Genomic DNA, 57,671 nt, shown 5'->3' on the forward strand with positions numbered 1-57,671 from the left:
CGGAAGCACTGCTCGACAAGGCACACATCGAAGCCACATTGCCGAAAGAACCCACCTTTGCCGATGTACTGGGTGAAGAAAGCCTGACCCGGTTCGATAACAAAAAGAAAAGGAAGAAAGGGAAGAAGGGTGGGGGAGATCGCCACCGGCAAGGACGCGGCCGGTCAAGATCCCGAAACAAAAACCAGAAAAAAACATGAAGCTGACACATTGGTTGATCGCATGCTCCGCCATCGCCTGTATGACTTCATGCGACCCTAACAGGCTGTACGAACAGAACCAGACCATCGAAGGCGATGCATGGGACCAGAATGACATCAAAACATTCAACATCGATATACCTGATACCGTCCAACCTTACAACGTGTTTATCAACATCCGTGAAGCCACAGGCTACCCGTTCAGTAACCTCTTCCTGTTCGTGACCACAACGTTTCCCAACCAAAAGGCACTCACCGACACCGTGGAAATTATGCTGAAAGATCAATCGGGAGAATCAATGGGCAGTGGCCTCGGCGATATTTGGGACCACCAAGTGATGTGGAAGCATGCCGTTCGTTTCCCGCAGGCAGGAACCTATCGCATATCCCTGCAACAAGCAATGCGCGTGGAAAAACTCCCGTTGATCATGGATGTGGGAATCCGTGTAGCGAAATTCGAAAACGAGTAAGGCGGTATGGCGAAGAAAACAAAGAAATCACAAAAACGCAGTTGGACCCGGTGGGTGATCGCTCTCTGGTTGGTGGTGATCCTTCCCCTCGGTGGCTTTGCCCTGCTGATGGTGGGTATTTCCGAAGGCATGTTCGGTGAACTGCCCTCCTTTGAAGAACTGGAAAACCCGAAAAGCAACCAAGCCAGCCAGATCTTCTCCGGTGACCACAAACTACTCGGGAAATACTTCAAGGAAAATCGCATCAACGTTTCGTACGATCACCTTTCTCCTTACCTCAAGCAAGCGCTGATAGCCACTGAAGACGAAAGGTTCAATGACCACTCCGGTGTGGATGTCCGCGGCATCATCCGCGCGGTAACCTACATGGGGTCCAAAGGCGGTGCCAGCACCATCTCACAACAACTCGCCAAAAACCTGTTTCCCCGTGAGAAACTCAGTCTGCCCGAACTGATCCTGCGCAAACTGAAGGAATGGGTGATCGCAACACGCCTGGAAAGACAATACACGAAAGACGAAATCATTGCCTGGTATTTCAACACGTTCGACTTCATCAACAACGCAGTCGGTATCCAATCTGCCGCACAGGTGTATTTCAACCGTGAACCGGATTCCCTTAGCCTGGTGCAATCTGCCATGCTGGTTGGAATGGCCCAGAACCCAGCCCTCTACAACCCGCTTAAAAGACCTGATATTACCATGAAACGCAGGGAAGTGGTGCTGAGCCAGATGCTGAAAAACAAATTCATCACACGTGAAGTCTACGATTCCATCAGGGTGCTCCCCCTCGGGCTCGATTACAAAGTGGTGGACCATAAGGAAGGACTGGCCCCGTATTTCCGGGAAGTACTGCGCGCATACGTTAGCGAAATTCTCAACCAGAAAGACCCCAACACCGGAAAATACCTGTATGTGGATACCGAAGGCAACCCATATGATCTCTATAAAGACGGCCTTCGCATCTACACCACCCTCGATTCCAAGTTGCAGGAATATGCGGAATGGTCCGTAACCCAACACCTCAGCAAGGAACTTCAGGATGATTTTTTTAAGAACCTGAAAAAACGAAAGAATTATCCCTTTGACTCCCGGATCACCAAGGCCCAGGTTGACCAGATCATGAACGGCTCCATGAAACGTTCCGACAGGTACATGATCCTAACGGGTAAACAGTGTGCCAACTGCGGACGACGCGGACGAAACATGAAAAAGGAAACCGTAGACGGGAAAACCGTTTTCCGGTGCCAGGCCGATGACTGCGGCTTCGTTCGCAATGCAACACCGGTAGATTCCATCCCCATTATTTTCAACACGCCCACACCCATGAGGGTGTTTTCCTGGAAAGGAGAAATCGATACCGTCATGACCCCGATGGATTCCATCCGGTACTACAAAAGCTTTCTTCAGGCCGGCATGATGTCAGTGGATCCGCATACCGGGTTCATCAAGGCATGGGTGGGCGGAATCGACTACAAACACTTTGCATACGACCATGTGTACCAGGGGAAACGTCAGGTAGGATCCACCTTCAAACCCATCGTGTATGCATTGGCCATACAGCAGGGACTGGAACCTTGTCATGAAGTGGCCAACTACCCCGTGATCTTCGAAAAAGAACGCTTCAACCTACCGGAAAACTGGTCGCCGCAAAATGCCGACGGCGAATACGGCGGCATGCTTTCACTGAAATACGGGCTCGCCAACTCCATCAATACCGTCACCGCTTGGATCATGAAACAATACGGCCCGCAAGCGGTTGTGAACCTGGCCCGTAAAATGGGCATCACCAGTCACCTGGATCCCGTTCCCTCCCTGTGCCTGGGTGTGGCCGATCTGAGCGTATATGAACTCACCGGTGCCACGGCTACATTCGCCAACAAGGGCATCTGGCTGGAACCGGTTTTCCTCACGCGCATCGAAGACAAATTCGGAAATACCATTTACAATTTCCACCAGAAAAGTGAAGAGCCCATGAGCGAAGAAACCGCCTACATCATGCTGCAAATGCTGAAAGCGGTTGCCAACGGAGCCTGTTGCAACTCCAAAGGCAAGTACTCGGGAACCGCCATGCGCCTTCGGGGTTCATCCCATCCGTACGCCAACATCCATACCCCGTTCGGGGCCAAAACAGGTACCACGCAGAACCAATCTGACGGGTGGTTCCTGGGCATCACCCCTGACCTGGTCACAGGGGTGTGGGTCGGATGTGAAGACCGCAGCGTTCGGTTCTCCAGCCTGTACCTCGGACAAGGCGCCAATACAGCACTTCCCATCTGGGGTTACTACATGAACAAAATCTACGCCGACTCCACAATTGACATTTCACAGGGAGATTTCGAACAACCGGACCAACCGATTTCGGTGAACCTGAACTGCAAATCCTACAACCAAAACAAACAACAATCCAGTGATCCGCTGGATGGCTTTGATTGATTTGAATGATGACCGACCCCTCAAGCCCCCAATTGCTCTGGTCTCCCTCACCTGAATGGATCCGTGCTTCACGGATGGAATCTTTCAGGGTGTGGTTATCCGAGAAACAAAATGTATCATGCAACACCTACCAGGACCTCTGGCAGTGGTCGGTGGATCATGTCGCCGACTTTTGGGAAGCCCTCTGGAAGTACTTTGACGTCCAATCCCACACTCCCTGCCAACAGGTACTGGATCAACCCGCAGAAACACTGCTGGGGAGCCAATGGTTCACAGGCGCTACCCTGAACTATGCTGAACATGTATTCCGCAACGCGCAAAACGGACAACCAGCCATCCTCTTCAAATCCGAGCGGCATCCCCTCACCGCCATCACATGGGATGAGCTGCAATCCAAAGTATCCTCCGTGGCCGCCTGGCTGAAATCAAAAGGCATTCAAAAAGGTGACCGCGTAGCCGCTTTCCTCCCCAACATACCGGAAGCCATCATCGCATTCCTGGCCGTGAACTCTTTGGGCGGCGTTTGGTCCAGCTGTTCTCCCGACTTCGGTACCGCAAGCGTGGTGGACAGATTCCAGCAAATCGAACCGCGCATCCTGATCGCGGCTGACGGCTACTCATACAACGGGAAACCGTTTGATAAAACAAAGGCGGTGGAAGAACTGGCCGCGCAACTACCCACATTGGAAACGGTGGTCTGGCTGCCCTATCTGAATGATGCGCCGCCGCCGCATACATCAGCCCCCGTTGCTTTGTGGAAGGATGTGGAAGCCACACAAAGCAACAAGCTTACCTTCACACCCGTGCCTTTCGATCATCCGATCTGGGTACTCTATTCATCCGGTACCACAGGCAAACCGAAAGCCATCACCCATAGCCAGGGCGGTATCCTTCTGGAACACCTGAAAGCCATGGGCCTGCATCAGGACTGCCGGAAGGGCGATCGTTTCTTCTGGTATTCCACCACCGGGTGGATGATGTGGAACTATGCGAACTCCGCTTTGCTGCACGGCGCCACCGTGGTACTCTACGACGGAGCAGCCGCATTTCCCGATATCAATGCCTTGTGGGAGTTTGCAAAGGAAGCGCGTATCAATCATTTCGGTGGCGGCGCAGCCTACTACATCGCATGTATGAAGAAGGATGTACACTTTCCGGAAGGAGCATTCCCGGACCTTCGTTCCGTGGGATCCACCGGATCGCCGTTACCTCCCGAAGCATTCGAATGGCTATACCATTCTGTGAAAAAAGACATGTGGCTGATCTCCCTGAGCGGTGGCACCGACATCTGTAGCGGATTTGTTGGCGGCGCTCCGATGCTGCCCGTATACAAGGGAGAGATCCAATGCCGGATGCTGGGCTGCAAAGTGGAGGCCTTCGATGACAACGGCCAACCCCTGGTGGACGAAGTCGGCGAAATGGTCATCACCGAACCCATGCCTTCCATGCCCATCTGCTTCTGGAATGACCCCGGCAATGAACGTTACAGGGAGAGCTATTTTGACATGTATCCCGGACTTTGGCGACACGGCGACTGGGTGAAGATCACCCCCCGGGGTACGCTTGTGATCTACGGAAGATCGGATGCAACGCTCAATCGCGGCGGGGTGCGCATCGGAACCAGCGAAGTGTACAGCGCGGTCGACAGCATTCCGGAAGTGGCCGACAGCATGGTGGTGTGCATTGAACGCGAAGGCGGCGCCTATTATATGCCGCTGTTCGTAGTACCGGCGGAGGGCCAACAACTGACCGACGGTCTGAAACAAAAGATCAATCAGACGCTGAAAAGCCAATACTCTCCGCGCCATGTGCCGGATGAGATCATTGCCGTTTCCGAAATCCCATACACCATCAGCGGCAAGAAGATGGAGGCCCCGGTCAAAAAGATCCTGATGGGGATGGACCCTGAAAAAGCCGTGAGCAAAGATGCCATGAGAAATCCCAAAGCGCTTGAACCGTTCATTCGTATGGTAACCGCCTGAAGCAATATGCCAAACATATCGGAGATACGGACACATCCCAAAACGCTCTTGCTGGCAACAAGCATGCTTATCCTGGGTTGGTGGCTGCGTTCTTTCTCCGGGCCATTGAATCTGTTGGGTGAATTTTTTGTGTATGCGGTGGTGGCTTTTTCATTCGGGTTTTTTGTTTATCCGCAAGTAGTTGATGCAGGTCGGAAATGGATACGGGTGACGACCGATCTGACCTTGTCTCTTCTTTTTGCCTATGTGGTATTCCACGAGTATTCCGGCATCTTTTACGACGATGCGGGATTTATTCTCCGCTACCTGGATAATTTTGCCAAAGGTTGTTTTTACTGTTACAACCTTTCCGATGGTGCGGTTTTCGGAACCTCCAGTTTCATATACGGCCTGTTGGGAGGCTTCCTGGCCTGGCTTGGCGTTAAACCCGAACTGGTGTTGCATGGGTTGGGGTTCACCGGCCTGGTAGCGGATGGATACCTTCTGCTGTTGATCCTTCGCAAACTGATTCGGCAACCCGGCTGGTCCTTTGTCATATGGGTGACTGCCATCTCCACCTCCAAGACTTACCTGGAAGTAGCGACCTCCGGGATGGAAAGCCCCGTTCATTTCGCCCTCATCTTGGCGGCTTTCTGGTTTTTCCTCCGGGGAAATGCCCGCCTCATGTGGTTGATGATGGCCGTCAGCGTAATCTCCAAACTGGATGCGGTGCCGATTGTGCTTGTATTGGGAGGGTTACACTTGCTGCGCCACCGGAACGAAGTGCGGGAGGCCGGTCTGGAAAGCAAAACGGTGAAGGATGTTCTGATCTTCGGCGTCATCCCGGTTATTTGCTGGATTGTGTTCGCCACGTGGCTTTTCGGAAGCCCGTTGCCTCAGTCGGCCTATGCAAAGATCTATTTCCACAGCCATCCCAGCGACCACTGGTTTCCTTTTCTGAAACACTATACGGACGGTGGCATCAGGTATACGATGTTCTGCATATTCGGAATGGTTGTTCCGCTGCATATCTGGATAAACTTACGCAGACAAAAGGGTTGGCAGGGTTGGAATGAACTTGCTCCGGGCCTTTGTGCTGATCCTCTTTTATTACTATAATCCGGGAGAGCAAATGGCTTGGTATTATGTGGTTCCGGATGTGTTGCTTCAAATCCAGACCATGGTCAGCTTTTATTTTGTGTTGCGATGGCTGCAGCAACCCATGAGCGCAAATTTGATTACCGCCATATTCACCGTGGGCGTGTTGCTTCACTCATGGATGGATGTGTATGGCGGATGGTATTATATGCAAACGTATCTGAACAACTTTGAGGTGGAACGCGCCCAGGTCGGTGATGACCTGGCAAAGATCACTTCCCCGCAGGATACCGTTTTCGCAGCACACGGCCTTCCGGTGCGAAAAACCTCCGCCTATGTATTGGATATGTCGGGACTGAATTCAAAACTGGCCACATCCTACCGGATCAACCTGGATACCGCACTTGCGCATGTTCATCCCAAATACGGCGTACATCATTTTTACTGGAACGTGGCCGAAACCATGAACAGGTTTCCATACACCATCCGGCAGGTATATTATGGCATCACTTTGTATAACAATGAACCGTTCACGCTGTTCGAGCGCGTTGACCCCGGTTCAGACGCACCCACACACCATGAAGCCCTGTCAACGGAACGCATCCGCGTGGATGCCCAACCCGGAAGCGATGTGTGGAACCTGAACGGAACCACCTTCTCCCTTGACCTGAACGGAACGAATACCCGATCCCTGTTTTTCGGCGTGGAGAAAAAGGCAGATGCCGTTCCATTATCCATTTACGTACACCATGCTACCGGAGAAAGTGATACGTTGCATATGACAGCCGTTGCAAAACAGCCGGAACGCTTCGCATCACAGGTAACACAGACGTTTCACGTGGAACTGAAACCGGATATACAATCGGTTGACATTGTTGCATCCCAACCCATACATCTGCTATACCCCATCGCCGGCAGGTAGAACTCTTCGTTTTATTCAGAAAAATCCCACAGTATGCAAGCCCCTTCCGACGAATCAAATTCTCATAGCAGTCAACACCTGTTATTTTCCTCGGGGAGCAGATTGAAGTCATGGCCCGAAAGATTTTTCAGCTACCTGCAACAAAACCCCTGGTATGTCTGCCTTGCACTGATTATTATGAATCTGGCGGTTAAACTTTACAATACCGCGGATGCCAGTATCTGGCTGGATGAGGCCTTCAGCATTTTTCATTGCCAGACCAGCCTGGGAGGTATCATCGCGATGAGCGGGAAAGACCCTAACCCTCCGCTTTACAGTCTTTGCCTCGGCATCTGGATGAAAGTATTCGGTAACTCCCCCGCAGCCGCCCGCTCCCTATCGGTTCTTTTCAATGTGGCAACCGCGCCAGTCCTGTTTATGTTCTGCCGGCGTTTTCTGAACATTCAAACTGCGGTGATCGCATCGTTGCTTTTCACATTTTCCAATGTTCAGATTCTGTATGCGCATGAAGCGCGGTGTTTCGCCCTTGTGACGCTCCTTGCCGTAATCTCATTCTGGTTTTATCTGGATATCCTGCGGGGCAAATCCCAGCGGGCGGTTGCCGGACTGGCCATCACCAATGCTTTGCTCATTTATACACACTATGCCACCTTTCACATTTTCCTCGCTCAGCTGGCGGGCATCGTTCTCTTCATATGGAAGGACCGCAAAGTGGTGTGGCGATACATGGTGAGCCAGGTTGGCGCCGTGGTGCTGTTCCTTCCGTGGGTGCCATTCGCACTTAAAAACAGTTCCCAGATCCGCGAGTGGGCGAGACCCAATTCCCTGGCCGATATTCGCTATGTGTATACCTATTTTTTCGGGGATACCTGGTTCCTCAAAGCGCTGATTGTGGTGTTCCTTGTGGGGCTTGCATCGCTGGTTTTCCTGAAGATCAGGGGCAAAGAAGTACCCAACGGTTATGTGTTGCTTTCCCTGCACCTTTGGGCCATCGGAACGGTCGTATTCGGTTATGCAGTCTCCCTTTACATGCCCATGTTCACACCACGGTACCTGTTGTATGCCTGCGTCGGCTGCTACATTCTCGTGGCGTATTGCCTGTCTGTCATTCCTGTTCATGCATGGTTCAAAATCGCCGCCTTCACGGTCATCCTCTGGCACGGATTGAGCATTCTCGATTTGGAACCCCATAAGGGTGAAGACTGGGAAAGTGTTGCCGGGTATGTACATGCACATAAAGATCCGGATACCTACGTGCTCCTGTCGCCGTGGTATGAATACCTGCCCTTCACCTACTACTATGACCCGCCTGCATTTGCCGATTATGAAAACACGATGCAACACTTGTCCGATGCACATGTGTCTTTGGTGAACACACTGAACCTGGATTTCCTGAAATCGATCGGGATGCCGTCCAGTGTGGTGATCGTACAAAGCGGACACTCCCCGCTTTCAGATCCGGATAATACGGTTTACCACACCCTTGCAGATCAGTACGAACTGGTGGATACCTTCAGCGCGGAAGGCGTTACGGCACACCTGTTCAAAAAAGAACACAAAAGACCGCCCCATGACATCATCGTGGAACATGACCTGGAAAGCGACGTAGTGGTTGATAATTGGGAGAACCTGAACACCCGAAGCACAGAGCAGGTACACTCAGGTTCCTATGCGTCCAGAACCGATTCCCTGCATCCTTTCGGTATCTGTTACAGAACATTCAATCCCCTTAGCTTTGACTCGGATACCACCATCGTCACCGTACGGTTGTGGGCCTATCTTGAAAACGAACGCTCAAATGGATGGGTGACCCTGACGCTCGACAACAAAGAAACCCACCTGTTCAATCTGGATCAAAGGGAGCTTCGCAAGGAAACGCAAGTAACAGGCCAGTGGACACCCGTGTCTTTTGTTTTCCGCGTTCCACCAGGGTTGGCAAAGAATACCTTGCTCAAGGTGTATACCTGGAACCAAATCGGGGAACCTTTGTATATTGATGACATGGAAGTGATTTTCAGTAAGCAACAACATTAATTGGTGGTTGCGTCATGTTAATACCCCCGTTAAAAATTTGAATCAAGCCGTCCACATCATCTCCTATATCCTGCCACACCGATCCGCTGCGCGCATCGAATCATACGTGTAGCTTCGCCATGTCACACCTGTCCGATATCACCCTGATCATCCCTTTTCACAACGAGGCTCGTCGCCTGGACAGCACAACCGATGGACTGATGACCTACTTCCGGACATCGGAATCACGCCCGCACATGATCTTCGTGAATGACGGCAGTGCGGATGACACCCGGACCCGCCTGGAAGCGCTGTGTGAGAAACTCCGTAACTGCGTACCCGAATCCACCTTCAACATGGTTTCCTACGACAAAGCCGGTGGCAAAGGATGGGCGCTCTTTCAAGGCATTCTTGCGTGTAAAACCGCATGGTGTCTGACCCTGGATGCCGACCTGTCGGCAGGGCCGCGGGAATTGGATTTCTGGCAGGAAAGAGGTTGGCTTCACATGGATCAGGACCGTGTGTTTATCGGTTCCCGGGAAATGGGCATCCGGGAAGGACTGGCCACTTCCAGCGCGCTCAGGCGCCCGGTGAGCGTGGTATTCAACCGGTTGGTTCAGCGATGGACCGGTCTCCACCTGGACGACACCCAATGCGGATTCAAACTTTATCCCTCAGCCATCGCGAAAGAGATTTTCACCAACCTCTCCGATTACGGGTTTGCCCATGATGTGGAAGTGTTGCTGCGGCTGAGAAACATGAACGTTCCCGTGGCGCCCCTGGCCGTTCACTGGCAACCGGAAAAAGGATCCAAAGTGAATGTGTTCTCCGACGGATGGCAGATGCTCAAGGTCATCCGTACGCTGGGAAAACGGTACACCCAGCACCCTTGAGGCATCCTGCCATGGCCTTGTTTCATTGCCACGGGCGGTAGTGCGGCTCATCGGCCAACGCCAGCATCTCCCGGTCGCCCCGGCTGTCGCCATATGCGATGATCTTGTCAAAGGCATTCAAATCAAATGCTTCCGACACACGCCTCGCCTTTTCCGGTCCGTAGCAGTTGGCAGGAACCAGTTTCCCAGTGATTTTTCCCTCCTTCACTTCCAACCTCGAACCGATTGTATGAAACCCTTTTCGCTCAGCCCACGGTTTGACCCATGCTTCGCATGAGGCCGTTACGATCACTTGCGTATGACCTTCGGATGCATACGCCGATAGGGTTTCCTTCGCTTCTTCCCTCAGCAGATCATCCATGTCTGAGGCAAACGCCCGGGCCTTGTTGATGAAATCCTGTTCTTGCCAACCGCCATAGAAATAGCGCAACACGACCTCCTTGGCCCGCCAATTCGGAATGATCCCCATTTTGAATGCCACAATCCAGGGACTGCAAACCGCAAGTCCCAGTAACCATTGACCATGCCCGTGGCTGTGGCGTATCATGGCCATGAAAGTGTCGTTCCGCGTGAGCGTTCCGTCCAGGTCGAATAGAACAAGATGGGCCATGTTCAGAGTTTCAGTTTTTTAAACACGTTTTCCGGAATGGTGCGAATGATCCACATGATCCAACGCCACATCCACAGGGTATACAGCACATTCCTGCCCTTTTGATGCGCCCGGTAAATATCATCGGCCGCCCTATCCGCCGAGGCCGTCAGCGGCCCGGGCAATGGCAATCCCTCCGTCATGGGTGTTCGCATGAACCCCGGTATGACGGTGAGTACATGCACCCCGTCCGGTTGCAGGCGGTTGCGCAACCCGGAGAGATAGGCGGTGAATCCCGCCTTGGCGCTTCCGTACAAATAGTTACTTTGCCGGCCACGCTCCCCTGCCACCGAACTCACGCCAATGATGGCACCGCTTCCACGTTTGGCAAATGCCGCAGCCAATTTGTTCAGTAAAGAGACAGGGCCGGTAAAATTCGTTTGCAAAATCCGGTCGCATTCCTCCTCATCCCGCATACCCAGATCCTGGTTTCCCAGGTAACCCGCGCTGCAAATAACGGCATCCGGAAGTGGGTTCAGGGTGTTCACGAACGCTTCATGCGCACCAATGTCGGTTACATCCAGCACCTGAACAGAAGGTCGGACCGATGTTTCTGTTTCAATATTTTTTGCCGCATTTTCAAGCTGTTCGATACGGCGGGAAGCCATTCGAACATTCCAACCTGCACGGGCATATCGCAGCGCCAGGGCTTTGCCGAGGCCTTCTGAAGCGCCGAGAATCAAAACTGATTTTTTGTTTGTCATGGATGAACCGGATGTATGTGCAGATGCTTCGGAGGATGGAGAAAATGATGTGGTAAGACCGATTCGATTCGATTGCAGCGATGCAAATCTACCTTCGGGGTCCCATTGTTTCAAGAATGTCTTAAACGATGCCGCACCGGGGTATGATGTGAAAAATGTGACGGCAGACATGCGTACATCTTTTGTGAGATAAAGACGGCCCCCATGGCGTAGCACCAAATCATCCAACTTGTTGAGAAACGGATACAGCCTGTCGGATAAGGGAAAATCCAGGGTGAGTGTATAACCTTCCATCGGGAATGACAGGATGCCTGATCCTCCTTTGCCGAACAGTTTCAATACGCTGAGAAAAGATCCGAATCCTTCCTTCTGCAGAAGCCTGAAAATTTCTGTGATGCCCTCCTCGCTTGAAGCCATCGGAAGCACCAGCTGGTATTGGGTAAAGCCTCTTTTCCCGTAGATGCGGTTCCAATGAAGGATGCCATCCAGCGGGTAAAAAAACGATTCATATCCGGTGGTGAAGGTGGATCTTCTTTTGGGTTGACGGTAGTAAACCGCGTTGAATGCCTGCATGCTGAACCGGTTCAGCACGAAGCCCGGAAAGTGGAAAGGAACCGTAAGTTTACGGGAGGGCTTCAATTGCAGTGGCGGAGGCGGGCAAGACGCCGCATCGGTATGTTCACCCAACATCAGGATGCTTCTGCCCAGGGCCTTTCCTTTTGCAAGTCCGTCAATCCAGGCCACTGAATAGGTAGCCTCTTTGTGGGTTTCAAAGAGCGCCATCACCTCTTCCAGGTTACGCGCCACCAGGTTGCGTTGTGCGATGTAGGCGCTGGAAATTTTCTTCAGCTGAAACGTCACACACATGATGACCCCGGTGAGTCCCATGCCTCCACAGGTCATCCGGAAAAGTTCGGTTTGTTTTTCAGGGCCGCAGGTGTGTATCCGCCCATCAGGCCCCATCAGATCCAGGGCATGTATGTGTTGTGAAAACGATCCTTCGATGTGGTGGTTTTTGCCGTGGATGTCGGAAGCCACAGCTCCTCCGACGGTAATGAATTTGGTGCCGGGTGTCACAGGCAAGAACCAGCCCTCGGGAACAATGATACGAAGCAATTGATCGAAACTCACCCCTGCCTCACAGGTGATCTGTCCGGTATCCTTGTCAAACGCCAGCACCCGGTGCATGGCCAGGGATGAAAAGATGCGGGGAGAAAGCGATGAATCACCGTAACAACGGCCGAGTCCGCGGGCAATTGCAGGCGTATGGTCCGCAACAAGGAAACGCTGCATGGCATCCAACCGGTCTGTTTCCAGCCAGTCGACGCGCACCACAGGATGATTTCCCCAATTGGTGACCGACTTCATCACATGTACAGGATTATGCCCGACGCGATCAGCCAACCCGCAACTACCAGTTGCATGAAAGCATTCCGGAGCAGGAGTTTGACCGGATCCCCGCTCTTGTTCTCCACCAGCGTCAACTGTAAGTATTTCAGAATGCCGATGATCACGAATCCGGATGTCAGATACAAGTAATCTTCGTGGGTGCGCTGCAATACGTCCGGTGAGACCGTGTACATGATATACGCAACAACCACCACCGCTCCCATAAGGGTGATGGCTGAAGAAATGAACGACAGGTTATAACCGCTGATCACCTTCCGGGTCACGTCTCCTCCGCTTTGAAATAGCAGAAGATCATCCCTGCGCTTTGCCAGGGCAAGAAACAGGGCAAGAAGAAATGACAACAATACAATCCACTTGGAGATCATTACATCACCGGCCGCACCACCGGCAAAAATGCGCGCCACGAAACTAAGGCCCACCAGGGACACATCCAGCACCGGGATGTTTTTAAGTCCCAGCGTATAGCATATGTTCAGGCCCAGGTAACCCATGAGGATGTACAGGAATGTGGATTGAATCCATGCCGCCAGCATCAATCCGGCGAAAGCGCATGTACCTGCAACAACCAGTGCAACACCTTTTCCAATCTGTCCGGAAGCAATGGGTCGTTTGGATTTGACGGGGTGTTTCCTGTCTTCTTCAACGTCCAGCCAATCGTTGAACACATACACAGCGGATGCCACCAAAGAAAACGCCAATACCGCCAGAACTACATGCGCCAGCTTATTCGAAACCATGATCTCCCCGGCAAAAAACAGGGGCAGTAACACAATGAAATTTTTGATCCATTGGTGCAACCGAAGCAATTTCATCCATTGCATGGGTATGCGCTTAGGACGCAAGGTTTACAGTCCCGGCGTCGGTTCAGGTGCGCTAAAGATACAAAGCAAGGGGAAAGTTCCGCATTTACTTCCTGCCGTTGGCCTGCTTGATGTCTTCCAGGCGGCCCTTCGGAATGGCGCTGATCAGCTTTTGCGTGTAGGCGGATTGCGGATTGTTATAGATTTCATCGGCCATGCCGGTTTCCTCAATTTTGCCTTTGTTCATCACCACCATGCGGTCTGACATGAATTTCACAACCGACAAGTCATGGGATATGAAAATATAGGTGAAGTCGTATGTTTCCCGCAGTTCAATCAGGAGATTCAGTACCTGCGCCTGTACCGAAACGTCAAGCGCCGAAACACTTTCATCACAGATAATGAAACGCGGACTCAGCCCGAGTGCCCTGGCGATACAAATGCGTTGTCTCTGGCCGCCCGAAAATTCGTGCGGGTAGCGATAGTAATGCGACTCCTGCATGTTCACCCGTTTCAGCAGCTCCATCACTTTCTCTTTTCGCTCTTCATCGCTGGCGCCGATCCTGTGTACACGCATGGGCTCCAAAATGGCATCTCCGATGGTGATGCGCGGATTCAGGGACGAATATGGATCCTGGAAAATGATCTGCATGTGTTTGCGCATCGAGCGCAATTCGGCAGGAGGCATGCCATGTATGGGCTTGCCATCAAAAACAATCTCGCCGCCGGTGGGTTCTATCAAACGCAGGACCGTTCGGCCCAACGTGGTTTTTCCACAGCCCGATTCTCCAACCAGGCCCAGCGTTTCCCCGGGGAATACTTCGAATGAAACCCCGTCCACAGCCTTCACATATTCTTTCGATCGGGAAAACAGTCCGCTCCGCTCAGGGAAATAGGTCTTGAGGTCTCTGACTTGCAGCAGGGGTTTCTGGTTGTACAGCATCTGATGGCGTTCTTTGCGCACACCTTCGGTCACTTCGAACTTCTTCAACACTTCTTCCACGGTGATGCGGCTTTGGGTGATGCTGCCGTCTTCATCCACTTTCATGAAATCGCTGACCGTGGGCAGCCAGTGCAAGCGCTTATCCAACGGCGGACGACATGCCAGCAAACCTTTTGTATACGGGTGCTGCGGATTGGAGAAGATGTCCCAGACCTTGCCCTGTTCGACAATCTTTCCCTTGTACATCACCACCACCTGGTCTGCCAGTTCTGCAATCACACCCAGGTCATGCGTAATGAACATGATGCCCATCCGGTGTTGTACCTGCAGCTTCTTCATCAACTCCAGGATGGTCTTCTGCACCGTCACATCAAGCGCTGTGGTGGGTTCATCCGCAATCAACAGGGACGGATTGCAGGACATCGCCATCGCAATCATCACCCTTTGTTTCTGGCCACCGGATATCTGGTGCGGATAGGTATCGAAAATCACATTTGGTCGCGGAAGCTGTACCTCCTCGAACAAAGCGATGGTTTTTTCCCTGGCTGCCTTGCGGGATAGTTTCTGATGCAGGACGATGGCTTCCATGACCTGGTCGCCACATTTGAAGACAGGATTCAGGGAAGTCATCGGCTCCTGGAAGATCATCCCGATGTCATTGCCCCTCAAATTCCTAATTTGCTTTTCCGTCAGATCCAGCAGGTTCACCTTCCCCAGACGGGGACTGTTGAAAAGAATCTGACCACTTCGGATGATGCCGGGTGGACTGGCGATCAACCGCATGACCGACAATGCGGTCACCGATTTTCCCGACCCTGATTCTCCCACGATGCCTACTGTTTCTCCCTTGTTCAGGGTGAAAGAGATATCGTTGACCGCTTTTACAAACTCCTCTTCGGTGCGGAACTCCGTTACCAGGTTCCTGATCTCCAACAATTCATTTCCTTGCATTTCCTCGGTCAACGCCATCGAATGGTTTTCATTAGCTGTATTCAAAGAAATCGTATACGATACGATTCACATGAAAGTTCATTCCCCGTCTGTGAACTGAACCCTTGCGGGATCGATCAGGGCTTGTCCTTTGAAGCGACGCATCAACTGGATGATGGCCACCACATCCTTCTGACAATAGGTAACGATCCGTGCCAGGTCGTGATCTTCCCAGAATACACGCGCCACATCCGCACCGGTAATGTCATCCTTTGGTGTGGGGATACCGAACAGGGTGGTAAGCATATTGAGGGACGTGTAATTCTTGAAATCCCCGAACTTCCAAAGCTCCATGGTATCCAGGAAATTAACCTCCCAGGGTTTCTTGCCGGCGATGTCTAAGATTTTCGGAAGCCGCAAGCCGTTCACAAGCATCCTTCGGGCCATGTATGGAAAATCGAATTCCTTGCCGTTGTGTGCGCATAGCACATGCTGACTTTTCCCGTAGTGCTGGTCAAGCATCCTGGCAAACTCCGCCAACATAACCTTCTCATCTTCGCCGGAGAATGACTTGATCCGTATGGATGCATCTCCGTCTTCATCTTTCACATAACCCACGGATATGCAAATGATCTTCCCGAACTCCGCATAAATACCGGCGCGCTCATACACGTCTTCCGGTGTGAGATCGGCATCCCGGATCAGGGACGTTGCTTTCTTGTCCCACAATTCCCTGAAAGCCTCCGGCATGTCACCATAGTTGTACCAGGCCGGCACGGTTTCAATGTCGAGGAACAAAACGTTGCTGAGGTGGATGTGATCGAGCATAACCGGGAGTTAATGTGGGGTCCGAAACATCATCATTTGATCATCACCCCTTTTCTGTTCAGCAGGGGAATATGGATCAGGTTTTCATCCGAAACGCTACCGGTAACAAAAATATACTTTTTGTCATGCAGCAACCCGTCTTCATAAAAACTGACCCAGAATTCATTGCTGATGGAGAACAGGTGATCGGGGAAATGCTCCACCTTCACATAGCTTTTGGATCCTATCTTTTCAAAAAAATGGCGGAGGGTGGAGGTCTTTACGTTGCGACCTTCATGTTGGCCATAGCCTTTGGAGGTAATGAGCACCCCTGTGACCTCTTTGCTTTTCAGGTTGAGAAGGTACACGTTCCAGGGTGCATCCTGCACATCCTCTTCTCGGGCTACCACCACTGCTATGTCTTCTACAACGGGAAATTCAATGTCTTTTTTCATTGGCAATTGTCAGGGTGATGAAAGCGTCACCCGGTATTTTTCATCCGGCAAAGATACACAGCCCTTACAAACCCGGTATCCCACCCTGCAGTCTCCGGTACTGCAGGGACATGCGTATGCCGATATCAAGATAGTGGAAAACATCCTGCGGATGACCATCGGTGTAGTCCATGCTGCGATGATGCCCCAGACGGGCCACAACCAGGTCCAGATCAGGAACCACAAATACATACTGTCCCAGAATGCCCCTTGCATAGAAAACCGAATGACCCTGATATGTCAGCAACCACCACGATAGACCGTACCGCGTCAGTGGTTGCCCTTCATCGGTCAGGCGGGCAGGTACGATGGACTCACTTACATAATCGGCCGGAACCAGCTGTACACCGTTCCAATTGCCACCGTTCTTAAACAACTTGCCCAGCCTTGCAAAATCCCTGATGTTGCTGTTGATGCAGCAATACGCTTTTTCCATTCCATCCGGATGGTCCAGGCTCCACGAGGCGGCCCTGGCGGCACCCATCGGTTTCCACAATTTTTCCGACATGTATTCGCTGAGGGTTTTTCCCGTGGCTTTCTTTAAAACCTCGGCAAGCACCAGGGTGTTGCCGCTCAGGTATTCGAACCGCTTTCCGGGTTCTTCGATGCGTTGCATTTGATCCACCAGCTTTTCCAGGTCACTGCCGTAGTATGCCTCCGTGGTTACCGACAAGGGGTTGGCATAACTTTCGTCCCAGTTCAGACCCGATGACATGGTAAGCAGGTTCCTCAGGGTGATCCCTTCTTTTCCGGCTTCCCTGAACGAAGGAATGAAATCGGCCACCGGCTGATCCACACTTTTGATCTTTCCTTCACCGATGGCGATTCCTATGAGCACGCTGGTAAAGGTCTTGGCCATCGAAAAAGAGGATGACATGCTTTCAGGACTGTAATCATCCCAGTATTGTTCGAACAGGATGGAATCATGATGGATCACCAGAAACGCAACCGGATCCAGGCTTTCCACATAAGACTGTTCTTCGGGCGTCAAGTGTTCGTGTGCTGCCCGTGCTGATACAGGCCAGGGTTGTGGCGTACCTGCTTCAATGGGCCGGTTCGGGAAAATCTTGTAATCGTCAATGTCTGCGAAATTATGGTACAGGGCTGGGTAGAGGTACCATCTGCCGCTGATCACGATGCCCAGGTTCAGCAGCAGGATCAGGCCTGTCAATACGTACAGGATCTTTTTTTTCATCCCGCTTCCGGTGTTGAATAGGTGGTCATGAGTGTTTCGGCACTTTGCTCAACGAGCTGCATACCGAAGACATCCGCCAGGTGATCCTTGAGTTTGTTTTCCACTTCGGCCAAAGGCGGAGCGGTTCCCAGTTCCTTTTCCATACTTGTTACCGCCTTGTCGGTAATGCCGCAGGGAACAATGTGGTTGAAGTAACTCAGGTCTGGATTAACATTGAAGGCAAAGCCGTGCATGGTGACCCATCGACTCGATTTCACACCCAATGCACATATCTTACGCGCCTTGAGCGGGTCATCAGGATCAAGCCACACACCGGTCAGGCCTTCCAGTCTTCCGGCTTCAATCCCATAATCGGAAAGGGTTCTGATCACGCCTTCCTCCAGGGATCGCATGTAGCGGTGGATGTCGGTGAAGAAACGTTCAAGATCGAGAATCGGGTAACCCACAATCTGTCCGGGGCCATGGTAGGTGATGTCTCCTCCGCGGTTGATTTTTACATAACTGGCTTCGTGTGCGGCCAGCTGCTCCCGGTTGATCAGCAGGTTGGATTCCGAGCCGCTTTTGCCCAGGGTATACACGTGGGGATGCTCACAAAACAGCAGGTGATGATCAGGGATCGGGCCGGGATCAACACCTTCCCTGCGGTTGTCTTGTTTCCATTGAACCATGCGGGAAAAGATCGCCTCCTGGAGGTCCCAGGCCGGCTGGTATTCCATTTTGCCAAGGTTAACGAAGTACGTCTTTTGTGTTGTTGCCGCTTCCATATTCAACCGATACCCGGATACACCCGGAAATGTTACAGTGCGGCCAGGGCCGATTTAAGGTGATCAATCACTTTCACCTCCGTCACATCCACACCTTTTTTCTGTCCGAGGTACAACGATACCCAGTCGCCCAGGTGAATCAGATGAAAGGCCCGGGTGAGGGGTGTCTCACCTACGGAAAACACCTCCCTGTAATGTGGTGTCATGCGGGTGATGATTTCTTTCCCCACTTCCATCCTTCGTTGTGTGCGCTTATAGTCGGTCTTGTTACGGAACACCACCACAGCCATCTGTTCATTTCCTCCGGCCCAACCCACCAGTTCGTTGTGGTTCATTTCAGGTAGTACATGGTGCCAGCAAAGCATCTTGGCGTTTTCGTTCACCTGCTGGCGAAACCGTACCGCTACACCCTCCGAACCGGCAGCAGCATAGATCACGGGGATCTTGCCATACAGGAATTCCGTCAGGTCTTTTGCCTCGGCCTGAATGGCAGGCAGGTGTTGGTCGAGAAAATCGGGTACCGATTGCAGGTCGGTCAGGAAACTTTCGGGGATGAGCTTGTGTTTGGCGAAGATGATGAAAAGCTGGGTGAGTGAATAGCCCAGGCACGAACGCGGAGGGTTGCCCCCCGGTATGACGATGGCATCATATCCCTTTTCCTTTGCGAAAGCCTGGAGTGTCCCGCCGGAAGTGATGCATACGATGTGTGCACCCTGATCGGATGCCTGCTGAACCGCCTGCAATGTTTCTTCGGTATTGCCGGAGTAAGAACTTGCGATCACCAGCGTATCGGGTCCTACGAATTTGGGCACGAAGTAATCTTTGTTCACCGTCACCGGAACAGACACCTGTGATTGGGTGATTTCCGCAATGATGGTGCCGCCTATACCCGAACCTCCAAGTCCGGTAATGAGCACATTCCTGAATGGGGACTTTGCAGGCTGCAGGGTGGCAGCATTCCCTATTTGCCACGCTTCGCGTAACTGGTTGGGGAAATTCTTGATCAGTGATTCCATGGCTGTTTTCAAGGGCTTGCGGATCTTACTTACCCGATTGTCTGATTTGTCTAATGATGTTTTACATTTGTAGATTCTCACCCTGAAGTCTTGGAACACTCTTTCATTCCCTTCAGGGGGGTGCTACGCAAAATTAAAAGAAAATGGCCAAAGAACTGAGTGAACAGGAGATGATTAGACGAGCGTCGCTTCAGGCGCTGAATGAATTGGGTATTGACGCATACCCTGCCGACACTTTCCCGGTCAACGCATCTGCCCGGGACATTCATAAAAATTACGAACTCGACAAGCTATCCTATAAGAACATCAGCATAGCGGGTCGCATCATGTCGCGGCGCATCATGGGCAATGCCTCATTTGCCGAGATACAGGATGCCACCGGTCGCATACAGGTGTATGTGAAACGAGACGATATCTGCCCGGATGAGGACAAGACCCTCTACAATACCGTGTTCAAAAAACACCTCGACATCGGAGACATCATCGGTGTCACGGGTTATGTGTTCACCACCAACACCGGCACCATTTCCATTCATGTGACCGGACTGAAACTGCTGTGCAAATCGCTGAGACCGCTCCCGATCGTGAAAACCGATCACGAAGGTCATGTGCACGACGCATTCACCGATCCCGACCAACGTTACCGGATGCGCTATATAGACCTCATCGTGAATCACACGGTGAAAGATACATTTATCAAGCGCACCAAAATGGTGAACTCGATGCGGAATTTCCTCACTGAGAAAGGCTACCTCGAAGTGGAAACACCGGTGTTGCAACCCATCTACGGAGGCGCTGCTGCCCGTCCCTTCAAAACACATCATAATGCGCTGGATATGACCCTCTACCTCCGCATCGCCAACGAGCTGTACCTGAAACGGCTGATCGTGGGCGGATATGATGGCGTGTTCGAGTTCTCCAAGGATTTCCGGAACGAAGGCATGAGCCGCTTTCACAACCCGGAATTCACCCAGGTGGAATTGTACGTCGCCTACAAGGACTACGAATGGATGATGAACCTCTGCGAAACCGTGATCGAGAAAGTGGCGATGGACCTGCACGGCACCACGGAAGTACAGGTGGGTGAACATGTGATCAATTTCCAGCGCCCCTGGAAGCGCTTCACCATGTTCGGAGCCATCGAGCACTTCACCGGCATCGACATCTCGGAAATGGATGAGGCAGCCTTGCGGGAGACCGCATCCAAACTGGGTATCCATGTAGACAAGTCAATGGGAAAAGGCAAGATCATCGACGAGATCTTCGGTGAGAAATGCGAACCCAACCTGATTCAACCCACCTTCATTACCGACTACCCCGTGGAAATGTCGCCCCTTGCCAAAAAGCACCGGAGCAAGGAAGGACTGGTGGAACGTTTCGAAGCCATCTGCAACGGGAAGGAGATCGCCAACGCCTTCTCGGAGCTGAACGACCCGATTGATCAGCGACGCCGGTTTGAAGAACAACTCGAGCTGGGCAAACGCGGCGATGATGAAGCCATGGTATTGGATGAAGATTTCCTGCGCGCCATTGAATACGGCATGCCTCCCACAGCGGGTATCGGGATCGGAATCGACCGCCTGGCGATGATCATGACCAATTCACCGTCCATCCAGGATGTGTTGTTCTTCCCGCAGATGCGACCTGAATAACCGGAAGCAAACAACCTTCAGCTAACGTTTACAAGCCGGCGGTCAATTCACAGGATTTATATCTTTGTGCCGGCATTGATGCCTGATTCTTTTGTCCTTTTCGAAAACCATAGGTGTAATGGGAGGTGGCAGCTGGGCAACCGCGCTGGTGAAACTCCTTTGCAACAATGTCGATAATGTGCATTGGTGGATGCAGAACCCCGATGCCATCGCACATGTCAGGCAATACCATCACAATCCGCAGTACCTGAGTTCAGTCACCTTTCAACCTGAAAAGCTCACGGTGACAAACGACCTGCAGGCATTCGTGAATACCTGCGACGTTATCATCATTTCCATCCCTTCCGCCTTCCTCATGGATGTGTTCAAGAAACATCCTGTAAAGGGAATGGAAGACAAAATTCTGTTCTCCGCCATCAAAGGGATCGTACCTGAATACAATGCCATACCGGCCCGGTTTTTCCACAAACAGTTCCTCATTCCTTATGAGAACATAGGTATCATCTGCGGACCCTGTCACGCCGAAGAAGTGGCGCTGGAGAAACTTTCATACCTCACCATCGCCTGCCAGGATGAAGTCAAGGCTTCCATGCTGGCGGAATTACTGGCCTGTCGCTACATCCGCACCGCTACATCCGACGACCTGTTCGGTTCGGAATTGTCTGCGGTACTTAAGAACGTATATGCCATTGCAAGTGGAATTTGCCACGGCCTCGGCTATGGTGACAACTTCCAGGCGGTGCTGATCTCAAACGCCATCCAAGAAATCGAGCGCTTCGTGGATGCAGTGAACCCCATCCACCGCGACGTGAAAAGCTCGGCCTACCTGGGCGACCTGCTGGTAACCGCTTACTCACAGTTCTCAAGGAACCGCACGTTCGGTACCATGATCGGAAAGGGGTACTCCGTGAAGTATGCGCAGATGGAGATGGACATGGTGGCCGAGGGTTACTACGCCGTAAAGAGCATCCAGGAAATCAACAAGAAATTCAAGGTGCATACGCCGATCTGCGATGCCGTATACCGCGTGCTGTATGAGAAAATATCTCCCGTTGCGGAGATGCGCCTGCTCACTGAACAGTTGAGCTGATCCCGAAAATCAATTGGAATAATTCTCCTGGAAGAACTTCACGTACTCGTCGATGTTCTTCTGCTTGTAGATGGTGATATAATTGATGGAAGAGATGGTGAAGTACTTCACCGACTTAAGTTTGTCGTCGCCGAACATATCGGCATGTGCCTGCACCGACTTGAAGTAATCCATCCCGTCCTTGCCGTTGTCGAAACTCTTCACCAATACCATCTGACGGGCGTCATCCAACAGGATCGAGCTCACGTTGAAGGTGCGCAGACCGAACTGCGACTGGTTGAAGTCGGACACGTATTCCTTGAACTTGGTGATGATGTTGTTCTTCCCTGATAACACATACACGAAGAAGTGCACTTCATTCATATCCATTTTGAAAACGGAAGCAGGGGAGGCCGAATCGGGTTTGGTGGTTAAGGTATCTGTTGTTTTCTTGGGCTTCATCAGGTCCAGGATCTCCTTTGCCCGTGTACCGGCCGGATCGTAGCTATACTGGCTGGCCACATGTTCCAGGCTGGCCACAAACAGGCTGTCGTGGTTACCCCTGGTCTTGCCGATTGACATTGCATACAGGAAAGAGAACTTGGGCATAAAGGGGTTTCCCTTGTGCAGTGAATCGGCGAGATCGCAGTTGGCCATCACCGCTTCATACTTGCTGTTCAGGTAGGCTTTGTAGGTGTCTTCGTAGAGCTTGCGTGCCTCTTCCTGGTCTACCTTTTGCGCTTTGCCGTAATCCGGGTTCTGGATCAGCTTGGCATATTCGGAATCGGGATAATCGTTCAGGATGATGTTCTTGTTGGTTTCTGCTGCCGCAGTGTTACCCGCATCATTCATAATCAAATACAGGTAATAGCAGGCTGCAGCGCGGTACCGGTTGCTCGGGTAGCGTCGGTTCAATTCTTCAAAAGCCCGGATCGCTTCGTCAGGATCCTGAAGTCTTTCCTTATAAATGATGCCCAGTTGGTAGTACGCTTCAATGATGCGATCGTCGGATGCCTTTCTTGCCTCTGACGTTAGGGGGATGTTTTTCAGGTATGCTTTTTTGTCGCGTATGTTACCGATGGAGAGGTCTCTTTTCTGGCTGGCCTGCAATGTATCCGATGATTCGGACCCGCTTGAAAAGTCGCCGAACCCGCTTTTGTTGGAACGCCGCCAGTAATCCTCCAACGGTCGATCGCCCCATCGGGTCCTGAATTCGGCCTTGCCGCTTGCAAGCGTAGTAGGGTTGTAGAAGTACCACTTGCCTCCCCCGGATGCATTGGGGTTGCCCTTGCGTTGGTTGATCGCGTTCTGTGTAAGCAGTTCACGTGTCCGTCTTTCCCGGTCTTCCTTTTCCTGCTTCTTGCGTTCTTCGTCTTTAACAGCCTGTTCGATCAGGTCGTCTATGAATGCATCCCTGGCCGCATCGTCCATGTCGGCAATCCGCTGCAAGCTATCTTCGGCCTCTATGGTAGCGATACTGCTGACGAGGCCTGTCAGACTGGTTTTTTTGTTCAGTGCTGCTTCGTAACCCTCGTATTGTGGCGGGAGTTGCGCAACAGCGCTGTCATAATAAGCCTGTGCGATTTCGTACTTGCGCTGAGAAAAACGGATGTCGGCCACCATCAGGTAAGACTGTCCCTTTTGTGTAGGGTTGTTGGTGCTCGTGCGGATGGATTGCTCCAGGTGGCTCAATGCATCGGGTTCATCGCCTTCCTTATGGGAAAGCTCCGCGAGGGCATAATGAATCTGGTCGAAGTAGTCGATGTTCTTGTCGTCACGGAGCATCTTTTCCAATTGTTTGCGGATGCCTCCCCTCGCAGAAGCGCTGGCTTTATCGCGTTCAATGCCCACGGTTCGGGCCATGTTGATCTTTGCATGGAAAGCCATGTCATAAGGCGGATTCATTTTCACCACCTGCTGGTACATGTTGCCGGCTTTCCGGTACTCCTTGTCGCGCTGTAGCAGCTGTGCCATGATGTACATCAACCGCACCCTGGTTTTGCGGCGCTTTGTCAGTGCAATCGCTTTCTGTAGATGCACGGCAGCGGTGGGGTATTCCTTTTGCTGCATATAATAGTCGGCATACACCGTTTCGAAAGCGCCCTTCTTCTTTTTCGGAAATCCTTTTTCATTCTTGATCATGTCGATGATGCGGAGGCCGTCGTCATACATTCCCAGTTCGGTGTAACAGCGGACCATCCAGAGGAGGGCATCAAACTTGATCTCTTCTTCGCTGTATTGCTTGGCCACATATTCAAATGTTTCCAAGGCGGTGCGGAATTCCTGTTTGTAGAACTGTGCCCTTCCGATCAGAAAATAGCTGTCATCCACCCAGGCACAATATTCCTTGTTCTTTACCATGATGGAGTGGCGCTGGATCACGGCGGAGCATTTCTTGATGGCCTTGTCCATCTCCGAAGCAACCGTCTGGCCCTGGCCTTCATCCACATCTACATATATATTCAGGATCTGCGTGAAATCATCGACGTGGTTCTTTTCCATCTGCGCCACCGCCTCCTTTACACCTTCACGTGCATTGAAGTATCCGTTGTCGCGTGAGGTCAGGTTATGATACTGACGGCTGACGAAGGTGTTTTTGCGGGTTGAACAACCCCACCATGTCAGGGTGATGCCCAGGATCAATACCAGGGCTAGGCGTATGTTGGACTTTTTATCCACGGTTGGAAAACGCAGGATTGCAAATTTATTTTATTTTTTGGCAGTTTCCCGAAGAATGAGAAGCACCCGGACATTTGAGGGCAGAATTCACATAGGATTCCATAAATAATTCATACGGATAGGTAGGCTTGTCCCATTGCATTGGCCGGTTTTTCGGATATTTGCCATCTGTTATGGTGGAAGCCAAAAAGAAAAAGTTAGGCCAGCGGCTTAAAAACAAATACCGCCTGGTGATTATGAACGACAGCTCCTTCGAAGAAAAGCTGTCGATCAGACTCACACCCCTGAACGTTTATACCTTGATCGGTGCCAGCATCATCGTACTGATCACCTTGGGGATCACACTTGTTGCATTCACACCCCTTCGCCAATATGTGCCCGGATACACCACCGGACAATTGCGTAAACAATCGCTGTTGAATACCATCAGCATTGATTCGCTCCAGGACAAACTGCGGATGCAGGAACAGTACCTGAACAGCCTGAGGGATGTGTTGAGCGGAAATGACAGCACGCATGTACAGGCTGATGGGAATACCCCGGCCAACAATACCACCAACTACGAAAAACTGGAAATTTCCAAGTCGGACGCCGAAAAGGCACTGATCGAAAAAATAGAATCCGAAGACAAGTACAACCTGGCTTTCAATGAACCTGTTCAACACGCGGGAAGCAAAGTTGACCAGCTGTTCTACTGTCCGCTGAAAGGTTTGATCACAAGCCGGTTTGATGCCCTTCAGAAACACTTCGGGATTGATGTGGTCGCCAAGAAAGACGAGCCTGTGAAGGCCACCCTGAATGGCAAGGTGATATTGGCAACATGGACTTCGGAAACAGGATATGTGATTGCGCTGCAACACAAAGGCAACCTGGTCTCCTTCTATAAGCACAATTCGGTGTTGCTGAAAAAGGTAGGGGAGTTTGTTCGCGCCGGAGAAGCCATCGCCATTGTAGGTGATTCGGGTGAACTGACCAGCGGGCCGCACCTGCATTTCGAGTTGTGGCACGACGGTCAGGCCATCAATCCGGAAGATTACATGGTGTTCTGATTCCTGTCGCATGAGCCTGAAAGCATCCCTGAGTATCCCCTTCGCCCGATGGATCCACCGTCAACAGGTAACGGCAGCCTCACATGCCGTGGAAGTTCAGCAGAAGTGGTTGCAACGGCTGCTCCAAAACGCCAGGGCCACGCACTTCGGAAAGGAGCATGATTTCTCCCACATCCGGGATCACAAAACGTTTACACAAAAGGTACCCCTGCGGGACTATGAAGCCCTCAAACCGTGGATTGAAAAAGTGGTGGCGGGAGAACCTGATGTACTCTGGCCAGGGCAACCGATTTATCTCAGCAAAACATCAGGCACCACATCGGGTACCAAGTTCATTCCGATTACCAAAGACTCCATCCCCAACCACATACACACCGCCAGAAATGCGCTGTTGAGCTACATTGCCACTACACGCAAGGCACAATTCGTGGACGGGAAAATGATCTTCCTTTCCGGAAGCCCGGAACTGATGAAGAAAAACGGAATTCTGACCGGGCGGTTGTCGGGAATCGTAAACCACCACGTACCCGGCTACCTGCGCTCCAACCAACTGCCATCTTATACCACCAACTGCATAGACGACTGGGAAACCAAAGTGGATGCGATCGTGGAAGAAACCATGAACGAAGACATGCGGTTGATCAGCGGCATTCCCTCATGGGTACAGATGTATTTTGAAAAATTGCTGCTGCGTACCGGTAAGGAAACCATCCGGGAGGTTTTCCCCAATTTTTCACTTTTCGTCTATGGCGGCGTTAACTATGCGCCCTACCGGCCGGTGTTTGAAAAAGCCATTGGGGGTAAGATCGATTCGGTTGAACTGTACCCCGCATCCGAAGGCTTCATCGCATTCCAGGATGTACAGGGTGAAGAAGGCCTGCTGCTGAATGTGGACAACGGTATTTACTTCGAGTTTGTTCCGCTGGATGAATATGACCGCCCAAACCCTACACGTCTTTCACTCGCCGATGTGGAACTGGGCGTGAACTATGCGTTACTCCTCAGTACAAACGCAGGTCTGTGGGCATACAGCATCGGCGACACCGTGAAGTTTGTTTCCAAAAATCCCTACAGGCTGATCGTCACCGGACGCATCAAACACTTCATCTCCGCATTCGGAGAACACGTGATCGGCGAAGAAGTGGATGGCGCCATGCAAATCGCAGCACGAGAATTCGGTGCGGAGATCATTGAATTTTCCGTTGCACCCCAGATCAAACCAACGACCGGTCTGCCCTACCATGAATGGTTCATCGAGTTTGCGAAAAAGCCTGCCGACATGGATGGGTTCAGGCATCGCGTGGATGAACTGATGCAGGAAAAGAACATCTACTACCGGGATCTGCTGGAAGGCAACATCCTACAGACCCTGGTGATCCGGGAGGTCGTGAAAGACGGTTTCATCGCCTACATGAAATCGGTCGGAAAGCTGGGTGGTCAGAACAAAGTACCCCGGTTGTCCAACGACCGCCAACTCGCCGATGGGCTCACACCGTTCATTTCCCCGGGAAATGTTTCTCCTGTTTAAAGTTATCTTTACGCCATTATGACGCTCCCGGAAAAAAGACGACTGGCCCTATTGGGTTCAACAGGATCCATCGGCAGGCAGGCGCTTGAAGTGGTGGCGGAGCAATCCGACAGCTTTGAAGTGGAAGTGCTCACGGCACAAAACAACGCCGACCTGCTGATCGAACAGGCCATGGCGTTTCGTCCGAATGCCGTGGTCATCGGGAATAAGGATGCATATGACAAAGTGCGTTCGGCCCTGGCATCTCATGACGTGAAAGTGTATGCCGGACCCGATGCGCTGGAGCAGGTGGTGGAGATGGAAAGCATCGACCTTGTGCTGACCGCCCTGGTGGGTGCCGCCGGACTCACACCCACCCTGAAAGCCATCGAAGCCGGGAAAGCCATCGCACTGGCCAACAAGGAAACACTGGTGGTGGCGGGAGAGCTGGTCACCCAAAAGGCAAAAGAAACCGGTGTGAACATCTACCCGGTGGATTCGGAACATTCGGCCATCTTCCAGTGCCTCGCCGGAGAATTTCACAACCCGGTGGAGAAGATCATCCTCACAGCCTCCGGCGGTCCGTTCAGGGGCATGAAAACAGAAGCCCTTCACAACATCACGCGTGAACAGGCGCTGGCCCATCCCAACTGGACCATGGGAAACAAAATCACCATTGATTCTGCTACCCTGATGAACAAAGGATTGGAAGTGATCGAAGCCCGCTGGCTCTTCGGCCTGCAACCCGACCAGATCGAGGTGGTGGTGCACCCGCAAAGCATCATCCATTCCATGGTGCAATTCACCGACGGCTCCATCAAGGCCCAGATGGGTTTGCCGGATATGAAGCTGCCCATTCAATATGCGCTGGCATACCCGTACCGGTTACCGAACACATTCCCGCGTTTCGATTTTACCGCCTATCCCACCTTACATTTCGAACAACCCGACCGGACGTCATTCCCTTGCCTGCAACTGGCATACGATGCGATGAAAAAAGGCGGAAATGCACCGTGCGTGATGAACGCCGCCAATGAAGTGGCTGTTGAGGCATTCCTTCAAAACCGGATCGGCTTCACAGACATTCCGAATGTGGTAGAGCAATGCCTGTCAGGCATGCATTTCATACCCAAACCCCACCTGAACGATTACCTGGAAACCGACCTGGAAACGCGGAATGTCGCCAGGGAGCATGTTACGGTCAGCCGCTAATCCCGGCCACGCAGGTCATAGCACACGTTCATGGGGTGGTCCATCCCCACATTTTATTACATTTGTACGGAACCAAGCAAGTACCATGAAGCGACCCATCCGAGTGTTGATAGCGAAAGTGGGCCTGGACGGCCACGACCGCGGCGCCAAAGTGATCGCATCGTTTTTGCGCGACGCCGGCATGGAGGTGATCTATTCGGGCCTGAGACAAACCCCGGAAAAGGTGGTGAATGCGGCGCTTCAGGAAGATGTGGATGCCATCGGGATCAGCATCCTTTCAGGTGCACACATGACTGTATTTCCCAAGGTACTGGACCTGATGAAAGAAAAAGGCATGAACGATGTGCTGCTTACGGGCGGAGGCATCATTCCCGAACAGGACATCCGGAAGCTATCCGAAATGGGCGTAGGCAAACTGTTCGGCGCGGGAACGGAAACAGGAGAGATCGTCCACTACATTCAGGAATGGGTTCAGGAACACAAACACATTTGAATACATAAGATCATACCCATGGAAAGTGTCGCATATCAAAACTTATTGGCGGAGGTAAAGGCCGGCATCCTCACCATCACCATCAACCGGCCCGACAAAATGAACGCGCTCAACCGCGCCACCCTGGATGAGATCAAAACCGCCATCCTGGAGGCCAGCGACGATCCCGAAGTGAAAGGGATCATCATCACCGGAGCCGGTGAAAAAGCCTTTGTTGCCGGAGCCGACATCAAGGAATTCCTGGATATTTCAGTGGCCGAAGGAAAGGCCTTCGCAGCCAGCGGGCAGACCATTTTTAAAATGATCGAGCATTGTCCGAAACCGGTCATCGCTGCGGTCAACGGATTCGCACTGGGCGGAGGTTGTGAGTTGGCAATGGCATGTCACCTGCGGGTGGCCAGCGAAAATGCCCGTTTCGGACAACCGGAAGTGAACCTCGGTCTGATCCCCGGCTACGGCGGTACCCAACGACTCATCCAGTATGTTGGCAAATCAAAAGCCACCGAATTGCTGATGACAGGTGATATGATTCCGGCACAACAGGCCCTCGAACTCGGACTGGTGAATTACGTCACACCTGCCGATCAACTGATTGTGAAATGTGAAGAGATCCTGGGCAAAATCCTGTCCAAATCACCGGTGGCTGTGAAAGGCATCATTCGTTGTGTAGATGCTTATTTTAAAGATGGCGAAGACGGGTTTGCAACGGAAGTGGAAGAATTCGGACAATGTTTCGGTACAGAAGATTTCAAAGAGGGCACATCCGCCTTTCTTGAAAAAAGAACCCCGGCGTTTCCGGGTAAATAAATAACCATGTCTCATGTACAAACATCTTCACATCAAGGTCAAAGGCAAGGTACAAGGCGTATACTACCGCAAGTCGGCCCAGGAAGCCGCGCAACGATTCGGGATACGCGGATATGTGCGCAATGAAAGCGACGGTGACGTGAGGATTGAGGCTGAAGGGGATGACATGCAACTGGACCAATTCGTGACGTGGTGCAGAAAGGGCCCCGAAAGGGCAGAGGTGGGACGCCTGGAAATATCCGAAGATCCCAGGGTCAGAAACTTTTCTTCGTTTGAAATCATCCGTTGATACAACCGGTTGCCACCAAAGGAACCATCGGTATAAATCACATAGCCGGTTAGCCAAATTGCCCGATTGAATCAGATCAAAAAACTGGCCGGACAAACCGCAATCTACGGTTTGAGTAGCATCCTGGGAAGGGTGCTGAACTACCTGCTCGTTCCCCTGTATACCCGTGAATACCTGAAAACCGAATACGGTGTGGTGATCGAAATGTACGCCTATGTGGCCCTGCTGATCATCATCCTCACCTATGGCATGGAAACCGCCTATTTCCGGTTTGCCCAAACAGAAAATGATCAGAAGAAGGTGTTCTCAACCGCCATGGGGTCATTGCTTCTCAGTTCCCTGATCTTTCTCGGACTCGCCATCGGGTTCGCCGGGCCGGTTGCCTCATTACTCGATTATCCCGAGAACAAGGAATATGTGGTGTGGTTTGCTATGATCGTTGCGTTTGATGCGATCACATCCATCCCGTTTGCCAAGCTTCGACAGGAAAACAAAGCCACGGCATTTGCCACCATCAAACTCATTAACATCGCAGTGTACATCGGCCTCAACCTGCTGATGATCCTTGCCGCACCCTACATTTTCCGAAGCGACCTGGGCATGCAAGGCGGACTCATGGACCTCCGGCCCGGTATCGGGTACATCTTCATCGCCAACCTGATCTCCAGCGGGGTAACGCTTGTGCTGGTGTTACCGGTGATGGCCAAAATGAAGTTGCGGGTCGATTGGCACCTGTGGAAGCGCATGATCGGCTATGCATTGCCGCTGCTTGTTATGGGTGTGGCAGGCTCGATCAATGAAACCATGGACCGCCCCCTGCTGAAATATCTGCTTCCCGGAAGCCTCGAAGAACGCCTGGCAGAAGTGGGTGTTTACGGTGCCTGTTACAAGATATCCATCCTGATCAGCCTGTTCATCCAGGCCTTCCGGTACGCCGCCGAACCTTTTTTCTTTTCCCATGCCAAAACCACCAACTCCAGGCAAACCTATGCCGATGTAATGACCTACTTCTCGGCCGTTTGTGGTCTGATATTCGTTGCCATTATGGTGAACATGTCAGCGGTTAAATACTTTATCGGACCCCGGTTTCATGTCGGTTTGCAGGTCGTACCCATTCTGTTGATCGCCAATATTTTTCTTGGTTTCTTTTACAACCTTTCGGTCTGGTACAAGCTTGAGGAAAAAACCCTATACGGAGCACGTATTGCCATACTGGGTGCCCTGATCACCCTTGTTGTGAACTGGTACGGGATTCCCAGGTACGGATACATGGCTTCGGCATGGGCTACGCTGGCCTGCTATGCCACAATGGCCATTGTCTCCTACGCGGAAGGACGGAAATACTTCCCCGTACCTTATGAACTAACAAAAATACTGGGGTATATAGGGTTGGCACTCGGACTTTACGGAGTGCATCTCTGCCTTCCTGAAAACACCAACTTTTTGGGCCACCTTGCCAATACATTCCTTATCTTCGTGTATATTTTGGTGGTCGCTTTCACCAACAAATCCTTGCGCAGGTATCTGCCCGGAAAAGCTTAACCCATGGAAGTAAAAATCATCAACCGCTCGAAGCATCCGTTGCCGGAGTATGAAACGAAAGGATCCGCAGGGCTGGATCTAAGGGCCAACCTGGATCAACCCGTTGAGTTGGATTCGCTGGAAAGAGCCCTGATCCCGACCGGTTTGTTCATTGAACTGCCGCTGGGATTCGAAGCACAGGTGAGGCCCAGGAGCGGACTTGCCATCAAGAAAGGTGTGACCTTGTTGAATTCACCCGGAACCATCGATGCAGATTACCGCGGTGAAGTGGGTGTGATCCTCGTCAATTTGTCAAAAGAAAAGTTTGTGGTGCATGATGGCGAACGAATCGCTCAGCTTGTGATCGCACGACACGAACAGGTTACCTGGAAAACGGTGGAAATACTGGAAGAGACAGAACGCGGTGCCGGTGGCTTTGGTCATACCGGACGCCAATAAGATACATTAACCGATCATTGCCATGAGAATTGTAATCCCCATGGCGGGCATGGGAAAGAGGATGCGCCCGCATACGCTTACGGTTCCAAAACCCCTGTTGCCTGTTGCAGGCAAGCCCATCGTACAATGGTTGGTGGAAGACCTGGTGGCCATGTGCCATGAGAAAGTAGAAGAAGTCGCTTTCGTAATTGGTGATTTCGGAAAGGATGTGGAAAACGCGTTGGTGGCCATTGCCGAAAAACACGGCGCCAAAGGTACCATCCATTACCAGGAGGAAGCACTCGGCACCGGGCACGCCATCCTGTGCGCCGAACCGGCCCTGAAAGACAAAGTCATCGTTGCCTTCGCCGATACGTTGTTCATGTCGGATTTTGACCTGGATGAATCCAAAGACGGCGTGATCTGGGTACACAAAGTGGAAGACCCACGTCCGTTCGGCGTGGTGAAACTAAGTGACAAAGGCCTCATCACCGATTTTGTTGAAAAACCCGAGACATTCGTTTCAGACCTTGCCATTATAGGCATCTATTATTTCAAGGATGGAGAACGTCTTCGCCAGGAGTTGCAATACCTGATAGATAACAATGTACGTGACAAGGGCGAGTATCAACTCACAAGTGCCCTTGAAAACATGCGGGCCAAAGGCGCTGCATTTGCACCGGGGCGCGTGAGTCAATGGCTCGACTGTGGCAACAAGGATGCCACCGTTGACACCAACAAGAGCATGCTCGAACGGTTCAAGGATTCGGCACTGGTGAGTGAAGATGTTCAGGTGGAAAACGGACTGATTCTCGCTCCCAGTTATGTCGGTAAAGGCGTGGTGATACGCAATTCCATTGTAGGGCCCCATGCCTCCATCGGTGATCAAACCGTGCTGGAGGATGTGGTCATCCGGGATTCCATTGTGCAACAAAACAGCCGCATCAGGGGTTTGGTTATTGAACATTCAATGATCGGCAATCATGTTTCATTGGATCAACCACCGGCAGACATGAGTGTCGGAGATTACACAACCGTTAAATCCAAAGGATGAACGCAGGCGGCAAATACTGGCTCCTCTTAACCGGAACCATCGTGCTGATGGGTGCATGTTCAGCGCCCAAACACGCCCAGAATACCACTCTACCCCAACGGAAGACGGAACTGGACGAAAGTGAACAGATCAAAGTTACCCGGTTGTTCTATACAGCCGCCAAAGAAAAAATGCTGGGCAACCTGGACATAGCCGCCAAACTTTACAACCAGTGTATCCAGACAGACCCGACCAACGATGCCGCATTGTATGAGTTGGCGTCTATTTACAACAGCACCGGACGGTATGAAGATGCCCTGATGTTCGCGCGCAAAGCCGCCGCACTGGATCCCGATAACAAATGGTACCAGATGCTCCTGGCAGATGTGAACATCAACAACCGCTTGTATGAAGACGCCATCGCCGTATACCGCCGACTGATCACCAAATATCCTGACAACCTGGAATACGCCTACGACCTGGCGGCCAGCCAAACCACCGCAGGCAAACTTCAGGATGCCATCAATACCTACCAGGATATTGAAAGCAAGATCGGATTGCAGGAAGAAATTGTGGTGCAAAAGGAACGCTTGTACCTCCGGCTGGGAAAGGTGGAAGAAGCCATCAATGAACTGAAGAAGCTGATTGCCGAGAACCCGAAAGAACCCCGATACTATGGGATGCTGGCAGAACTCTATTTCGCCAACGACCGGGCGGATGAAGCCCTGAAGGAATTCGAGCGCCTCAAGCAAATTGACCCCGACAATGCCATGGTGCATTTTTCATTGGCCGACTATTACAGATCCATAGGTGAAAAAGAAAAATCGTTCAATGAACTGAAAACAGCCTTCGCACAGGAAGCCGCAGATGTGGATACCAAGATCAAGATCCTTCTGTCATTCTACAGCGCTTCCCAGAGTTATCCGGAGCTCACCGAAGAGGCCCTAGAATTGTCGGAAATCATGACCAAGGCACATCCCAAAGAACCGAAAGCATTTGCCATGCGTGGGGATTTCCTGTACCGTGAAAAGAAACTCCCCGAAGCCAGGGACGCGTATCGCAAGGCCATCGAACTGGATAACGAACGCTATGCTGTATGGAACCAGTTGCTGCTGATCGAGTCAGAGCTGGAAGACTTCAATGCCATGGCCAGCGAAAGCAAAGAAGCCCTTGCACTTTTCCCGAACCAACCGTTTATCTACCTGCTTAACGGCATCGCCAATATACAGGTCAAGCAATACCAGGAAGCGGTGGATGTGCTGAAAGCCGGAATGGATTTTGCCATCGACGATCCCGCCATGCAGGCCCAGTTCTACTCCAATCTTGGAGATGCCTATCACAACCTGAAAAACAACCAGGAATCCGATCAAAGCTACGACAACGCCCTGCAACTGGAACCGAAGAACGTGTATGTGCTGAACAATTACAGTTATTATCTCTCCCTCCGCGGCGACAGCCTGCAAAAGGCCGAAGCCATGTCAAAAAAATCCAATGAACTGGAGCCCGACAATTCATCCTTCGAGGATACTTACGGTTGGATTCTGTTCAGGTTGGAACGCTACAAAGAAGCTGAAAAATGGCTGAAGAAGGCCATCTCCGGCAACGACATGAAAAATGCGGTCCAGCTGGAGCACTACGGAGACGTGTTGTTTAAATTGGGCAGAGAAGAAGAAGCTGTTGAATACTGGGATAAGGCTAAATCTGTTGGCAAGGGCTCTGAATGGCTGGACAAAAAAATTGCCGACCGTAAATTTTACGATCAGTGATTGAAAGTATACCGATGGTCGTCCGCGGGATGTCCAACTCCGGCCTGAAGAAAGGTGCTAAAATTCTCTTGTTGGTTTCCGTTTGTATCGCATCCGCCTGCCGGGCGCCGCAAAAGAAAAAAACCTTACCCGATCTAGTTGAAGACAAAAGCCCGGTTTTCCTCTTTGAACAGATTCGTAAGAATCAGTTGGACTACACCTGGTTCAGCAGCAAGATTTCAGCCCATGCCGAGGTCGGCAAAACCACCCATAGTTTTAGTGCCTCCATCCGTTGCCGCAAAGACAGCGTCATCTGGATGTCCATTACCAGCATGCTGGGAATCGAAGTGCTGCGCTTGTACATTACACCCGATTCGGTCAAATACATCAATCGCCTGGCCAGCGATGACTCACGCTATTTTGAAGGTGATTTTTCGGCCATTCGCCGGCTGCTCAAACTTGATATGGACGTAGACTATCCCTTCATACAAGCCGCGCTTACGGGCAACTACACTTCCGAGAACCCCGACTCGGTTTTCAAAGCCACAACACATCCCAAGTTCTACAACCTTGGGACCGTGAACCGGCACCGACTGAAAAAAACCATGGGCAATGAAGAGGAATTCAGCATCGTAAAACAAGACATCCGCATTGAACCCGAACATTTCCGGATCATCCGGCTGGTGCTGAATGATCTGACCCTCAACCGCAAATTTGAAACCCGCTATGACGATTTCACCGAGATAGAAGGTCAGTGGTTTCCATCCACCATGGAGGTTGAAATCCACGCCACCGATAAATCCAAGGTGCGGATCACCCACTCGAAAATCACCCTGAATAAACCCCAACGCTTTCCATTCAAGCAACCCGACGAATGAGTTGGCAACGTTTCATATATCTTATTGCCATCCCCCTGATGTTCCTGCCCACGCGGTCAGGAGCCCAGGAAAAGAAGGAGAAGCTGCAGGAAGAAAAACTGAAGCTTGAAAAAAACATTGCCTACCAGAAAAAACTGCTGAAGAACACCCGGGAAAGCAAAGAAATCACTTTGTTCGAATACGCGATCCGTTCACGTAAAATCACCAGCCACAAACAACTGGTGGCATTGATCCGGCGCGAGATCAGGATGCTGGATGATGACATCATCGAAACAACCGCCATCATCGAATCCCTGGAAAACGATCTTGCCAGCCTGAAAGAAGAGTACGGGGCCATCATCCGGAATGCCTATAAAAACCGAAATCGTTCCGAACGCCTGCTGTTCATCTTTTCCTCGGAAGACTTCTACCAGGCATACAGGCGCGTCCGGTACCTCCAGCAATACAATGAATACAAGCGCAAACAAGCCCAGCTGATCATCGATACCCAGAAAACCCTGGAACAAAAAATCCGGGAACTGGAAGCCAAGAAACAGGAAAAGAAAGGCCTGCTCGGAGAGGAAGAAAAACAAAAGCAATCCCTCGAAGTGGAACAGCAGGAGCAGGCACGCAACCTGACGGAACTTCAGAAGAAAGAGAAACAGCTCCGTGACGACATCAAGGACAAGGAGCAGGAAATGAAAAAACTCCAGAAAGCCATTGATGATATCATTGCCGCTGAGATCAAGGAGCGCAATCGTTTCAGCCTCACCCCCGAGGCCCAACGCATGTCAGATAACTTTGAAAAGAACAAAGGAAAACTACCATGGCCCCTCCTGGAAGGTGAGATCAGCAGTACTTTCGGGGAGCATGTTCACCCGGTTCTGGGTATCAAAACCTACAACAATGGTGTAGATCTGGTGACCGAAAAGGGGGCCAAAGCCAGGGCCGTATTTGATGGTATCGTTACAGCCGTAATCACCGTTCCCGGTTCGGGCAAAGCGGTTCTCATCCGGCACGGCCTTTACCTGAGCGTGTACTCAAAACTGGAAGAGGTTTATGTGCAGAAAGGGGATGAAGTGAAAACCAAGCAGGAGATCGGACTGATCATTTACAACAAGGAAGAAGGTAAAACCGAATTGCACTTCGAGATACGCAAGGCCATGCAGGGAGGATCAGAGAAGCTGAACCCCACCAGCTGGCTGTACCCCATGTAATCCGACAGCCACCGTTTTCAATGATCGAAAGAAGAGCCGGGGATGGGATTTGAACCCACGACCTACGCTTTACGAGAGCGTCGCTCTACCCCTGAGCTACCCCGGCCTGAGAGGGCAAATTTCTGAAAAATTTCGGTTGAACCACCCCAGCCCCGGACGGATCTTTCCGACACCCGTCCGTTCACAGACACAGGTAAGAAAAAAAGATCCCGGTGAGGTATCACCGGGATCATAACAAAACCCCCTAAATACTTGATGCTTTCGCACATCAAACATTTGGGTATACGTGCATGGATGGCAACAGGTTCTACTTTGTTTTCAATTTATTGAAAACCCCTACCCCTGAAGGGTTTGATAGAATGTACTTCCTTTTCTTACACAAGCAAGATTCGCAATTACATTCTCCCCTTTCACACTACCCTCCCTCCTACCTTTGACCCCATGTCAAACCAAAAAATCCTTCGTATGAAAACCAACCGATTGTTATTGTCGGTGATCGGCCTGATGGCCGCATTGTCAGCGAACGTCAGTGCGGGAAACATCAGTATCACCGTATATGGAAAAGGAGGCCTTGTCTCCGACGGTTCCACCCATGAGATCTGTCCCAATCCATCCCAGGATGTGTGTGCCCGGATCAACCTCCCGGAAAACGCAGTCCCCGACGCCCGGGGATATGTGCAGGCGGAAGTTGTCACCCCCGACGGACAATGCCGGATCCTGCCGGTGAAAGTCAGGAACAGCCAACATACATTTCAACCATGAAGCGCGGCCACATCAACCGGGTCGCCTTCCTGTCATGTTTCCTGGCGCTGATGTTCATCGCGAACGGACCCGCAGCAGCCATCACCATTAAAATGAAAGGAACCGGCGGCGTGGTGACGTCCGGTAACCGCGTGGAGATCTGTCCGCAGCGCAGCAACGATGTGTGTGCAGTGGTACAGTGCGGACTTGTAGATTGCATGGTATATGTGTGGAATCACCTGCTTGGCGGAGGCCCGTCTCCCGTTACCGAACCATCCTATTCCATGCAAAGCTCGAACCTGGAAGATGAGACGGGCCAGTCCTGGGTTTTCCGCGTGACCCGCAGCAGCTTCACGGACGATCAACTCATTCGCGGTTCACAAGATGGAATACAGGGCAGTGAAGTAGACCTGATCCCATCTGCCAACCAACAACCCTACTGACGACCATGCAGGTTTATCACTTGTAACCCATGTTGCCCCGGGCCGGGGTTCAGCGAACAAGCGCCCTCCTCGACTGATCTCCGGCCTCATGGGCAACCCTTATCAAACCCGCCATGTCTGCATTCCGAACCTCCTTCATGCGATCCATACCCTTATGGCTGATACTCCTCGCCCAGCAGGCTGCAGCACAGCATCCGGCCGCTTTGCAACAAATGAAACCGCACACAGGTGCAAGTGCCGCTCTTCTGCATTTGCTGGAACAAGCTGACATCCCTCACACACCTTCCGGAGCGGATACCATCTATCTCCTGTTCATGAAACCCATGACCTGCCCACGGTGTGAAGGATTGATCAATCCCGTATCCACTTACCTGAAAAAAGCCGGCAGCCACGCACCGGTCGTGCTGCTCGCATTCTACCCGAGACAGGCCTCCCTGCTCGCCTATCTGAACCGACGGAAATTCGCGACAGACTACGTGATCACCCAGCATAGCGACAGCCTGTTGCGTTTCTTCGAATTTCCCGGCCAACCCCTATCGGTGCCCTTCCTGGTCAAAATCAACCGAGCCAACGGTGCATGCCTGGGAAGCTGGTCACTCATGGGGATGGATCTTTCCGAATCCCTCGTACAAGAAATCCTGCGGGCATCCCAACCCATGCAAACCATTGATGGAATATCACGTGCCTCAACACCTGTCACCGAGCAGCCGGATGCATACATGCTGCAACCGATACACCAGGTGCGCCTGGAAAATCCACCCGATCACCCGCTTTCGCAAATCAACGATGCATGTTTCCAACCGGGCGGGCACCTCCTCGCTATCACGGATGACCTCACACTCGCCGTTCAGGTTTACGATTCGCAAACGGGGCACTTCGTGCAAAACCTACAACCTACAAGAGAAGAAGAAATGATGTACACCGATACAACGGTTCCGGAAGGATACCTACGGTACATGCGTGAAAACAACATCCTCAATTCGATGTATTTCAATAGCAGCTTCCGGAACGACAGCCTCCTGATCATCTCCGCTTCACTTCCCGAAATCACATTCGATAAGGAACACGGTGAAATCGGTTACAACAACCACATCGCCTTGGTGAACCGCCACTTGTATGTACACGAAAACCCCTCCGCTTTAGACCTGGCATCCCTGCCTGATTCCCTGCTATATGTCAGGCACACCCGCGCCCGCATCGACATTCACACAGGGTACATATTCGCCCCTGTGGTGAAAGGATGGCCGGTGGAAGGATCCACCCAACTGGGATCTCAAACCCCGGATGGGAAAAATCCATTGAAGGAATCATTTTACTCAAAAACACCCCTGCTCGCTGTATTCGATTCCACAGGTAGATTCGTGCATTACCTGCATTCTCTTTCCACTACCTGGAAACATCTACAAACCGGTTATCTGTACGCAGATGCAATGGTGCGACCCACACCCCAGGGCTACTGGGTTGCAGATGCACGCCTGGGAAAAATGTACCTGTATCCACATCCTGATACACCATCACCCACCGACAGCCTGGTTGTTTTTCAACCCACTCTTGCGGAAAGAAACCTGCAGAATTTTGCATCCCCGCTGGACTATATCCTTTCATTCGAAGATGATCTGGACCGGAAGATCATTGACTATACAACCATCGGTACCGATGTACATGTATTGGTGCAACATGCCGGACGGAAGATGGAATGGATTACCTTTCACAAAGATTCAACCCGGTCCGCCGGTCAACTCTTGCCTGATCACTGGAAAGGTGCCGAACGTGCCTTCGCTGCTTTCATGTCGGGCCGGGAAAGACCCGTCATCCGCTGCCTCTATCAATCCGACACGGAAACCTGGGTGGTGGATTTCTAAGATGAATTAAAAACCGAACAGCATCTGCTTGGTGTCTACAGTCCGGCCATCCACAACCAGGCTGTACATCAGGTAGCCCTGGTTCCGCAAGCCATGGCGAAACACCACCTCATTGAATTCCCGATCCAGTATAATGGGCATACGCACCACTTCCCTGCCGGCCATATCCACGATTCTCACTTCGGCGTGATCGTAAGGTATCCGGCGATGTACCTGTACGGTGATGGTGGTGGCCTCATCAAACGGATTCGGACGGTTCTGATGCAGTTCCCATGCTGCTTCCTGGTAGGGTTCGTGATCTCCGATTCCGGTGTTGTCAACCACCGCTTTGTAAGATTCATTGGTGAACAAGCTTTCGATGTCAAGCGAATCCAGGCTTGCCACGCTGATCCACCAGTTGTTATTCGGGTTGCCGGAATCTACCTGAAGTTTCAGGTTCGGTAGCCCCCAGATCGTATCGCTCAGGCTGGTGAAAGTCACCAGCGTATCCCAGTCTACCGAAGAATTGTACCGGCATGCCACGCGGTATTTTCCGTAGTTGTTCGGATCGGCGAAAGTGACCACAAGTCCGCCGCCATCCAACGTTTGCAACACAGGCTTTTCCGGTGTAACCGGCCCTTGAGCAATCATCGCAGCAGCGTTGGCATTTACCAAGGCGTTTCTGCGCAGGTAGTTGAAATCCACCAGAAAAGAATCAATGATCATATCGTTGTTGGTGTCATACCCCATGACGTCACGTGAGCTGTGCTGGTTGTCAACATAGTTGCTGTCTGAGCTGTTCGCATCGCCGTTTTCATTGGCAGAGCAGAACCGAATCGACGGGTATCCCTGGGCACGGAAAGGCTGATGGTCACCGCCCCTGCCTGAGCGATCCTCACCTGTCATCACATGCAACTCCATTTTCACGGTTTCGTGCGGCCGGGCCATTTCGTTGTATTCAAGGCGTGAGAAACGGGCCAGCTGCTTAGGTAGCGAGAGGTGCAGTCCGTTGGAAAACAACCGCAGGTTCATGCTGTCGATGGGCGTATCAAACGGACACATGGGAGCGGAAGCGGTATGCCCGCACATCACCCCACCCACAATGTCGTTGTTCAGAACCGCCACCACATTCACCCCGTTGTCTTTGCAATACTTGGCCATGGCTTCCGCCCCGTACAAACCCTGTTCTTCCCCGATGGTGAGCATGAATACAATGGTTTTGGTGAATGTGTACTGACTCATCACACGAGCCAACTCCAGCACAAGTGCCGAGCCACTGCCATTGTCATCGATTCCCTGCGCCACGCAGGCTGTGTCACACAGGCCTTCGCATCGGCTGTCCATATGACCTTCAATGATCACAACGCCTGCCTGGGGGTCTGTCCCGGGCAACACGCCCAGCACATTCTTGTGGCGGGTGATGTCGCAAATGTTGATATCAAACTGAAGGAAGGAAACCACCAACCGGTCTTCGTTGGCCAGGCTGAATTGGTCCATTTCGGCCAGCGCCCAGGTACGCGCGGCACCGATGCCTCTAACGGCAGACAGGGTATCGGATCCGGAGTTACGGTTGCCGAAGCTACCCAGTGCCTCCATGTAGTTATGGAGTGAATCGGAATTGATCTGCTGAATCAAGCCTTGTACAATGTCTTCCGGGTTGCTGATTACATTACCGGATGCATAATCGGCCGGATTGTAGTTGCCTTGCAGCACATCACCTGCAGCAGGATTGGTTGTGTAGATGTTGGTAGCTGTCTGACCATGCAACATGCCCATGGTCAGAAACAAGCATACGCCAAACAACAGGAATTTTTTCATGAGTGGCAGAAATTTTAAGTTTACGACGGCAACACGAATGTAGCCAAACTTGGAAGTTCGTGCAACAAAACCACCCCTGACCTCCATGTCACATTCCCGTTTTACCCGTTGGATGCGCTGGCTGGCATACCTGATGTTTCTGTGTGCCGTTCTGGAAATCGCCACGCGCTTTCTGGTGGACAGGGGATGGATTGCCCGTTTGCTACAGGGCGATTATGATCCGGCCTGGAGATGGGAATGGTATGAAAGACATCTTCACACGGGCACCAACATTTATTACGGCTTTGATGCATTCGACCCCGTGTTGGGATGGAAGCTGCAACCGAACCTGAGAAATGCTCCCATGTATGATGGCAAACAGGTGAATTCCAACAGCCGCGGATTAAGAGGCACCTCCGAATACCGTTATACAAAGGATCCTTCCGGTCGCCTGCGCGTATTGGTGATCGGCGACTCGTACACATTCGGGGATGGCCTGGATGATCACGAGACATATGCTGCACAACTGGGGCCTCGCATGCCCGGCGCTGAGGTGATCAACATGGGTATTCACGGATACGGCCACGACCAGATCCTGCTTTACTTCCAGCGCGAAGGATTCAAATATCATCCCGACATCGTGGTGCTGGGTTTCGTGTATTACGACCTGGATCGGAACCTGCTCGGTTTCCGTGACTATGCCAAACCGCATTTCAACCTGACGGATGACAAACTGTTGCCCGACACCACATACATACCCGCGCCTGAAGATATGATGGACAAGATCAGGGAACGCAGTTACTTCCTTGATCTGCTCACCATCATCCGGGAAAAAACCGAATCAAGGATGGGATGGAGGCAAGAACGGAAAGAAGAACTGGGCCGGGCCCTGTTGAACAAACTGGCCGACGAAATCATCGCCACCGGGGCAAAGCCTGTTTTTGTGTACATACCTACGGGTGAGGAAATATTTGACCCGCGTCGTTCGGAAAACTGGGAAAACTTTTTTCTACGCTTTGCCGGGCATCGCAAGGATGTTGCATGTTTCAGCCTGCGAGACGCCCTAAGGCAAAAAAAGAACCAACTCAAGTTCAACGGCCACTGGGGGCCTCAAACCAACGGTTTTATCGCCGACAGCCTGGCGGTGGAACTCGGTAAGCTGGTGCGCTAGTTCAGGATCTTTTTCAAATCATCTTCACTTACTACCAGTAACTTCCTGTCGTAGATGCGTCGGGTCAAAGTTTTCCATCCCGGATTCCGTTCAAATGCAGCATTGAACCTGGGCATGGCATCTTCAAGGTGCCCGGTATTCGCCAACGCCACTGCATACCAATAGCCGATCTCTTCATTCTCCTGGTACAGTTTTTCTGCGGTACCATACGACTCCAGTGCCTTCGCTGCATCGTTGTGTTCCATCGCCAGGTCACCCTCGGCCATGTATTGGTAGGCACGGTAAACGGTCAGCAAACGCCGCAACTCTTTCACCGGTTCTTTATGGTCGTCCACCCGGAGGTCTATCAAACGGTCCTCCCAGGGTTTGTCTGTTTTTTCACCACGAACAACCAACAACACCGCCGACTGCTTTCCACGTACATCACCCCCCACGCTTTGTGCAGCCTCCAGCGCAGCCATCATGCGTTCGGCAAGTGGTCCCCCGGTATTTTCAAAGGCCTGCGCCATGGCATCGGGTACCTTGTTGTTCAGCATCATGTTGGCTTGCACCGAATAGTCGGTACCTTTTCTCTGACCGGCCTCGGGGATGCAATCATCACCTGTGAACACCGCCACGCCTTTGCCGTTAAGGATGGCCACCTGACGGAACCCTTTACCCGTATCGTCAGACAGCAACCGGTCCAATGCTTCCTGGGGTGTTTGGCCTTCACGGAGCAAATCGAGTCCACGCAAGCCGAATGATACATTCACGAATGACTGGGTAGCCACCACACCCACACCGGCCTCCGCCCATGAAACAGCTGTACCCACACTGAACCAGTGGGATTGAACGGCCACACCCATCTCCCCGGTTGCAGGATCCCTCGCCACAATGGAAAAGGTATGCGCAAAAGGGTCAGGTGCAGATGTCACCTGTGCCTGCAAACAAGAGGCAACGGCGCAGGCACTTAATGTGAACAGGGTTTTCATCGGGATACAGGATTGAGTGTATTGAACGAAAATAGGAAAATACAACAGATGGCCTGCAACCCGATTCATGCACATCCGGCTGAATACCAAACGTTCTATCACCTTGTCCGGCGGAAACGATCGATCCCTGTTACATTTTCCTGCAACCCGATTCCCGCTTCTCACCAAATCCCCCTACCTTTGGCACTCTCCCGCGCTTTTTGTGTGTCTGTGAACAGAATGAAAAACATAAGATTTTTACCGACCACCTGGTGGAAGATCGGGCTGCTGATCTGCCTTTCATCTGGTTTCGTGAATGCGGCCTCACGCGATGGTGGTGTGGTTACGGGCAAAGTGGTGGATGACCAGAAGCACGCCGTTGCCTTCGCATCTGTTGCACTCTATGATGCAAAAGATTCCGTCTTGATCTCCGGTGCTGCCAGCAACGAAGAAGGTGTTTTCTCCATCCAGGTAAAGCCCGGCCGATACTACCTGTTGGTGCGTTTTCTCTCCTACCAGGATCACATTGTTCCTGACGTGAATGTGGGATCGGGAACCGTGGATCTTGGAACGATTGTGATTCACCAGGGTGCCATGCAGTTGGAAACATTTACCGTGGAAGCAGATCGACCGCAAATGGAACTGAAGCTGGACAAACGTGTGTTTAACGTTGCCCAGGACATGAGCAACCGTGGTGGTACGGCAGCAGATGTACTCGACAACATTCCTTCCGTTGAGGTGGATGTGGAAGGCGCAGTGAGCCTCAGGGGCAGTGAAAATGTGCGCATCCTGATTGACGGGAAACCCTCCGGACTGACAGGGCTCACCAGCACAGATGCCCTCCGTATGATACAGGGCGACCTGATCGAGAGGGTGGAAGTGATCACCAATCCCTCCGCCCGCTATGACGCGGAAGGCGAAGTTGGCATCATCAACATCATCCTGAAAAAAGAAAAGAACCAGGGCATCAACGGCAGCTTTGAGTTGCGCGCCGGTTACCCGGCCAATTACGGGGCAAGTGCCTCCATCAACGTCAAACGGAAAAAGATCAACTACTTCGGATCATACGGGTTGGGATACCGCAACCGGACAGGCGGCGGCACCCAAACCCAGGAGTTCTTTTACCCCGACACTTCCTATTCCTATGACAAAGAGCAGGACCGGGAACGTCGTGACTTCTCGCACAACCTTCGACTCGGCGGTGATATCACCGTCACCCCCATGTCCACATTAACGGTTGCCGGAGGCTTTAACCCCTCAACAGGTAAAAACATCACCGGCAATGTGTACAGCGACCGGGACATCAACAACAACCTCACACGCGTGATCGACCGCCAGGACGATGAAGATTCCGACAACAGCCAGAAAGAGATCAACCTGAACTACCGAAAGACCTACGACCAGAAAGATCGCCTCTTCACGGTGGATATGCAGTACGAAAAGAGCCGCCGCCTGGAGAATGCCAATATCTCGGAAACTTCCACCGAAGCCGGCGTGGAAGATACCCATCAGCAGACACATCAAGATAACCGGCGTACATCCGCGCTTTTCCAATCGGACTACGTTCGCCCGTTCGGTAAAGACGGCAAATGGGAAACCGGTGTGAAAGCCACCTACACCGATCAGGACTTCGATTACTTTGTAAAGAACCGCAATTCGGATAACACTTGGACCCTGGAACCGGAGTACACCAACAACGTGACCTATACCGACCAGGTGCTGGCCGGCTACCTCATGGCCGGAAATAAATTCAAAAAAGTTTCTGTGCAGGGCGGCCTCCGGTTCGAATACGCCGAACTGGAAACCAAATATGAACAAGGAAATTTCTTCAATCACCGGGAATTCCCGAGCCTGTTTCCATCGGCCCACATGTCATATGAATTCAACGAAGATCATTCGTTGCAGTTCAGTTACAGCCGCCGGGTATCAAGACCGCGTCACTGGTGGATGATCCCTTTCTTCGGTTTGTCGGATGCCCGAAATGTGTTCTCCGGTAACCCCAACATCAATCCCGAATTCACCCATTCCTTCGAGCTGGGTTACCTGATGTCCGGCGATAAGGGCAACCTGTTATCCAGTGCCTATTACCGGCGCACCGATGGCAAAATGGAACGGATCGTGATCAGCGACAGTGTCGGGTACACCCGCATCTTTCCCATCAACCTGAGTGTTGAAGACGCGTATGGTTTCGAATTCAACGGATCCTATACCATTTTGAAAGGCTGGTCGGTTAACGGTAATTTTAATTTTTACCGCGCCATTTCCGACGGGACCTATGAAGGCATCCGTTACTACAGCGATGCCTATGCATGGTCATCGCGCGTTACCTCCAAATGGAAATGGAAACGCAAGTTCAATGCCCAATCGTCATTCAACTACCGCTCACCCAGCAAAACCGCGCAAGGTGAAAGACTCGCCATGTACAATTGGGACCTCAGCGCTGCAATGGATGTGTTCAAAGGCAACGGAACCATCAGCCTGGGCGTAATGGATATTCTGAATACCAGGCGTCACAGGTTCATCAGTTCCGGAGAGAATTTCAAGTCCAACGTCGACTTCCAGTGGCAATCCCGAACCATCACACTGACCCTGAACTACCGACTCAATCAGAAGCGACAGGAAGGAAAAGACAAACAAAATTACGGCGGTCAGTACGACAACGGCGGCGACATGTAAACCTACTTGCCCGTATGCGCTCCCAAAACCAAACCAACTTGTCGTTCCGGATCCTTTGGATATTTGCAGCGATCATCCGTTTGTGGAACCTTCCTTTGTTTTCTTATACCAACGATGAACTCAGCTCCATCACACGTGCAGATTTCAACAGCCTTGGTGAGCTGTTCAGGGAAGGAATATACACAGACGTACATCCCGCCGGGGTGCAGGTTTTTCTCTATTACTGGACCGGCTGGTTCGGCCATCACGAATGGATCGTAAGGTTGCCGTTTGCCATTGCGGGCATCTTTTCCGTGGTCCTTTTCACACACATCGCCAGAAGGTTTTTTACCGACAGGGCTGCACTGGCTGCCACCGCATGCATGGCGTTCCTGGCGTTCCCCGTGGAACATAGTCAGTATGTGCGCCCCTACGCCTTCGGCCTCTTCGGCGTGATGTTCCTGGCCTGGGTGTGGTGCCGGATCGTATTTGACAACAAGCGTTCATGGAAATGGTATGCGTTGATGACCGGTGCCGGTGCTTTCTGTCTTTACGCGCACTATTTTGCCGGTTTGTCTGCCGCGTTGATCGCGATCTCCGGGTTTGTGTTCCTGCGGTCGAAGTCGCTCCTTTATTATACCCTGGCCTGGTTGGGAACCGCCCTGCTGTTTCTTCCCCATCTGCCGCTTACCTTCATGCACCTGGGCATCGGCGGTATCGGGGGTGAAGAGGGTTGGCTGGGACCTCCGTCGCCTTCGTTCTTCCGTGAATTCTTTTTGTATGCTTTCAATGGGTCGGAAGTGCTCCTGTTCATCCCGGTTGTATTCATCCTGGTGACCCTGTCACAAAAAGCATCCACCCAAGGCAACCGCTTCAGGTGGATATGTTTGCTATGGGCCGTGACTCCAGCCATATTCGGTTACTGGTATTCGGTGGAAAAGAACCCCATCCTGCAGCCCAGGGCTTTGTTGTTCTCCTTTCCGTTTATGGTGCTGTTTGCATTCTCTTTCGCCGGAGAAGCGAAAAACATGGCGGGGCGGATCATCACCCTTGTGTTTTGCGCGGTGCTGTTTGTGCATACCCTGTGGGTGTTCGATATCAACAAAGACCAGCAAGAACAAGGTAGCTTCGGTGAGATCAGCACGGCCATACATGCATATGGAAAAATGACCGGCGGTAAAGAACCTGTGGTACTCGCCGATGTGCATAGCAACCGGTACCTTGAGTTGTACCTCCATGACCTTGACGACAGCGTACGGATCCTGAATATCCACGAATTGCTGCCAGGGCAGATTGACAGCCTCATGGGCACCATCGGCGACAGTCCCATCATCCGGGCATGGGAAATGTTCGGTCCTCACCTGGAAACTTCCGCTATGGCCCGCGACATGCATCCGGTTTTGCGCATGGCCACCTACTACCGGGATGCCGGAGCGGAACTGTACACAGACAGCGGTGAAGAATTCGCCAAGATCATGCTCGACAGCCGCCAGCAGATGGACGAACCGCCCGCCGATCACTGGGGCTTTTCTTCCGATCACCTGGTAGATACGTTTTCACCCGAAGGTAAACGCCCCTTCGGCTACCGCAAAGGTGAGCCCTTTGGTCCGGCCTTCGAAACCAAACTCGGTGATTTGCAGCCGGGAGATTTCGTGCACATCAGTGCATGGGTGTACCTCCATCCAGGAGACGATGCACACCTATCCCTGGCACTGTCAGGCAACGACAAAGAACAATTCGTTGCTGCGAACCCGGTACAATCGTTCAGGGTACGCGAGGGGGGATGGAGAAGGGCGTTTGTTTCCATCCGAATTCCGGAAGGGTGGACATCGGACGACACCCTGAAAGGCTACGTGTGGAACCGGGGTGAAACAGAAATCTTCGTGGATGGTTTCCACATCGTGGCCGAACGCATTCCTTCCCGTATCATCGCTGAATAAACGGTTGCAACCGCACCTTGTCCTTCTCCTGCAAGAAGGGCATAAGGGCCCTGGCGTTGTCCGGACTGGCCTTTCCGAAGCCAACAAGCGTACCCACCACGGGCGCAAAATCGGGATCGGCCTGATAAGCTTCCAGGTAGTAGGCCAGCGCTTCCCGGTCCATGCCCCGTTCAGCGAACTCAATCTGACCCTGCAGGAATTTGCCGGCCGCATCAAAGGTGGCCAATGACAGCCGATACAGCGCCGTGTCGCCCACCATTTCTTCTGTAAAAGGTTTCCTGTATGTGAAGAGGTCCTTCAGACTTTCGGAGCGATCGGCCTCCGTTTGCTCATACACATACACCGGCGCATGAAAGAGGATATACGGATACATATCCGTGTTGAGCGGTGAGCGGTCCGCAAACAATTTCAGCGCCTGCGCATCTCCCACATAGGCAGCCCAGAAATCGCGGGCATTGCGGATGGCATGACCGGGAAGGTATTGCGGCTGCAAATATGCGTTGAGGAGACGGGCTGAGGGGAAATCATCCTTGTCATTGAATCCGACCAGTCCCAGCAACGGCGTATGCGGATTGTACAAAGCCAGGAATGCGTGGGTGTTGGGAAATACTTTCATGAATGTTTGCACCAGCACCCGCAGGTTATCGGTATCGAACTGGTGCAACGGCACCCATTGCACCACCTTGCCGTCCGGACGCAGGTGATCGCACAACGCCTGGTAGTGTTCAAGGGAGAACAGGTTGCCGGCACCATCTTTTCCGGGATGAAACAGGTCGGCAACGATGAGATCAAATGTGTCTTTTGAAGCCGCTACGTACCGACGGGCATCTGCCGCATGGAAGGTCACGTTCGGGTTGGAGGTTACGTTGTTGTTGGCCTCACCGAAGTAAGGGAGCGTTTCCAGTACTTCCGGTACAAGCTCCACCGCATCCACCTTTCCTACCGGGTAAGCCACAACACTGCCCAGGGTGGTGGCTGTTCCCAGTCCCAGAAACAATACATGTTTTGCCTCCGGCGCCAGCAGCATGGAAAAATGCCCCATGCGCTGTTCGGCATAGCTGGCTCCGCCTCCCATCCGGAACTGGCGGTTCACCTGCAGCCGACGCTCCGGCATGTTACCCATCCCAGGCATGGGAGGATGTTCCGAAACGATCACGGTCCCGTACTGGCCGTCTTTGCGGTACAACTCATGCCATCCTTCCTCCGGTTGAAACAACGGCGAACCGTTGTAGCCACCTACGGCAGGCAACAAACAGCAGGCGGCGATCAGGTATCGCTGTTTGACCGGCTGCAGCGCCTTTCTCGACACCAGGAGAAACAGCACCAGGTACAGCGTCATCACCAGGTACCACGACATCCAGTATCCCAACCAATGAATGGCCGCCAAACCAAACACCAGCGAGGCCAGGCTGCCACCGAGGGTGTTGAGCGCATACGCCTTGCCAAGCCCTTCCTGTTCGAACGAACCGATCACCAGGCTGAAGGTATAACCCATCAGCGCGGTGGGGATGAACAGCACCATGATCGCGTAGAGCAACTCTCCTGCCAGTGAGGAAGCAAAAGTTCCAGTGAACGCATGACTGATTGCTTCACCACCCCGCAGCATCCAGGCACCTGCCAGGATCGAAAAGGCCAGCAGCGCCAATCCGTTCGACAACCCCTTCAGCAGGTTGCGGCCGCTGCGCCGGATCCACCTCTGGTAATACCAGGCGCCGGCAAACGTACCAGCAAGGTACACCACCAGGATGTTGGCGAATGTATAGATGGTGTTCTCCAGCACCTGCGACATCAGGTGGATGGAGACGATCTCGGTACCGATCCCCGCCAGTCCGAGCAAGATGGCTAGTGTACGCATGAACCGTACCGGCAAATGGGAGATGGGTTCCTTTCTATGTTCGGCAAGAGGTTCTGGTTTTTGTTTCCCGGCTTTGCGTTGCCACCACCACGCCAGCAGGATGGCCATGGCACTTCCTGCACACAGCACGATCATCGTGTAAATAAAACCCAGGGCAGGCAGGAAAACATAGATCGTACATCCGATGCCAAGCGCAGCACCCAGCGTATTCACCGCGTACAAACGTGCCAGTGCGCGACCAGCACCATCAGCCATCGCCCTGCGCCTGGCTTCCACCAGTGCAACGAGCGTGGCCCCCATGCACAAGGTGGCGGGCAACAACAGCAAACCGGCAAAAAGCAATGAGGTCACCAGGCCTCCCATGCTATGGTTATCGCCTGCCAACGGACCGATCAGCGGCGGCAGGTGAGCGGATGTCCAACTGAAAAGAAAAGGACTGACAGCACCGTAACCCAACACCACACTTTCCAATGCAAGAAACCATTTGAGCGGATGTGCACTTCTGTGGATGCGATCGTACAACAACCAGGCACCGGCTGCCATCCCGCCGAAAAACCCGAGCAACACACCCATGATCCCGAGTGACTCGCTACCGAGTCCGAGCGCCAGCAAACGGGTCCACAGCATCTCATATCCGAGGGCAGACCAACCGGAAAGAAAAAATGCAAGCAGCAACAAACGGTCTTTTCGCTGCATGGGCAATGGGGTTTAGTATGTGTTCTCCGGAAATGGAGCAAATAAATAATGCCACAAAGTCTCTAAGACACCAAGGTTAGCTATGTGAACTTTCTTAGCGAACGCTGGCACCTTTGTGTCTTCGTGGTAAAATATAAAATATCAGGCATAGCGTGCAGAAACATCACCGCCGTCTATGACTGTGGGGTTCTATGTTGAACCAAATCTAGCTATATCCAGCCTTTTTCCACCAGGTCACGTGCATGGTAGGTGATGATGATGTCGGCACCTGCACGTGTGAAAGCGGTCATGTTTTCCCGCACCACCTGACGCTCATCAATCAGGCCCGCCTTGGCAGCGTTCTTCACCATCGAGTATTCTCCCGACACATTGTAGCATGCCAGGGGCAGGGTGGTTTGTTCCTTCACACCACGAATCACATCCAGGAATGCCAGGGCCGGTTTCACCATGAGGATGTCGGCGCCTTCTTCTTCATCCAGCCATGCTTCACGCAGCGCTTCACGGCCGTTGCGCACATCCATCTGGTATGACTTGCGATCGCCGCTTGCCGGTGATGAATCGGCTGCCTCACGGAAAGGACCATAGTAGGCCGACGCGAACTTCACCGCATAAGACATGATGGAGGTATTCGTGTATCCCTCCTTGTCGAGCAACTGACGAATGGCACCGATGCGGCCGTCCATCATATCCGACGGAGCCACCATATCTGCACCGGCCTTGGCATGTGCCAGCGCCATTTTCGACAACAGTTCAACAGAAGGGTCGTTCAATACCTGTCCGTTCTCCAGGATGCCGCAATGACCGTGACTGGTGTATGCACACACGCATACATCCGTGATCACATAGAGGTCGCTCCCGAACTGCTTTTTCAATTCCTTCACCGCCTTGGCAACAATGCTTTTTGAGCTGTAGGATGAACTTCCGTCTTCCGTTTTTTCTTCACCCACACCGAACAACAGCACTTTGTTGATGCCGTACTTGATGCCTTTCTCCACATCCTTCACCAGACGGTCTACGCTGAAGTGATGGATGCCGGGCATGGCCTTGATCGGATGTTTCTCGTCTTTGCCATGAACCACGAAGTAAGGATAGATCAGGGCATCTTTTGAAATGCGTGTCTCAGCCACGAGTGAGCGGATGAGTTCGTTGTTGCGAAGGCGTCGCGGACGATAGGTTTGCATGGTCATGGATATGATGATAACAAGGTGTCGGCCAGCGCTTCTTCCGATGCACTCCATGGCCGCACGTATTTCGAAAATCCGGATGCTTCCAGTGCTTTGCCGGTGGTGATACCCATCACCACCACCCGATGGCGTTGAGGGTTCAGTTGGGCATGCCTGAAAAACATGTTCACGTTGGATGGACTGGTGAAAATAACGGCGTCAAATTCGGGAACAGACACATCGTTCCGGTCAAGTGTACGGTATACCACCAGGTCGGTCACCTGGTCATCCGGGAAACATTTCTGTACGGTGCGCACACTGATATCCGATCCCGGGAAGAGCACATTGGCCTTGCCGGCAATGTTCCTGAAAGCTTCAGCCACCACGGTTGTATCGGAATGATCGCCGACAAAATCCACTTCCATTCCGAGCTGACGGATGGCTGACGCCGTAGCTTCTCCCACGGCCGCGATCTTGGCTGCATGCGGATTGCCAACGGTACCCAGGAAATACTTCACCGCGTTCTTGGATGAGAAGAACAGCCAATCACTTGGGGGCACTTCCCTGACCTCAACCGGTTCGAAGCGGATGAATGATTCACCTGTTACGGTACACCCGGCCGCTTCCAGCAGGCGTCGCAGCAGCGAGTCATTGTCGAGTTCGCGGGTAACCAACACCCGCAGGTTTTGTTTTGTTTGAAGTCTGTTCAGTATGTCTTCCGCGAGTCCGTCCGTGGAAGATGCTTCCACATACGTGCGTTGCGGGGTCGCATCTACCTGTTCGGAAAGGGATGCCCACACATGATACCGGTTTTCTTTCTTTTCGCAGTAGACGCCCAGGGGAAGTCTGCAACCGCCATTCAGCATGCGCAGCACCTTGCGTTCCACACCGATGCATGCAGCTACTTCGGGTTGATTGAGTTGGCCGATGAGGGCAACTGCTTCGGCATCATCCGAACGCACCTGGAAGGCCAATACGCCCTGGGCGGGTGGTGGGATGAAATGACGGGGATCCAGCACTTCCACATGAAGGCCGGTGAGGTCGAGGTTGAGCCGGTCTACACCTGCACGTGCCAGCAGGATCGCGTCATAGCCACCGTCTCTGAGTTTCTGTACGCGCGTGGGTACATTTCCGCGCAGGTCCCGGATCTCCAGGTCGGGGCGAAAGAGAAGGGCTTGATTTTTTCGGCGGGCGGAAGATGTCCCCAGGATGGCATTTTCGGGAAGTCCGAGTGGGCGGGACGGATCGTATTTTTCTTTCCGGATCAGCAGCAACTCCGCCGGGTTCTCCCGGTAGGAAACGGCGGCGATGGCGAGACCTTCCACCGGGGCAGTTTCCAGGTCTTTATGGGAGTGAACGGCAATGTCGATGTGTTGCTGCAACAGGGCCTCTTCAATTTCCTTGGTGAAGAAACCTTTTCCTTCCAGCTTGTCGAAACTCAGGTGCTGGATCTGGTCGCCTTGGGTTTTGATGATTTTGATCTCGGATGCAGCGCCCAGTTTCTTCAACTGATCCTGGAGGAAGCGTGCCTGCCAGAGGGCCAGATCGCTGCCCCTTGATCCGATGACCCAGGTCTTACTCATGATCGATCTGAACCCGGGTGGGAAGAAATGCTATGGGGGTAAACGGCAATGGACGGGTTATGCTTCATTGCCCAAAATAATTTCCCTGGCCATCTTCATGGGTACGCTGATATACTTTTTCTCCATGTATGCCAGCATGCGATCCACAATCTCACGGGATTGTTCATCCAGGGATTCGAGTTCACGGGCGAACACATTCTTCATGGCATTCTCCCTGATCTCCTTCACTTTTTCGGGTACCTGTTGCATGGCCAGTTCCACGCGGCGACCGCGCAGCAACTGGAGGAATGCGCTCATTTCTTCATCCACGATGCGGTAGCAGTTCTTGAGTTCCTTTTCGCGCTCGGCGAGGTTTTCCGCTGCCACGGTTTTGAGGTGATGCACCTGGATAAAGGATGTATTGAAACGGGTATTGATGACCGGGTCCACATCATGGGGGATGGCCAGGTCGATGATGATCTTCGGATCGGATTCACCCTGCAGCAGGTTTCTATACACCGGTTCGGTCACGACAGGGTCAGCGGCACCGGTGCAGGTGATCATCACGTCGAAGCCACCCTTATAGTCTTTAAGTGTGCTGAGTTCATGTGCTTCACCTTGCAACATTTCAGCAAGGATTTGGGCGTTGGAGAGGGTGCGGTTGAACACCACGAAATTGCGGAAGCCGTGTTTGTTCAGGTAACGCACCATGGTACCGATGGTTTGTCCGGCACCGATGATGAGGAACCGCGCATTGTCGGCAAGTTTGAACTCTCTGAGTCTGCGGTATGCGAGTGACACCACGGACACCGGCCTGTCGGCGATATGGGTTTCGGTGTACACACGCTTTGCGGTTTGGATGGCATGCTGCGCCACCAGGCGGAGGAGGTCTCCGGTGAGACCCATGTCCCGGCACTTTTCATACGACTGGCGCACCTGGGTGATGATTTCACGCTCACCCACCACCATGGAATCGAGGGATGCGGTGACATGGAAGATGTGTTGCAATGCCTCATGTTCCTGCCAGACGGATGCTTTCTCAACCGCATCGTTCAGCCATTGTTCCGGCCATTCGGGCTGGAGGGCCCGGAAGAAGCGTTTCAGGTAGTCATCATTCACTTCGTCATCACCGGCCACCAGAAATTCAACCCGGTTGCAGGTAGACAGGTACATGATTTCCGATAGAGACAGGGCTTGCTTCAAGGCAGACAAACGGCTTTGCCATTCCTCATCGGGAATGTGCAACCTGCCTACTTCCTCAAGTGTAGCTGTTTTGTGGGTAAGTGCAATGATCTTGAATCTCTTCATTCCGGCTTCTCTTCCAATGACACAAAAATGCAGCACACGGCGCACTCAATTGTCATGGAATTGTCATAATACCGGCCTTACGTACTGATTTTCATCAGTAAATGAGATCAGTTGCCACCACCCGGAACGATGGCCACACGGGTCACCTGACTGCCTTGTGCACTGCGAAGCACACCGAGATAGATGCCGGGAGGCAGGTGGTTGCCCTGCTCGTCATGTCCGTTCCAGGGCAGTACGTGGTGCCCGGCTTTCAGTCCTGAAAAGCGCCAGCTTCGTACCCTTTTGCCGTCCACGGTATATACATCGAGTGTGTGGTCTCCGGTGTGAACGGCGTCGAACTCCCATCTCACATTACCTGAACTCGGGTTGGGGAACGCCTGGAGCGTACCGGTCCGCTCCGGCTGATCGGGTGCAACTGCCGTTGGAATATCAAGCAGGGAATCCAGGTCGAGGTACTCGTCACCGGCCTGGTAGAGCAGGTAGTGGAAATACACCAGGAACATTTCATCCGTGGTGGCTTCACCTGCTGTCACCAGCTTGGGCGGGTTGCTTGGGTTGTGGGGGTTAGCCGTGGTGTTGTCATAGTGTGCGTTCGCATACATTTTGCTGCCGGCCGGAAGTTTCACGATCTTCTTGAAGTTGTAGAAACCCTGCCAGTCGAAGTCCCAGTCGGGAATGCGGGAGAAGGGGATGGTATCGTTTTGTCCATCCACCGCATACGACTCGATGCGGGTACCGATGAGGTGCATGTGGGGAAAAACGGACAACACGGAAAAGTTGTAAGGGATGGTAGAACTTCCGGAAGGGTACTGGGCGGTATAATCTTTTTCCGTGTTGGCGGGAATGAAGAGGGTCCAGTTTTGCAGGATGGCATCTGCGCTTACTTCCCTGACATTGGTTTCGTTCTCGGGGTAGAAGAAGAAGTTCACGGCTGTTTCGTCCATCATGCCCTGGGTGCCGGCGGGGTAGTGGATCTGTAACAGGATCACAGCACCGGCGGGGAGGGTCATGCCCATTTTCACAGAAGTTCCATGGGGGAAGATGGTAGGACCTGCACCGGGCGTATATCCGGTCATTAGTTTCAGGCCTTGTGTTTTGCAGGATGAATCCACCGGTGCACTGCTGCTGTCTCCCACGTACACCAGCACGTGGTGTACGATTTCCCGGTTGCCAGGGAGTATTTCTATGGCTTGTACCTTCCGGTCAACGGGCAGCTGGGTGGCCAGGTAAAAGCATTTGTATTCGTCGGTGGTGCTGGCCTGGCTGGTGTACTTCGGGATTTTGAGTTGCAGATCGGGTGTACCGAGTACAGAGCCGTCGGGATAATCCGGCAGTGGCGGGAGTTTGGTGGTATCGCCTTCCGGTGTGCCGTTGTCGATCCAGCTGATCAGGTCGTTTTTTTCCTGGGGTGTCAGCAGGCGCTCGTGTGCATATCGCTGAAAAGTGGTGTCGGGTGGCCAGGGCGGCATCTCACCTTTTTCCACTGCGTTTTTGATGGAAGCTGCATACCCGACAGCATCGTCGTAGGTCACCAGGGGAAAAGGAGCAATGTTCCCGTCGCGGTGGCAAGACGTACAGTTGTCGTAGAGGATGGGAGCGATGTCTTCGCTGAATGTCACCTGGGCGATGGCGGGAAGTCCCAGCAGGCACCCAAGGAGCAGGGGTAGCATTTTTTTCATGAAAGGAGGATTACGTGATGCATATTCCTAAGATAGGCAATGGCAATGATGGCCGCAAAAAATAAGGGGGGATCGTACAATCCCCCCTGCATGGTTAATTCATCTTGGGTGCGGCCGGCTGGTAGTTGACCGGGTATTTCTTTTTGATCTCTTCATGGATTTCGTTGACCTTTTGCACTTCGTTCTCCACTTCCACCTTCACCTCTTTTTTCAGGTCCACGTTCTTCAACTTTTCGGGTACGTTCTCCTCTTCTTTCCAAACCTTGGGGTTCTTCGGGTCTTTTTCCACATACACCTTTTTTTCATTGTCATAATAGGTTTCATACTTGGGGAAGTACACAAAGCGGCGGCGGTAACCGTGTGCGGGCGCCCAAGCCGGGGGACCGTGTGTTTTGGCCTTTGCTTGTCCGTGTCCATGGCCATTTCCATGGCCGGGATGGTTGTCTTTGTCGTGGTGATGTTCTCCATCGGGATGATGGTCTTCTTCTTTTTCCTTCATTTCCGGTTTCTTCGGCTCAGGCTTGTTTGTTTCCGGCTTGTTCGATTCGGGTTTGTTGGTCTCCGGCGCCGGCTTCATTTGCGGTTGTTTTTTCTCAGGTT

General features: G+C 52.3%; 46 protein-coding genes and 1 tRNA gene (2 of these 47 running past the window's edge). 28 read left to right on the top strand and 19 right to left on the bottom strand.

Going from position 1 to position 57,671, the window contains the following annotated elements:
* From H6585_14510 to H6585_14545, 8 genes are all read left to right on the top strand, one after another.
* Window positions 1–200, top strand: the 3' end of a protein-coding gene (locus H6585_14510) for a hypothetical protein (protein ID MCB9449542.1). Its footprint begins 982 nt before the window's first position; the window shows 200 of its 1,182 coding nt (coding positions 983–1,182); its start codon lies off the left edge, out of view; the stop codon is at window positions 198–200.
* Window positions 197–670 (top strand): gliding motility lipoprotein GldH, encoded by a 474-nt coding sequence (locus tag H6585_14515; GenBank protein MCB9449543.1) that lies wholly within the window; start codon window positions 197–199, stop codon window positions 668–670. Before H6585_14510 ends, H6585_14515 begins: the two co-directional genes overlap by 4 nt.
* Before the next feature lie 6 nt (window positions 671–676).
* Entirely contained in the window at window positions 677–3,103 is a 2,427-nt protein-coding gene (locus tag H6585_14520; GenBank protein ID MCB9449544.1) for a transglycosylase domain-containing protein, read from the top strand.
* Window positions 3,104–3,111: 8 nt separating this feature from the next.
* Window positions 3,112–5,085 (top strand): acetoacetate--CoA ligase, encoded by a 1,974-nt coding sequence (locus H6585_14525; protein MCB9449545.1) that lies wholly within the window; start codon window positions 3,112–3,114, stop codon window positions 5,083–5,085.
* A 6-nt stretch (window positions 5,086–5,091) separates the two neighbouring features.
* Window positions 5,092–6,183: a hypothetical protein gene (locus H6585_14530; protein MCB9449546.1), complete on the top strand. Its 1,092-nt coding sequence runs from the start codon at window positions 5,092–5,094 to the stop codon at window positions 6,181–6,183.
* Window positions 6,137–7,084: a hypothetical protein gene (locus H6585_14535; protein MCB9449547.1), complete on the top strand. Its 948-nt coding sequence runs from the start codon at window positions 6,137–6,139 to the stop codon at window positions 7,082–7,084. Before H6585_14530 ends, H6585_14535 begins: the two co-directional genes overlap by 47 nt.
* A gap of 33 nt (window positions 7,085–7,117) precedes the next feature.
* Window positions 7,118–9,118: a glycosyltransferase family 39 protein gene (locus H6585_14540; protein MCB9449548.1), complete on the top strand. Its 2,001-nt coding sequence runs from the start codon at window positions 7,118–7,120 to the stop codon at window positions 9,116–9,118.
* Between the two features lie 119 nt (window positions 9,119–9,237).
* Entirely contained in the window at window positions 9,238–9,990 is a 753-nt protein-coding gene (locus H6585_14545; protein ID MCB9449549.1) for a glycosyltransferase, read from the top strand.
* Window positions 9,991–10,012: 22 nt separating this feature from the next.
* Here H6585_14545 and H6585_14550 read toward each other — a convergent pair whose 3' ends face one another.
* The 9 genes from H6585_14550 to H6585_14590 form a co-directional block, all read right to left on the bottom strand.
* Window positions 10,013–10,600: an HAD-IB family hydrolase gene (locus H6585_14550; protein MCB9449550.1), complete on the bottom strand. Its 588-nt coding sequence runs from the start codon at window positions 10,598–10,600 to the stop codon at window positions 10,013–10,015.
* Window positions 10,601–10,602: 2 nt separating this feature from the next.
* Window positions 10,603–12,711: an SDR family oxidoreductase gene (locus H6585_14555; GenBank protein MCB9449551.1), complete on the bottom strand. Its 2,109-nt coding sequence runs from the start codon at window positions 12,709–12,711 to the stop codon at window positions 10,603–10,605.
* Entirely contained in the window at window positions 12,711–13,574 is an 864-nt protein-coding gene (locus tag H6585_14560; GenBank protein MCB9449552.1) for a decaprenyl-phosphate phosphoribosyltransferase, read from the bottom strand. The genes H6585_14555 and H6585_14560 overlap by 1 nt, the downstream gene beginning before the upstream one ends.
* Window positions 13,575–13,659: 85 nt before the next feature.
* On the bottom strand, window positions 13,660–15,447 hold the full coding sequence (locus tag H6585_14565) for an ABC transporter ATP-binding protein (protein ID MCB9449553.1): 1,788 nt from the start codon (window positions 15,445–15,447) through the stop codon (window positions 13,660–13,662).
* A 78-nt stretch (window positions 15,448–15,525) separates the two neighbouring features.
* Window positions 15,526–16,254: a ribonuclease H-like domain-containing protein gene (locus H6585_14570; protein MCB9449554.1), complete on the bottom strand. Its 729-nt coding sequence runs from the start codon at window positions 16,252–16,254 to the stop codon at window positions 15,526–15,528.
* Between the two features lie 32 nt (window positions 16,255–16,286).
* The gene (locus H6585_14575) at window positions 16,287–16,688 is read right to left on the bottom strand and encodes a DUF4909 domain-containing protein (protein ID MCB9449555.1); all 402 of its coding nucleotides are present in this window, start codon (window positions 16,686–16,688) and stop codon (window positions 16,287–16,289) included.
* Between the two features lie 64 nt (window positions 16,689–16,752).
* Complete coding sequence (locus H6585_14580; GenBank protein MCB9449556.1) at window positions 16,753–17,922, bottom strand: serine hydrolase; 1,170 nt, start codon at window positions 17,920–17,922, stop codon at window positions 16,753–16,755.
* A complete protein-coding gene (gene lipB, locus H6585_14585; GenBank protein MCB9449557.1) occupies window positions 17,919–18,686 on the bottom strand; it encodes a lipoyl(octanoyl) transferase LipB in 768 nt (255 codons plus the stop codon). The genes H6585_14580 and lipB overlap by 4 nt, the downstream gene beginning before the upstream one ends.
* 32 nt (window positions 18,687–18,718) lie before the next feature.
* Window positions 18,719–19,702 (bottom strand): bifunctional phosphoglucose/phosphomannose isomerase, encoded by a 984-nt coding sequence (locus H6585_14590; protein MCB9449558.1) that lies wholly within the window; start codon window positions 19,700–19,702, stop codon window positions 18,719–18,721.
* 143 nt (window positions 19,703–19,845) lie between these two features.
* Between H6585_14590 and lysS the strand changes: the two genes are divergently transcribed.
* Window positions 19,846–21,354 carry a lysine--tRNA ligase gene (gene lysS, locus H6585_14595; protein ID MCB9449559.1) on the top strand — a complete coding sequence of 503 codons (1,509 nt, stop codon included), beginning with the start codon at window positions 19,846–19,848 and terminating at the stop codon, window positions 21,352–21,354.
* Window positions 21,355–21,472: 118 nt separating this feature from the next.
* Window positions 21,473–22,444: an NAD(P)H-dependent glycerol-3-phosphate dehydrogenase gene (locus H6585_14600; protein MCB9449560.1), complete on the top strand. Its 972-nt coding sequence runs from the start codon at window positions 21,473–21,475 to the stop codon at window positions 22,442–22,444.
* A 9-nt stretch (window positions 22,445–22,453) separates the two neighbouring features.
* Here the strand turns inward: H6585_14600 and H6585_14605 are convergent, their stop codons facing one another.
* Entirely contained in the window at window positions 22,454–25,102 is a 2,649-nt protein-coding gene (locus tag H6585_14605) for a tetratricopeptide repeat protein (protein ID MCB9449561.1), read from the bottom strand.
* A 236-nt stretch (window positions 25,103–25,338) separates the two neighbouring features.
* Here H6585_14605 and H6585_14610 point away from each other — a divergent pair, with 236 nt between their 5' ends.
* From H6585_14610 to H6585_14665, 12 genes are all read left to right on the top strand, one after another.
* The gene (locus H6585_14610; GenBank protein MCB9449562.1) at window positions 25,339–26,151 is read left to right on the top strand and encodes a M23 family metallopeptidase; all 813 of its coding nucleotides are present in this window, start codon (window positions 25,339–25,341) and stop codon (window positions 26,149–26,151) included.
* Between the two features lie 10 nt (window positions 26,152–26,161).
* Window positions 26,162–27,679: a GH3 auxin-responsive promoter family protein gene (locus H6585_14615; GenBank protein ID MCB9449563.1), complete on the top strand. Its 1,518-nt coding sequence runs from the start codon at window positions 26,162–26,164 to the stop codon at window positions 27,677–27,679.
* 18 nt (window positions 27,680–27,697) lie between these two features.
* Window positions 27,698–28,870, top strand: coding sequence for a 1-deoxy-D-xylulose-5-phosphate reductoisomerase (locus H6585_14620; GenBank protein ID MCB9449564.1), 1,173 nt, complete (start codon window positions 27,698–27,700; stop codon window positions 28,868–28,870).
* Window positions 28,871–28,955: 85 nt separating this feature from the next.
* Complete coding sequence (locus H6585_14625; protein MCB9449565.1) at window positions 28,956–29,363, top strand: cobalamin B12-binding domain-containing protein; 408 nt, start codon at window positions 28,956–28,958, stop codon at window positions 29,361–29,363.
* Between the two features lie 18 nt (window positions 29,364–29,381).
* The gene (locus H6585_14630; protein MCB9449566.1) at window positions 29,382–30,170 is read left to right on the top strand and encodes an enoyl-CoA hydratase/isomerase family protein; all 789 of its coding nucleotides are present in this window, start codon (window positions 29,382–29,384) and stop codon (window positions 30,168–30,170) included.
* 13 nt (window positions 30,171–30,183) lie between these two features.
* Window positions 30,184–30,459: an acylphosphatase gene (locus tag H6585_14635; protein MCB9449567.1), complete on the top strand. Its 276-nt coding sequence runs from the start codon at window positions 30,184–30,186 to the stop codon at window positions 30,457–30,459.
* Window positions 30,460–30,525: 66 nt separating this feature from the next.
* Window positions 30,526–32,001, top strand: a complete 1,476-nt coding sequence (locus H6585_14640; protein ID MCB9449568.1) for a polysaccharide biosynthesis C-terminal domain-containing protein — start codon at window positions 30,526–30,528, stop codon at window positions 31,999–32,001.
* Window positions 32,002–32,004: 3 nt separating this feature from the next.
* Window positions 32,005–32,439 carry a dUTP diphosphatase gene (gene dut, locus H6585_14645; GenBank protein MCB9449569.1) on the top strand — a complete coding sequence of 145 codons (435 nt, stop codon included), beginning with the start codon at window positions 32,005–32,007 and terminating at the stop codon, window positions 32,437–32,439.
* 22 nt (window positions 32,440–32,461) lie between these two features.
* Window positions 32,462–33,472, top strand: a complete 1,011-nt coding sequence (locus H6585_14650; GenBank protein ID MCB9449570.1) for an NTP transferase domain-containing protein — start codon at window positions 32,462–32,464, stop codon at window positions 33,470–33,472.
* The gene (locus H6585_14655) at window positions 33,469–35,217 is read left to right on the top strand and encodes a tetratricopeptide repeat protein (protein ID MCB9449571.1); all 1,749 of its coding nucleotides are present in this window, start codon (window positions 33,469–33,471) and stop codon (window positions 35,215–35,217) included. The genes H6585_14650 and H6585_14655 overlap by 4 nt, the downstream gene beginning before the upstream one ends.
* Complete coding sequence (locus H6585_14660; protein MCB9449572.1) at window positions 35,214–36,074, top strand: DUF4292 domain-containing protein; 861 nt, start codon at window positions 35,214–35,216, stop codon at window positions 36,072–36,074. Before H6585_14655 ends, H6585_14660 begins: the two co-directional genes overlap by 4 nt.
* Window positions 36,071–37,270 carry a peptidoglycan DD-metalloendopeptidase family protein gene (locus tag H6585_14665; GenBank protein ID MCB9449573.1) on the top strand — a complete coding sequence of 400 codons (1,200 nt, stop codon included), beginning with the start codon at window positions 36,071–36,073 and terminating at the stop codon, window positions 37,268–37,270. Before H6585_14660 ends, H6585_14665 begins: the two co-directional genes overlap by 4 nt.
* 34 nt (window positions 37,271–37,304) lie before the next feature.
* Here the strand turns inward: H6585_14665 and H6585_14670 are convergent.
* Window positions 37,305–37,376: transfer RNA gene (locus tag H6585_14670), tRNA-Thr, on the bottom strand.
* Window positions 37,377–37,735: 359 nt separating this feature from the next.
* Between H6585_14670 and H6585_14675 the strand changes: the two genes are divergently transcribed.
* The 3 genes from H6585_14675 (at window position 37,736) to H6585_14685 (ending at window position 40,316) form a co-directional block, all read left to right on the top strand.
* Window positions 37,736–38,032, top strand: a complete 297-nt coding sequence (locus H6585_14675) for a hypothetical protein (protein MCB9449574.1) — start codon at window positions 37,736–37,738, stop codon at window positions 38,030–38,032.
* Window positions 38,029–38,454, top strand: a complete 426-nt coding sequence (locus H6585_14680) for a hypothetical protein (GenBank protein MCB9449575.1) — start codon at window positions 38,029–38,031, stop codon at window positions 38,452–38,454. Before H6585_14675 ends, H6585_14680 begins: the two co-directional genes overlap by 4 nt.
* Window positions 38,455–38,567: 113 nt before the next feature.
* On the top strand, window positions 38,568–40,316 hold the full coding sequence (locus tag H6585_14685; GenBank protein MCB9449576.1) for a hypothetical protein: 1,749 nt from the start codon (window positions 38,568–38,570) through the stop codon (window positions 40,314–40,316).
* Window positions 40,317–40,322: 6 nt separating this feature from the next.
* Here H6585_14685 and H6585_14690 read toward each other — a convergent pair whose 3' ends face one another.
* Window positions 40,323–42,113: a M28 family peptidase gene (locus tag H6585_14690; GenBank protein ID MCB9449577.1), complete on the bottom strand. Its 1,791-nt coding sequence runs from the start codon at window positions 42,111–42,113 to the stop codon at window positions 40,323–40,325.
* A gap of 85 nt (window positions 42,114–42,198) precedes the next feature.
* Between H6585_14690 and H6585_14695 the strand changes: the two genes are divergently transcribed.
* Window positions 42,199–43,263: an SGNH/GDSL hydrolase family protein gene (locus H6585_14695; protein MCB9449578.1), complete on the top strand. Its 1,065-nt coding sequence runs from the start codon at window positions 42,199–42,201 to the stop codon at window positions 43,261–43,263.
* Here H6585_14695 and H6585_14700 read toward each other — a convergent pair.
* Window positions 43,260–44,234, bottom strand: coding sequence for a DUF1028 domain-containing protein (locus tag H6585_14700; GenBank protein MCB9449579.1), 975 nt, complete (start codon window positions 44,232–44,234; stop codon window positions 43,260–43,262). The two genes, H6585_14695 and H6585_14700, sit on opposite strands and share 4 nt — an antisense overlap.
* Window positions 44,235–44,453: 219 nt before the next feature.
* Between H6585_14700 and H6585_14705 the strand changes: the two genes are divergently transcribed.
* Together H6585_14705 and H6585_14710 are read left to right on the top strand one after the other, a co-directional pair.
* Complete coding sequence (locus H6585_14705; GenBank protein ID MCB9449580.1) at window positions 44,454–46,889, top strand: TonB-dependent receptor; 2,436 nt, start codon at window positions 44,454–44,456, stop codon at window positions 46,887–46,889.
* Between the two features lie 14 nt (window positions 46,890–46,903).
* Complete coding sequence (locus tag H6585_14710; GenBank protein ID MCB9449581.1) at window positions 46,904–48,808, top strand: glycosyltransferase family 39 protein; 1,905 nt, start codon at window positions 46,904–46,906, stop codon at window positions 48,806–48,808.
* Here the strand turns inward: H6585_14710 and H6585_14715 are convergent.
* The 6 genes from H6585_14715 to H6585_14740 all read right to left on the bottom strand — a co-directional run.
* The gene (locus tag H6585_14715) at window positions 48,795–51,359 is read right to left on the bottom strand and encodes a hypothetical protein (GenBank protein MCB9449582.1); all 2,565 of its coding nucleotides are present in this window, start codon (window positions 51,357–51,359) and stop codon (window positions 48,795–48,797) included. The two genes, H6585_14710 and H6585_14715, sit on opposite strands and share 14 nt — an antisense overlap.
* Window positions 51,360–51,568: 209 nt before the next feature.
* The gene (hemB, locus tag H6585_14720; GenBank protein ID MCB9449583.1) at window positions 51,569–52,546 is read right to left on the bottom strand and encodes a porphobilinogen synthase; all 978 of its coding nucleotides are present in this window, start codon (window positions 52,544–52,546) and stop codon (window positions 51,569–51,571) included.
* On the bottom strand, window positions 52,543–54,105 hold the full coding sequence (gene hemC / locus H6585_14725) for a hydroxymethylbilane synthase (GenBank protein MCB9449584.1): 1,563 nt from the start codon (window positions 54,103–54,105) through the stop codon (window positions 52,543–52,545). Before hemC ends, hemB begins: the two co-directional genes overlap by 4 nt.
* Before the next feature lie 57 nt (window positions 54,106–54,162).
* Window positions 54,163–55,392, bottom strand: a complete 1,230-nt coding sequence (gene hemA, locus H6585_14730) for a glutamyl-tRNA reductase (GenBank protein ID MCB9449585.1) — start codon at window positions 55,390–55,392, stop codon at window positions 54,163–54,165.
* Between the two features lie 107 nt (window positions 55,393–55,499).
* Window positions 55,500–57,071 (bottom strand): hypothetical protein, encoded by a 1,572-nt coding sequence (locus H6585_14735; protein MCB9449586.1) that lies wholly within the window; start codon window positions 57,069–57,071, stop codon window positions 55,500–55,502.
* Between the two features lie 94 nt (window positions 57,072–57,165).
* Window positions 57,166–57,671, bottom strand: the 3' portion of a protein-coding gene (locus H6585_14740; protein ID MCB9449587.1) for a hypothetical protein. Its footprint extends 175 nt past the window's final position; 506 of the gene's 681 nt are visible here — the last part of the coding sequence; its start codon lies off the right edge, out of view; its stop codon occupies window positions 57,166–57,168.

It is taken from the genome of Flavobacteriales bacterium (genome assembly GCA_020635855.1).
Classification (GTDB): domain Bacteria; phylum Bacteroidota; class Bacteroidia; order JACJYZ01; family JACJYZ01; genus JACJYZ01.

Coding starts and splice junctions, on each gene's coding strand:
- H6585_14515 (MCB9449543.1), top strand. CDS start 197: ATGAAGCTGACACATTGGTTGATCGCATGCTCCGCCATCGCCTGTATG.
- H6585_14520 (MCB9449544.1), top strand. CDS start 677: ATGGCGAAGAAAACAAAGAAATCACAAAAACGCAGTTGGACCCGGTGG.
- H6585_14525 (MCB9449545.1), top strand. CDS start 3,112: ATGACCGACCCCTCAAGCCCCCAATTGCTCTGGTCTCCCTCACCTGAA.
- H6585_14530 (MCB9449546.1), top strand. CDS start 5,092: ATGCCAAACATATCGGAGATACGGACACATCCCAAAACGCTCTTGCTG.
- H6585_14535 (MCB9449547.1), top strand. CDS start 6,137: ATGAACTTGCTCCGGGCCTTTGTGCTGATCCTCTTTTATTACTATAAT.
- H6585_14540 (MCB9449548.1), top strand. CDS start 7,118: ATGCAAGCCCCTTCCGACGAATCAAATTCTCATAGCAGTCAACACCTG.
- H6585_14545 (MCB9449549.1), top strand. CDS start 9,238: ATGTCACACCTGTCCGATATCACCCTGATCATCCCTTTTCACAACGAG.
- H6585_14550 (MCB9449550.1), bottom strand. CDS start 10,600: ATGGCCCATCTTGTTCTATTCGACCTGGACGGAACGCTCACGCGGAAC.
- H6585_14555 (MCB9449551.1), bottom strand. CDS start 12,711: ATGAAGTCGGTCACCAATTGGGGAAATCATCCTGTGGTGCGCGTCGAC.
- H6585_14560 (MCB9449552.1), bottom strand. CDS start 13,574: ATGCAATGGATGAAATTGCTTCGGTTGCACCAATGGATCAAAAATTTC.
- H6585_14565 (MCB9449553.1), bottom strand. CDS start 15,447: ATGCAAGGAAATGAATTGTTGGAGATCAGGAACCTGGTAACGGAGTTC.
- H6585_14570 (MCB9449554.1), bottom strand. CDS start 16,254: ATGCTCGATCACATCCACCTCAGCAACGTTTTGTTCCTCGACATTGAA.
- H6585_14575 (MCB9449555.1), bottom strand. CDS start 16,688: ATGAAAAAAGACATTGAATTTCCCGTTGTAGAAGACATAGCAGTGGTG.
- H6585_14580 (MCB9449556.1), bottom strand. CDS start 17,922: ATGAAAAAAAAGATCCTGTACGTATTGACAGGCCTGATCCTGCTGCTG.
- lipB (MCB9449557.1), bottom strand. CDS start 18,686: ATGGAAGCGGCAACAACACAAAAGACGTACTTCGTTAACCTTGGCAAA.
- H6585_14590 (MCB9449558.1), bottom strand. CDS start 19,702: ATGGAATCACTGATCAAGAATTTCCCCAACCAGTTACGCGAAGCGTGG.
- lysS (MCB9449559.1), top strand. CDS start 19,846: ATGGCCAAAGAACTGAGTGAACAGGAGATGATTAGACGAGCGTCGCTT.
- H6585_14600 (MCB9449560.1), top strand. CDS start 21,473: ATGGGAGGTGGCAGCTGGGCAACCGCGCTGGTGAAACTCCTTTGCAAC.
- H6585_14610 (MCB9449562.1), top strand. CDS start 25,339: ATGAACGACAGCTCCTTCGAAGAAAAGCTGTCGATCAGACTCACACCC.
- H6585_14615 (MCB9449563.1), top strand. CDS start 26,162: ATGAGCCTGAAAGCATCCCTGAGTATCCCCTTCGCCCGATGGATCCAC.
- H6585_14620 (MCB9449564.1), top strand. CDS start 27,698: ATGACGCTCCCGGAAAAAAGACGACTGGCCCTATTGGGTTCAACAGGA.
- H6585_14625 (MCB9449565.1), top strand. CDS start 28,956: ATGAAGCGACCCATCCGAGTGTTGATAGCGAAAGTGGGCCTGGACGGC.
- H6585_14630 (MCB9449566.1), top strand. CDS start 29,382: ATGGAAAGTGTCGCATATCAAAACTTATTGGCGGAGGTAAAGGCCGGC.
- H6585_14635 (MCB9449567.1), top strand. CDS start 30,184: ATGTACAAACATCTTCACATCAAGGTCAAAGGCAAGGTACAAGGCGTA.
- dut (MCB9449569.1), top strand. CDS start 32,005: ATGGAAGTAAAAATCATCAACCGCTCGAAGCATCCGTTGCCGGAGTAT.
- H6585_14650 (MCB9449570.1), top strand. CDS start 32,462: ATGAGAATTGTAATCCCCATGGCGGGCATGGGAAAGAGGATGCGCCCG.
- H6585_14655 (MCB9449571.1), top strand. CDS start 33,469: ATGAACGCAGGCGGCAAATACTGGCTCCTCTTAACCGGAACCATCGTG.
- H6585_14665 (MCB9449573.1), top strand. CDS start 36,071: ATGAGTTGGCAACGTTTCATATATCTTATTGCCATCCCCCTGATGTTC.
- H6585_14675 (MCB9449574.1), top strand. CDS start 37,736: ATGAAAACCAACCGATTGTTATTGTCGGTGATCGGCCTGATGGCCGCA.
- H6585_14680 (MCB9449575.1), top strand. CDS start 38,029: ATGAAGCGCGGCCACATCAACCGGGTCGCCTTCCTGTCATGTTTCCTG.
- H6585_14685 (MCB9449576.1), top strand. CDS start 38,568: ATGTCTGCATTCCGAACCTCCTTCATGCGATCCATACCCTTATGGCTG.
- H6585_14690 (MCB9449577.1), bottom strand. CDS start 42,113: ATGAAAAAATTCCTGTTGTTTGGCGTATGCTTGTTTCTGACCATGGGC.
- H6585_14695 (MCB9449578.1), top strand. CDS start 42,199: ATGTCACATTCCCGTTTTACCCGTTGGATGCGCTGGCTGGCATACCTG.
- H6585_14700 (MCB9449579.1), bottom strand. CDS start 44,234: ATGAAAACCCTGTTCACATTAAGTGCCTGCGCCGTTGCCTCTTGTTTG.
- H6585_14705 (MCB9449580.1), top strand. CDS start 44,454: ATGAAAAACATAAGATTTTTACCGACCACCTGGTGGAAGATCGGGCTG.
- H6585_14710 (MCB9449581.1), top strand. CDS start 46,904: ATGCGCTCCCAAAACCAAACCAACTTGTCGTTCCGGATCCTTTGGATA.
- H6585_14715 (MCB9449582.1), bottom strand. CDS start 51,359: ATGCAGCGAAAAGACCGTTTGTTGCTGCTTGCATTTTTTCTTTCCGGT.
- hemB (MCB9449583.1), bottom strand. CDS start 52,546: ATGACCATGCAAACCTATCGTCCGCGACGCCTTCGCAACAACGAACTC.
- hemC (MCB9449584.1), bottom strand. CDS start 54,105: ATGAGTAAGACCTGGGTCATCGGATCAAGGGGCAGCGATCTGGCCCTC.
- hemA (MCB9449585.1), bottom strand. CDS start 55,392: ATGAAGAGATTCAAGATCATTGCACTTACCCACAAAACAGCTACACTT.
- H6585_14735 (MCB9449586.1), bottom strand. CDS start 57,071: ATGAAAAAAATGCTACCCCTGCTCCTTGGGTGCCTGCTGGGACTTCCC.